This window comes from Neoaquamicrobium sediminum, assembly GCF_013240295.1.
In the GTDB taxonomy this organism is placed as follows: domain Bacteria; phylum Pseudomonadota; class Alphaproteobacteria; order Rhizobiales; family Rhizobiaceae; genus Aerobium; species Aerobium sediminum.
This window is the reverse complement of the sequence record NZ_JABETK010000003.1, coordinates 1-57,671: the sequence shown is the minus strand read 5'-3', so window position 1 is coordinate 57,671 and position 57,671 is coordinate 1. Positions and strand designations below refer to the sequence as shown.

Sequence of the window (57,671 nt, the reverse complement as noted above, 5' to 3'; positions counted from 1 at the left end):
AGGCCACGGGAGAACGGCCATTGCGAGAGCTTCAACTCGAAGCTGCGTGACCAACCGCTCAATGGGGAGATCTTCTACAGCCTCGCCACAGCCAACGTCATCATCGAGGTATGGCGGTGCTACTACAATCCTGTTTCATAACACCCATCTGTCTATGTTGTTGAAGTAAATAGGCTTTGTTGATCAGACTGCGATCCTGCGGGGTATTTTGGGTCCTGCCGCGCGCGATGAACGATCTGCTGAGCCTGCGGCTTTCCAAGTTCTGAGCGGCTAAAGATCCACGGTCCATCGGGCAAAGGATGAATGCCCTCGATCTTGCCGGCTTCGGCGGCGAGCCTCAGCGTCTTGGGTGCTACGCCGAGGAGGCGCGCGGCCTTGTTCAGGTTGAGCCAAGGCTCGTTCCCATCCGGTGCCGGCCCGAAGACCGGGATCTTGTGATGCGATCTGTGCGCCGTCACCCGCTCTCGTGTCCAGCGGTTGCCATGCCCGGTGACCAGGCCGTTGCGGTTGAGAATGCCGGCAATCAGGTCGTCGCTGGCGATCAGCACCAGTTGACGAATGGCCGCGATGATATCTGCAGAGGTGCTGTTGCGCTGTCCACGACGCCGCTTCGGCAGGCGAAGTTCGGTATGGGCGCCACCAATCCAATGGATCAGCAGGACGATCTCAGAGGCTTCGTTGTTGATATCGGCGACCACCTCCTGAATGACCGTGCGTACGATGCGCTTTTTGAGCCGCGCATCCGTCGTTGGCGCCGACCAGACAGCAGGCAGGTCTGCAGCCAAGGCCTGGAGGTCAGTTGCCGACACCGGCGATTACTTCGGCGTGGCGGAATCATGCGCGGCGATCTGGCTCTCGACCTCATCAACATGTGCGAGGGCGCGGTTCCATCGCATCTCTAATTCCGCCGCGACCAGACGGTTCTCAGGATCGGCAGCGTCATATTGACGGAAGGCCCGGTCGGCGGCGTAGCGGGCAGCCTCCAGATCGCGGCTGATGGCATCCCGGACCTGGTCACGCCGATTGGCAGCTTGCGCTTCAGCTTCGGCAGCGGCCGCGATTGCGCCCGGCTCGACGACCCGCAATAGCGCTTCCTCAATCGCATCGTCGACGCGCAATCCGCCGAATGCGATGCAACGCGGCTCGCCGTTGTCGAGCAGTCCCCGCCAGCAGGAATAGCGCGGGATATTGTGCTTCGCGCCCGTGTCTCGCACCGTGAGCTTTCGACCGCAGCGCCGGCAGCGAACAAGGCCTGCCAACAATGCGTCGCCATGCTTGGGCGCTCCGTGATGCCGGCTCGTGGGCACATTGTCGCTCACCATGGTGCGGATCGCCTCTGCCCTTTCCCAACTTACATAGCCTTCATGGCTGCCCGGGATCAGCGCCAGCCAATCCTCGCGCGGCTTGCGGCGAGCGCCCGGCCGAACGGGAGACGAGCCAAATCCCGGTGCGACACCAGACTTACCATAGGCGTAGGCGCCACCGTAGATCGGGTTCTCGATCATCCGGTGGATGGTCGCATAGTTCGGCCTGCGCCAGATAACATCGCCATTGTTACGCTTGGCGGGCAAATCCAGCCCATGTTCGAGGAACCACATCAGGGCCTGACGGGCGCTGCCGAGCTCAGCGACCTTGTCAAAAACCATGATGATCGCTTCCTGCACGCGGCGGTCGGGATCCTTCTCGATCCGGTCCTCGACCTTCACGAAGCCCACAGGGGCTGCAACAACGAGTTCGCCACGGCGGGCCTTCTCGTAGCGGGCCGAGAGCGAACGCTGGCGCAAAAGATCGAGCTCGTACTCGTTGAGGCTTCCCTTCAGCCCCAACAGCAGCCGGTCGTTGCCCTGGCGCGGCGCATAGACCGCCTCCTGGTCGACCAGCACGGTGTCCACGACGCGGCACATCTCGATGAGCTGCTGCCAATCGCGGCTGTTGCGGGCAAACCGCGACACCTCTCGGGCCGCCACTGCTCCAACCTTGCCGAGGCAGACCTCCGCGACCATCCGGTCAAACCCGGCGCGCGTGACGCCGCCGGCGGCAGAACGCCCGAGATCGTCGTCGATCGTGTCGACGCGAGACCAGCCGAGCGCCGTCAGACGGTCGCGCATCGCGTATTGCAGCGTGCCGCTCTCGCGATTGTGCAGGACCTGATGGGCCGACGACTGGCGCACGTACAGGATGGCCTTGCGCTCCAGATGATGCGGTCTGATCTTCTCATGCATCATGATCAGCGCCCTCCCGTTGCTCGGCACGGTCGCCTTCGACGTGGTCGAGGATCAGGCTGACCATTAGCTGCGTCACAGATTGACGCGCCTCGACGGGCAGCGCCTGCCATTGCGGCGTCTGCATCGTCTTGGTGTCGTTCGGCTTGGAGAACAGATCGAGCTGGTATGTCGTGGGCTTGCGCGGCATGGACATCTCCCCGATTCGCGTCGTGAGAGCCCAATGCTGCGCCCATCTCATCAGATTGCGATGGGGAAGCCGTGTTCCGCAGCAGGGACGCCAAGGCACCGAGCGCGGCGAGGTCGACGCGTGGATGAACCGTGATACGCCAGTTCGCGCTGACCGCTCGGTCGAACATCCACGCCGGAATCTCCAGCCACCGATGTAGTGCTTGGCCAGAAAGAGTGCAGCGGAAAACCACCGCGTCCTTCTTGTCGATTAACTCGTGGATAAAGACTTGCCGTCCGGCCCAGGGATGCCACGGGTAGAGAAGCTCGCGTTCAAATCCGATCCCGTGGGCGTTCCGTCGTCGAGTTGTACAACACCGAGCGCCCGCACTCAACGCTTGGCTATAAACCACCGGCACCAGAGGCGATGGTCTGGCCTGCACCTCCCCGGGGATCAACATTGACCTCTGCCCGGGCAATGGCCGCAAAGCCGATCATGCAGAAAGACTGAAATTGGACCACCTCATAGGCACAGGCCACAATCTCATACGGACGGCATCCCGGCACGAGGAGAATGGGGGAAAGCTCTCCCTTACGGCCGAGCCAAGGTCTCGGCCGACCCCTTCTGCGGGGAGCCCCCGCAACGCCCCTTGGAGCGGAACGGATTCTGAGATGTAAACTCAGAAAGCGCCTACGTTGTAGCTCTCATGGGGTTGATGATCTCGACACCCGAGAAATCCTTCTCATTGTCCGTGACCACCACGCATCCGTTCGCCTCACCAATTGCCGCGATGATCGTATCCAGCGCGCTACGCGGGCGACCGCTCGCCTTGCCGTCGGCCATCAGCCGCGCCCAGATGAGGCCGGCATCTTCGTTAAACAGGAAGATGCGATCCTTGAAGAGAACTTGCGGACCTTCCGGCCCCAAGAACGACGCCTCCAGATCGCGGCGCTTCTTGCTAACGGGCTTTTCAGGGATGCCGCGCTGGATCGCGGCGAGGGTCAGGGACGCGATGAACAGCTCCGTATCGGCCCTTTCGGACATCCACGCCAAGACCGATTCCGAAGGTGCGGGCTTGACGTAAGCGGTGTTGTATCCCCACCTTCCGCTAGGTTGTGAGCCATGAGATTGCGCACTGATTGAGGTCAGTGCGGGAGTTTCTCCATGGACGCTCCAATGGAGCTTCTCACAAATGGCGTGAGGCGGCGTCGCAATCGGCAGTGGCCCGATGATGTGAAGGCGCGGATTGTCGCCGAGACACTGCGGCCGGGGGCGAGCGTTAGTGAAGTTGCGGAGCGGCATGGGCTGAAGGCCAACCATGTCTCCTCTTGGCGAACTCTTGCGCGGAACTGGAAGCTGGTGCTGCCGGCACCAGAGGATCCGGTTGAGTTTGCGGCTCTGATGGTCGCTCCGGTTGTTGAGGACGTGACAGCCGCGGTACCGACTGCATCGGCTGGGCCGGAGGTCGTGGTGGGTTCGGTGACCGTCCGGCTGGAGCCACGCGCTTCGTCGGCCCGGTTTGCCTCGGTGGTCCACGCGCTGATGGCGGGCTCATGATCTTCCCCTCCAACCGGGTGCGGATCATGGTGGCGACCAAACCGATCGACTTCCGCAAAGGCCACGACAGCCTGGCAGCGATGGTGAAGAACGAGCTACACAAGGACCCGTTCACGGGCACTGTCTTTGTGTTCCGCGCCAAGAAGACCGACCGGCTGAAGCTGCTCTACTGGGATGGCACCGGATTGGTCATGGCCTACAAGCGGCTGGAAGAGCACAACTTCACCTGGCCTATGGTGAGGGACGGGCTGATAACGCTGAGCCACGCGCAGTTCGAGGCCCTGTTCTCTGGACTCGATTGGCGCCGGGTTCGGGCAGTGGAAGCACGGGCTCCAGAAGCCGTGGAATGACTGCGGCAGGATGACTCAGGGCATGTCTTTTTGCGGGAATGCGGTGCTTGATCTGGTAGATTCCGGTCATGCTCGATAGCACCGAACTTCCCGACGATATTGCCGCCCTCAAGGCGATGCTCGTTGCCGCGGAAGCGCGCAATCAACGCAAGGACGATCGGATCGCACAGCTGGAAAAGCTGGTCGCCGCGTTCAGGCAGGCGGCCTTCGGGCGCAGGTCGGAAAAGAGCGATCCGGACCAGTTCGATCTGGCGCTGGAGGATCTGGAAACGGCCATCGCGGCGGTCCATGCCGAGGAAGATGCAGAGGATCGTGCGGCACGGCGATCGGCAAAACCACGCAGCGCCAATCGTGGTTCGCTCCCCAGGCACCTGCCGCGGATCGAGCAGATCATCGAGCCCGAAAGCCTAGTCTGTGGCTGCGGCGGTGGTCTGCACCGCATTGGCGAAGACGTGTCCGAGCGGCTGGACGTGATCCCAGCCCAGTTCCGGGTGATCGTCACCCGCCGCCCCAAATATGCTTGCCGGTCCTGCACCGACGGCGTGGTGCAGGCACCGTCGCCCGCTCGGCTGATCCCCGGCGGGTTGCCGACCGAGGCCATGGTCGCCCATGTTCTAGTCAGCAAGTATGCCGATCACCTTCCGCTCTATCGTCAGGCGCAGATTTACAGCCGCCAGGGTGTTGATCTGGACCGCTCAACGCTGGCCGATTGGGTCGGTCGGGCCGCCTTCGAGCTGCGCCCGGTCTACGATGCCTTGGTGGCAGACCTGAAAAGGTCATCGAAGCTGTTCATGGACGAAACCCGCGCACCGGTGCTCGATCCTGGGGCCCGAAAGACCAAGACCGGATACTTCTGGGCTCTGGCCCGTGATGATCGCCCCTGGAATGGCACCGCACCACCCGGTGTTGCCTTCACCTATGCCCCGGGCAGAAGTGGCCTTCATGCAGAACGGATCTTGCAGGGCTTTGGCGGCATTCTTCAGGTCGATGGTTATGCCGGCTACAACCGGTTGGTCGCACCAGGTCGCGGCGGATCGGACATCACGCTCGCCTATTGCTGGGCCCATGCGCGCCGCAAACTGGTAGAGATCACCCGCACGGGTCCCGCCCCGATCGCCGAAGAGGGTGTGCGCCTGATCCGCGAGCTCTATGCCATCGAAGCCGGCATCCGAGGTCTGGATCCCGATGACCGGCTCGCCGTGCGCCAGAAGCGGTCAGCACCGGCCGTGGCGCGAATAAAAGACTGGCTTGATCACCATCGCAGCCGCGTCTCGGCGAAAGCGCCGCTCGGGGAGGCATTGAGCTACATCGCCAAATACTGGGCTGGGCTCGAGTTGTTCCTGACCGATGGGCGCATCGAGCTCGACAACAATGCCGTCGAGCGGACCATCCGCCCGATTGCCCTGAACCGGAAGAACGCGCTCTTTGCCGGTCATGATGCCGGTGCCGAAAACTGGGCCGTCATCGCCTCGTTCATCGAAACCTGCAAGCTGAACGCCGTAGATCCTCACGCTTGGCTTAGCTCAACCCTCGGTGCCGTCGCCAACGGCCATCAGCAGAGCCAGGTCAGTGAACTGCTTCCATGGAACTTCGCTGCAACGGTGTGACCGGTACACCGCTTACGGCTTGACGACATTGCTGAGGATGTTGGTGTCGAGCAGATAGCGCATCAAAGGTCGACGTTGCGGCCTTCCTCATGAGCGCGGCTCAAGTCAAGATCGGCCCCTACCAGCGGAGAACGACGAAGCGCAGCCAATATGCCGCCCTTCTTCGCGGGCTCGCCGGCGATGGCCTGACTGACGGTGGCGCGAAGGCGGGATGCGTCCGGGCTGTCTTCAGCCAGACGACGGGCCAAGGACCGGATAAGGTCGCGATCGGCTTCCCGACCGAGAACCTCGAAGCGCGACAGCCCGCGCTGTCTGAGGCGAGTTCGATAGTTCTGAACAGCGCGCTTCTGCGAGGTGCCCATGACGTTCTCCTATTTTCAGTAAGATAGCCGGATTGCCTCATCCAAACAAAGGAGCGCGGGCGTTCGCAGGTGCGCGCCGCTTAGCGTGAGGGTGTGGACTGGTATCGACGTGTAGGCTTGAAACGATGAAGCCGACCAGGCTGCTTCCACACAAGCGTCGGCCTTGTGGGTTCCGGTGATCCGAAAGATTAGCATACTCAGGATCCTGCCCAGCCACCGGCTGACGGTCCGTGAAAGCCGGCCAGGGCTGCTGCCAGACCAACATGCCCTGGACGACCTTTTGACCTTCGCTTCCTTGCCGAGAAGCTTCAGGCCAACCCTGTCTCTCCTGATGCCTGTCCGCCGATGCAGTGCGGGGGCGGACAGGATGGAGGGCGTCGCCGGTATTCGGTTGCCGGAAGTGAAATCCGCGTCACCGTCGCGCTTGCTCGCGCATTCATGAGGGGTGCTTCAATGCGCAACCACACGCACACAACCCCAACAGCCGAAGAACCTTTCACGGCTGGTTGGGCCGAGCCGATTGACGCCTTGATAGCCAAGCTCCCGGAAAGAACGCGTCCGGCGCCGTCTGTAGACCAATTGCGACTAGATCGCCGTGTGCCGAGCGGATTTGCTGCCAGGGAAACGTCGACCCATTCTCAGCCCATACCTCGCCCCAGCGGACGACCGCATCAAGCTTGCCCGCCACACCGGCAAGCGAGACTGCACGTGTTGCAGCCATTGCCTCAAGAAGTCCCTCGGCCCGTTGGAACGCCTGCTGTTCTGCCTTCATACTGGAGAAGTAGCCTATCTCTTCAGCAACTGCTTCATACCGGGCCTGCTTCTGAGCAAGCTCGGATTCAGCCTGCAAACGAATAGCGGCCATGTCCGTTCGCTCTCCGATCAATCGATCGAGCGCATGTGTTGAACAGACATAGACGGGCTCCCCTCCCCGCACCCTTACCAGTGTTCCCAGACAGTCCACGCGTTCGGCAAGTTCGACTTCCAGCTCCTGCTGTCGGCGACCGAAGCGCTGAACCCGTTCATGTGTCGCTTCCCAGTCCCGCCAGAGCGCAACGGCAGGATCGTCGATAGCACTCACAGCATCCAGCGATGCAAAGCCGCGCGCCTGCGCAGCTTTGCCGAACACCGCGTATCCAGCGGCGGCTCCGCAAAGCGCCAGCCGACGCGTGACGGAAGGACAGACTCGTGTATTGTCGGAATCAGCCATGATCCGAGCTCCTAACAGCTTGGTTGTGGTCAGGCTGGACGATGTGATCCACCACGTCGTCCGGCCGTTTTGTACATTCGCAGATTACAGGTCAAAGTGTGGACGATCAACAACAATCATCACACAGTGATGAAATTGCTGCCATACAGTGCAAGATGGCGCGAGTGGCTCTTGGTTGGGGCGTACGAGAATTGGCTGAAGCTGCAGACGTTGCAACCCAAACCATTACGCGTATGGAGAAAGGCGATCGGCTGAAGCCACAAACAGTTCAGGCGATCCGTGCCGCTTTGGAGACAGCGGGAATCGAGTTCATCCCGGAGAACGGCGGCGGCCCCGGTGTGCGGCTGGCGCGCTCCCTGAACAGAAAGTGACCCTTGCAAATGAACGGCACAGCTAATACCCCTAGCGGCCGCGGACCGGGGTGACGACGGTTATCATCCTAGCGTCTAGGATCGCTACAACTCCAGCAAGCGGTTGCAACACGAAAAGAATCCGTAATGCCGCCATTCTGAGGAAATGGCCCCTCCCCCTTATCCGTCAGCATATATTCCCTGTGAGCGCTATCGTCCGAGGCCGGTTCGAAACTCAATGAAGCGGCGCGCATAGTCAAAAGCGTCCGACGTCGGCGACCGACCGACCCACTTGCCGGCGTGTCGCCGCCTTCACTTCCCGCTGTTCCAGCCACGCGGTCCCCTTCATCTGCAGGTGGGTGGCAGGAACAAATTCTTGGTTCGTCGGTTATCGAGATTGGTGATCCACAGTCGACCGGGTAAATACGCACAAACCCTGCCTTTCGAGGTGTAGTTCAAATGCATATAAGATATGCTGGTCACGCTATGTGGATTGCGCTCATTTGCTTTGCGATCGCGTTTGCGTTGACGGCACCGGGATAAAGATGCCGAGCACCGACTAAGTCGTGTTCATGGATCACGGAATCACCGTCGTGCGAGCGCGATCTGAGGCATTTTTCTCAACGCCTTAGCATCCCGCGCACGCGAGTACCTAAATACATTGTTGCGCTAGGAGCCGCCTTTTCCAGTCCAGAATGGGCTCGGCGACTGCCATCGCTCGATCAAGCGCTTGCTCCCGTTGGCGCTTTTTTTGATTGACTGCGATCCATGAACTGCGATGTCTAAGCGGGATCGTTGAACGAAATCAATGGACCAGCCGATGCGCCAACAGCCTTCGCCCGCTGCAAATAGGCTATGGGCCGCCCTGCGCCACGCCGGCAACAAAGGGATAACATCGACCGAGGCCGAAAGCCAAAAACTGGCGAGCGAATCCTATGCCCGGCGCCGCCTCTCGCTCTGGCATGCAGCAGGCTACCTGACCAGGCGTGACAGACAGGCTGCGGTTGATCCTCATCGCTACTTCCTGTCAGAATCAGCTCCGAAACTGCCGCCCATGATCACCGCAGATGATCGAGTGCTCGACCAGACCCCGGCCATGTCGGCAGCGCAGTTTGTGACTTGTAGGCAGAAGATGGGTTTGAGCGCGGCGGAGATGGGCAGACGCCTCGGCTTGAAGGGTTTGTCGAGAGACCTCAGCCGGGCCATTCGCCGGTTCGAAACCGGCAAGAAGACAATCGACGTGAACATGGCAGAGAAAGTGCGGGCCTTGGTCGTCGCTCACGATGGCTCGGACTGAGCCGTATTTTCGAAAGGTGAAGGGAGAGGAAGGTTGCGCAGACTCGAGCTTGAGTCACATGCGGAGTGGCTCACCGATCGCATAGCCGAGGCCGAGGAGATCATCCGGCAGGCGCAAGGGTGGCTTGCGACGCAGCAAAGCAAGGTGATCGAACTTCAGCAAGGAGCCGGCCTGCGACAGGAAATTATGGAGCAGGAGCGCTGGATCGCTCGATATAGCGAGCATCTGAGTGAGGTGCATCGCCAACTGGCTCTCCTTCCAGATAGCCATAAGGGCTAATGCGGCTGCGGCGCAGAAGCGCGGAGCGGCTCTGGATTTCTGGCACTTTGACAGACTGCCGTAGCTAAACACCTGCATCTCAACGAACGCATCCGCCAGTCTGAGCACGAAAGAGAAGATTCCCACGCTGCCTTGCGCAACTGCTCGTCACGTTGTGATGGACTGGTGTTTGCCGGTTCTCTTGACAGGAGTGCGCATGGGGCGTTCTTCTTTTGCGATGACCAATGAACAATATGAGAGCATTCGCCGCCTGATCCTCGACCTCAAGTTCGAGGTCGCCGAACTCAGGCTGCTCATCAGACAGGTTATCGCTGCGCAGGTGCAAGACCGAGGCGCGGACGCAACGGCGTACCTGGAAACCATTGCCCAGATCGATATCGCGGACGATCTCAAGAAGTTCTTCCCTGATCAGAACTGACGGATCGGCGAGAACGATCGGGCGCCGATTTTGCTCGCAAGATAACTACGCATCTTGCCCATGGTGGCACGTCTAAGCTGTGCATCGCTCGCGAAACGAGCTTCGCTGGTCGCATAGCCGCTGACGTGACGTTCATGAATTTGCGTCGTTGCGGCGTTACGCCTCCGCGGTAAGGGGGTGCGGCTAGCCCAAGTGCGAGGGCCCGCGATCCCCTGATGGAAGTTTGAGGTTCCAGGCCTTGGATACCCTTCGCAATTGCGAAAGATATCAGTTGAGTCAGATCTCTCAGAATCTTGTGAATGTTACGATTCGCGCCCCCTGATGTATGTCGATCCTGTCGTCAATCAGGTAATGTCGGCTTGGGCGTGCAGATGCAATGATCGGAAGGGCGTACGCGGGTGTGCGTGTATCTCGCGATCTGCGTTGGGAACGTATTTGGCACAATGTCTTTCGGCGACGATTTCCGCGATTTTGTTTGCTGGTGGCGTGAGGAGTTGTGGCAGGCCAGCAACAATTCGGCACCATATCAGCCCGGAAAGTGCGCCGGATTTCGTGCTTCACGTGACGGGTGATGGCGTTCGGGTCGACCGAGCCGGCGGGGGCACGCTGGCAACCACTTCTCAAGCGCAATCTGACCATATCGCTGTCGAAATTGCGGCGGCTTCCGGCGAGTTTGTACCGCGTGTGGAAATCGTGCTGGAGCACGGCCGATACCTGAAGCGTCACTTGGCGCAGTTTCGGCTGCGGAGGAAACGTGCTCACGAGTGGCGGCGATCGACATTGCCTCATCGACACCACTTGATCTGAATGATGCGGTTTCCCTTTTCCCGGCCCCCGGTAGAAGAAGTGCGGAGGCTCAGTGCTTCTGGGTCAAGAAGCAGACGCTTATGCCGATCGTCTCGGCCATCGAGACGGCGGGCGCGCAGATCGTGGCGCTGAAGATAAAATCTGATGGCGGCGAAACTCCCCTCGATCCGGCAGATTATCGACACCTTGGAGAGCGTCACGTGCGCACACGGCATTCCCCCTTGAGCCGGGCGCCAGAAGTTTTTTGCCAGCATCTCGCGGAGCGTCGATACATCCATCATCGACTCTGCCAGAAGCTTTTTCAGACGAGCATTCTCATCCTCCAAAGCCTTCAGCCGTTTGGCCTCCGACACCTCCATGCCGCCACACTTCTTGCGCCAAGTGTAGAAGGTCGCGCCCGAAATGCCACGCTTACGGCACAACTCGCTCGCCGTCATGCCCGCCTGATGCTCCTTCAGAATGCCAATGATCTGTTCGTCCGAGAACCGCCTGGGAACAGATTGGCCTGTGTTCTTACAGCATGCTTCGCATACGGTGTGGCAAAAGCGGAGGATCGCAAAATGCTAAGCTTCTTCGGGGTGTTGCTGGCTAAAACGGTTGACGCGCCTCGCGCTTCACGAGTACCGACGATATTGTCCAGCAAGTGTTCGACGCCGGCGGCGCACTTGATACAGATAGCTTCTACGAATCTGAAATGGAACTTGTTTGCGAAACCGTGGAACGAGGCAAACTCAGGATGGGGTCCGGCTCTTGGGCAGCCCCCGACTGGCTGCTAATCCCATAACTCATATCGTTGATCCAAGCGCAGGACGTCAGCATTGTCTATAGGTAGGGATGCAGCACTTACCGAATTGCGGGTATTGGCCGAATCGGGGCTTCGCGACCATACGATTGCATGGAATCTAACCGTTCAAGCGACGAAATCCCTCCCTCAAGATTATAGAATAGACGCTTTACGAACCAACGTTGTTGACCTTCTTCAAGCGATCGAAATCGAAACCATATTGGGCGGTGACTGCAATACCTACAGGAGGCAGCTGACACTTCTTCTGGACTGGATTGAACGACAGTCTGAAGCCGGTTTGCAAAAGAAAGGCCAACACAAAAAATGAACGGCTGCTTCGGAAGTCGCCGTTAAAGTCCATAACGATCGAAAAGCGGAAAGCACGTCAGTGGATGCCTAGCCAAAATGGGGAGCTTGGGACCATTGCACGCGGGCCGAACAACTCCTTCCCACGTTACTTGTCTAGGCCGATGTTAACGGTTATCAAACGAGTTATGATCGAACGCGCTTTCAATTTTATTGAGTACTACATTGTTCCCATCTTCTTCGCAGTGATGGTGGTTGGCGGTCTCCTCGTGGCTTGTCTGCCAACGGAGGTGACCGACGCAATGAAGCATATGATCGCAAAGTAGCGTTGGCCTGCCCCTGGGACGTGCTCCTCCCGCAAGTAGGTTGTTGGGCCGCAGGAACGTGCAGTCGAAGTGCTACCGGCCGACGTCTCGGCTTTTTGGCGCCCAAGGGTCTGGTGGAAATTCGTTGGGGACGCCTACGGCCAAAAGGGGGAAGCTGTCGCTGGCCTGAGGGGACGGATTCATCGTGCTTAGCTACGCTGCCGCCAGCACTCACGCGGAAAATCACGAAGTTGGTTGCCGATCAATCGCCAGCTGCTGTGCTACTGCTGTTTGTAGTCTGCGCGATGGTAGCAGAGCTGACCACCCTCCTGTCCAACTGAGGGAAGGCCCTATTGCGAAGCTCGCGGCAACTTCACGATCTCGTCGGCAGCATCAAGGCAGGCTTCCACCAAGGGGAAAAGCGCAGGATTCTCGATCCATCCTTCGTAAACTGCAGACCATGCGCTGTGCTTCAGTGGGATACCCGCAACCTGAGCCGCGACCCGGTTGAATATGATCTCAGCGATCCGCTGCCGATGCACATGATTATCCATTGGTATGATCGAATCTCACGTTCATTCACTCGCACCCATCTGCTCCTTGCAGATATAGTTTGGCAAGCCTGAGGTGGTCCCGCTTTTCTGGACAGGATGCTAAGCTAATCCCGACCTGATGGATTGGTACGGGAATGAAGACGACGAGAAAGTGACGTTGCCCCCAACTTTTATCCGGGTTGAAGTAGACAGTGGTTGCTGGTTTTGCTCGTCCGGCTGAACGTAGCTTGATGGTTTGACGTGGAACAGCTCGCGCCGTTCCCTGGTGTATCGGAATGCCCGGTGAAGGTTGCCGCATATTGGGCGGGGGTCATCCAGTTAAGCCGGGAGTGAGGCCGATCCTGATTGTAGTCGGCACGCCACACGGCGAGCCTGGCTCGCACGTAGGTCAGGTTGGCGAACAGCGTCTCATTGAGCAGTTCGTCGCGCAGCCTGCCATTGAAGCTTTCAACAAAGCCATTCTGCATCGGCTTGCCAGGCGCGATGTAGTGCCATTCGATCCGATGTCTGTCGGCAAAGCTCAAAATGGCGTTGGATGTGAACTCGGTGCCGTTATCCGATTCGATCATTGCCGGTCGCCCGCGCCCGCTCATCAGTGTCTCCAGCTCCCGGGCAACCCTGGTTCCAGAGAGTGAACTGTCAGCAATCAGCGCCAGGCATTCACGCGTACAGTCATCCACCACGGTAAGCACACGAAAGCGCCGCCCGTCGGTCAGCTGATCGGACACGAAGTCGAGCGACCAGCGCTCATTCGGCATACGCGGCACGACTACAGGAGCACGGGTGCCAAGCGCCCGCTTGCGGCCTGCACGGCGGCGCACCGCCAGCTTCTCCTCCCGGTAGAGACGGAACAGCCGCTTGTGGTTGACCACATGACCCTCCCGGCGCAGCAGAACATGAAGCCGCCGGTAGCCGAACCGACGACGCTCATGCGCCAGCGTCTTCAGCCGCTCACGCAAGCATAAATCATCCCGCTCCAGCGCGGCGTAGCGGATGGTCATCCGACAACAGCCAAGCACCCGGCACGCCCGCCGCTCGCTCATCGCAAACCGTGTCCGCAGATGCGCGACAGCCTCTCGCTTCGCGGCGGGCGTCACCATTTTTTCCAACGAGATCCTTCAGCGCCGCGTTATCCAGCATCGTGTCGGCCAATAGCCGCTTCAGCCGCGCATTCTCGTCCTCAAGCGCTTTCAGACGCTTGGCCTCGCTCACCTCAAGTCCGCCATAGCGCGCCTTCCACTTATAGATCGCCGCACGGCTTATCCCGTGCCGGCGCCCAAGATCCGTCGCAGTCGCACCAGCCTCGTGTTCCTGCAGGATGCCAATGATCTGCTCTTCGCTGAACCTGCTGTGCTTCATCCCTGGTCCTCTCCTAAGGCCAGAGTCTACTCAAAACCGGATCAACACAAAGGGGCAATGTCAACCAGACAGATCTGGGACGAGGCGATGTTTGCGCGGCTGAGGCTGGAGATCAAGAGCCTGAGGCGCACATGTCGCTTTTGATGGAATTGCCCTTTTGACAGAAACAATGTTAGTGCGTGCCGTCGTGTGCGTTGGCGTCAGCCCTCTTCGTTTGGCGGCGATACGGGAAAATTGACTTTGCAAGAGATCGTTCTAAAAATCGAGAATCTTACCAAGAGGTTTTCCGAGAAGCCATCTCCAGGCCGTGCTTTGGTGAATGCACTGTTTCCCAGATGGGCAAAAGTTGCCTCCACATTCACCGCTGTCTCCTCTGTTTCGTTTGCACTCTCCCGTGGCGAGGTCGTTGGTATAATTGGCCATAATGGGGCTGGCAAATCGACCCTCCTGAAAATGATCTCGGGCGTTGTTCCGCCTACCTCGGGCACCATGACTGTACGGAGTCGGGTTTCCGCCATGCTGGAACTAGGGTCGGTAATTAACCCGGAATATACCGGCATCGAGAACATCTATTACTATGGAGCCGTTCTCGGTCTCGATAGAAAGACCATCAAAGGTCTAGAAAAAAAAATTATCGAATTCGCCGATATCGGGCAGCATATAAATAGGCCAGTAAAATTCTATTCAAGCGGCATGAAGGCCCGTCTATCCTTTGCGATCGTGACGAGTATCGATCCCGATATATTGATTGTCGACGAGATTCTTTCGGTCGGTGACGCCGCCTTCTCCGCAAAAAGTGCAGCTCGGATGCGAGAACTTATCGGCAGTGGTGCGGCGGCGCTCATCGTCTCGCACAGTGTTGCGACAATGACGAGTCTGTGCGATCGCATCGTCTGGCTCGATGAAGGAAAAGTTGTCATGGATGGCAGTCCGTCGGAGGTGATCACGCAATACTCTGCGACAATGATGATGTCGTCCGTTGCTCGCAAAAAACACCTGCTCGACCTTCTTTCTACCGACGGTGCAACGCAGCCACGTACCGAAAGATCACCACACAATGGCAAGGATAAGGATGCATCGGATAGGGATGACGCCAAGGGCGATCCGCCGGCGGCCACGGTGGTCGACAATGGGGGCGCACGCATTACGGAGGTGGAACTCGTCGACGCCGAGGAGAGGCCAACGCGGCAATTGTCGTCAGGTCTTCCCTACACGATAAAGATCACCGCCGTTATCGAGCGGGTGATCAGTGACTTAAGCATCGGCCTGTCTATAAGAACCCGTAACGGCGATGTCTTGGCGGGGCAGATCCACAAGCTAAACAATAGAAGGACACCGGGGTTCTTCATCTTGCATGCACATTTGTAAACCCTATCATTACCGGGCATTATTATCTGACATGCGATATTCGCTCGGATAATCGAAGGCAAATTCACCATATTATTGACTTGGCAACTCCGTTTTCCGTCCTGTCTCAACCCAAAAATTGTGTCGGCCAAGTGGATTTTAACCTTTCTTGGACCGTTGAAAGCGGTCAGACCTCAAAGGAAACCTGAACCAATGCTCTCTGTGGCGTCGAATTCCCGAGCTCCTGGTAGGGCAACGCTCGCACGAGAAATCTGGCGGCGTGAACTAAAGACGATGACCGCCAACCGCGCCCTCTCATTTCTCTGGTTGATTTTTGAGCCAATCGCTATTCTTTTCCTAATATGGTTCGTGTTCAAAAGAACAATCTTTAACGTTAACGGCCTGTCCTACTTCATTTACATGGGGACCGGTTATATTGCATGGCAGTGCTTCATTCGGATTTTGATATCCGGGTGTAATGTATTCATTAAATACAAAATGATTCTGAATCAATCTACGGCGAGCCCTTCTAGTATATTCATGGGAGTTGTACTCGCAGAAGCTACCATCAGTATAATCCTATTTTCAATATATTTCGCCCTGGCATTCTACATGGGATGGCGGCCAGGCTATTCGTTTTTCCTGTTTCCGCTCGCCTTCATTACGCTTTTAGCAGTCGCAGCGTTATTTGCGCTAGCGGCCGGATCAATGAACGTTTTTGTGAGGGACGTCGGAAATGTCGTTGGAATGATCTCAAGGTTCGGCATGTGGATATTGCCGATATTCTGGAAACCAGAACATATCAGTGGGGTATTCCATACAATAACGATCGGGAATCCGGTTTTCTTTCTTCTCGAGTTTTGCCGCTGGACCATTGATACATCGACAGTGACTTCGGGTTGGATGACCAGCCTTGGCTATTACGTCTTCGCGATCTGCCTTGTTGGGGCAATATCGATATGGCTATACCTGCGTTTGAAGCCAAGTATGGCAGAATATCTGTAACGAGCCGGTTCTGGTAGGTGGACCGCCGCATCTTTGCCGCTATGGTTGCATCGGACGGAAGACAGCGTTGCCCCATTTGAGCTGGCCTGTCGAATCATAGACGAAATCGTAAAAGTCATACAGGCCGTAGCCGAAGCGGCCGAGATAGCCGGCTAGATCGTAGAAGGTCGCCTGCCCCCTATAGACCGGGACAAAAATCATCTCGCAATACAGAGACGCAACGGCCTTGCGCGACAGGAGGCCTTGGGTACCTTCAAGAACCTGGCGTTCGAATCCTTGCGTATCGATCTTCAGCAGATCAATCCTGTCTATGCCTTCCGAAACACAATAGCTGTCGAGCGAAACCGTACTCACGGCTTGCTCGGTCGATGGAGCGGATTGCGGCATGTATTTTCCGGAATCCGCGTGAAACGGCAGCAGCGAATTGGTGACGCTTAATTCGGCGTGCACATGCATCGTCTTAGTTCCGTTCGTCGCATCAGCAGCCGCCTCGACGCAAGTGACCCTCGGCTGCTCGCGAAAACGGCTCCTGAGCTTGGCGCGGACGCCGGATACGGTTCGAAGGCATAGATCCGGGCCTTCGCAAACGCTTCGACCAGCAGTGCGGTCGTCTGCCCGACATTGGCCCCGATATCGAATATGGTGGCGGTTTCTGGTATGAACTTCTGATGGTCGGCCACCCAGTCCTTCGGGCGGAAACCGCGCGCGAATTTTTCTGCCACCGGCGCTTCGCTTCCAATTGGCTGAGCCAAGATAAAACCTTTCCTCGAGAACGCCTATCCCGGAAGAGACCTCTTCCGATCAGGCTTTCAATGGAGCCTGTCATGCGCAATGAGTTCGCCAAATAATGATTTGTAGCGCCGCGCCTGAACGTCAAAGGCACATTCCCGTTCTATCAGACGACGGGCGTTCTGCGCCATTCCGGTGTTGTCAGATTGTAGTAGCTTCAGAGCGGCCTCGCCGAAGGCCGAGGCATCTCCGGCCGGAGCCAGAGCGCCGGTTTGACCGGGCAAGACGAAATCCGTCACACCACCAGTATCGAAACCAACAACCGGCGTGCCGCACGCCATGGATTCAAGCATTGTGTTCGGCAGATTGTCTTGGAGCGATGGGAGGATAGTTACGTCAGCCGCAGCATAGGCTGCAGCCATTTTTTTATCGTCACCGATCGCTCCAAGGGACTGGTGCTCCACCGCCGAAGGAAGGTTGCCGCTACCCACGGTTACAAGGAGCGCGCCGGGCAGTCTCGCGCTGACTCGCTCCAAAATCTGTGCAACAAACTGTCCTCCCTTTCTGCCATTCGAGAGATTGGCAGAAACCAGCAGCAGAATGGGTCGGTTCATAGGCAACCCGAGCTCGCGGCGGGCTCCATCTTTTGCCTGCGGCGAGAATGTCTGCAGATCGACTGAGTTCGGGATCACCTCGATCCGTCGATCTCCGAGCAATGCGCTCTTTGCACATTGTTCGGCCATCCAGTTGCTCGGTGCCACGATGGTTAGAAGCTCGGCGGGAATGCTGGAATAGGAGCGTCGTTTCCGTTCGAAAACTCGATGCGATAGATCGTTCGGTCCGTGCCGGAAAAGCTGTGGACATTCACCGCAAGCTTGCTCAAAACGTCCGCACCCGCTGTCGTAGTGGCAGCCTCCAGTGAACGCGACCATATCGTGAAGCGTCCACACGACGGGTGCGCGCGCGTTGGCAACCCAGGCAATCGTTTCGGAACTCAGAAATATCGATACCCAATGCAGATTTACGATATCGCAAGGAGGAATCGAGAGTCGCGCCGCTCTTTGGGGAATGATCGGTTGAAGTTCAAATGTCTCGGCACCCTTGGGGCGAAGGGCCGTTCGTGTCCTAGACTGCAGCGAACGGAGCGCTCGAAGCCCGAAATGCCTCGCCCCCTCGACGGCATCCGCAGCGCGGCGCGGATGCAGGTCACCGGGCTGATAACCGTCGAGGCAGACGAAACGTGCGTCCACGCCCAACATTTCAAGCGAACTGTGCAGACGTTGCGCAGCAAGTGCTGCACCGCCCTGCCCCCTGATGGCGTTGATGACGGCTACGGACATTGAAAAATCGGCGACACGGTTGTCTGCAATAGGGCCGGATTGCCGATCAGCCATCACGGTCGCTCTTCGACTTTCCGTGGGTTATGCGCCGCCACAGCGTGCTAAGAATGAGGCGAAGCGAATTCTGAAGCTGATGAACGCGCGCCTCAAGTTCAAATTGACGGCGAGCGCGCCGCTCGATTTCGGTATCTCTTTTGCCCAGCAACGCTGCTGTGGCGCGAGCCTTCGTGAGTTCGATGTTGAGTTGGCCCTGTCGAACACGATACCGTTCGGTCTCCGCTTCCTTCCGCCGAATCTCAGCGGTCTTTAGTTCGATTTCAACACATTTTTGCTCAAGCAAAGCAGCATCTTGCCGGGCCTTTGCCAGTGCGCGATCCAAATCGGCGACGCGCTGGTGCAATAGTTCCGACGCGCGCTGTGCGGTAGCACGCTGTGTCCTGACCTTCTTGACTATTCCCTCCAGGTCAATTGCCCGCAACCGGAACGCCTTCAGCATTAGACTGGATTTCGAGTTTTCCTTGCGGGATTCCTTCAGTGCCTTTTCGACTGCTGCGGCCCTGTCCCGGACGGCGGCCAGCGTTGCAGAGAGATGCGCTGCCTGTTTCTCCTTGGCTTCCGCCTTCGCCCGAATGCGGCCTATATCAAGAAAGGCCTTATGCAGCTTCTGGTCCCTTGTCTCGTCGATTATCTTTCCGCGCACGATCCCCGGAAATGAATATTGTACGCCTTTCGGGTGCGTCTGTTTCTCCACGAAGCACTGCATTTGGAAAGACTGAAGTTTCTTGGCGTCTTCCTCGGCGGCTACAAAAATATGGTTCTGGGCGATCTTTCGCCCGAGCTGGTAGCCGTGCTTGTCCATGTAAGACGCGAGATGTTCGGACTGATCGGAGTTGTTTGCCTCTATGACCAGTGCAGCCGGACGAATCTTGTCCAGGTGGAGCCCATCCAGAACGCAAAGTTCCCCACCTTCCACATCGATAGAAATGAAGTCGATCACCTCATTCGGTGCATATTCGCGGATGATGCTTGAGAGCGTTCGCGCGGCGACGACGGTCTGCTCGAAACCATTGACTTGCAGATTGTGCTTCTTATAGGACGCCTGGAGCTGTCTGACGTCTCCCTCTTTCAGATTCAATCGGGAATAGACGCCGATCTCTTCCGTGTAGAAGGGGACCTCGCGCAGCTTCTCATCGTCGACGCAGGCCAACTGAAGCGTTGTCGCCAGAGGCCGGTTGCTTGCGCAGATTCGGGAGTATTCCGGATGGGGCTCGACGCAAATCCCGCGCCAGCCCTGTTGCTCGAACGAGAATGTATTGCTTAGATAGATGCCGTCGAAGGCGCCCACATCTATATAAAAGCCAGCCGGCCTACCCTCGAAGAGGTGCCAAAGCAAACAATCCTCTGCGTTCTCGCCGTAGTAGCGAACAAGTCGTTCATACTCAGACATCGTGATACTGGCAGCTCTACGCGCTCAACGATGCGCCCTGTCTTGTTCTTGCTCGCCGGTTACTGACATCTACAAAAAGATCCATATAGCGTCTGGCCATCAGCTTGACGTTGAAGTTCAATGCATACTCTCGCGCGGACGCAGACAATCGCGCCGACGTTTCTGGATCGTCAAGATGATTCCAAATCCGATCAGCCAGCTCAGCCGGGTCATCGACAGCGCCGAGCACACCGCTAACACCATCTTTGATCACTTCGCCACAACCACCCACATCAAAGGTTGCAGCCGGCAACCCGCATGCAATTGCCTCCACTAACGTGTTCGGCAAATTATCCGCTTCCGTCGGAAAAAGGAAGAGATCGGCCGCTCGGAATATCTGGACCAAGTCGGGTTCCTTGGAGATATAGCCCATTCGACGCGACTTGATATTCGCCAGTTCGCGTATCCAGGGAAGCTCGCCCTCCCCCACAAGAAGGACATCGATCTTGGAGGTGGCTACTTCGTTGAGTCGACGAAGAGTGACTTCCAGGGCTTTACCACCCTTACGGGCATTGCCACCGACCCGCTCGGCCGCAAATACGAGCACTTTTGCGTCTTCGGCTATCCTCAGTGAATTGCGCGCCGCACGCTTGTTGCCTGGAGAGAACCGATTGAGGTCGATGCCATTCGGAATCGTCCTGATATTCTCCGGCACGACGACCTTTGTCTCATGGCAAAGCTGCCCGAGCCACTTGGATGGCGTGACAATGGTAAGGTCGCTGTGGGCATAGATGCTGCGCTTCCATCTCCATAGGCCGGCAGACTGGTCCTTGGCGAGAGGTGGGTAGAAGTTCAGATGCGGACAAGGGCCACAGCCATCGCGCCACAGGTCGCATCCCATCGAATAAGCGCAGTGCCCAGTAAGCGCCCACATGTCATGAAGCGTCCAGACGACGGGAGCGATTTGAGAGAGGTCCACGATCAGATCAGTCTGAAAGAAACCATCCAGTGTCCCACCATGTAGATTGTGCAGGTTGATGACGTCTGGCTCGAACCTTCGGGCCGTTGAAAGGATTCGCTGCCGTTGCACAGGAAGAAACCGGTACTGCCAGCCGCTCCATTTCTGAAAAGCGCCGGTCAACTGGCGAATGCGCCGGGCATAGATGCTGCCCTCACGACCGACCTCTATGACATCCTTTTCGTTGGTGATCTTGCGTGCAACCGCACTGATCAAGCGGGTACGGAACTGGGAAACCAGTTCCACATTGAGGCGATATGCGGCGATTGCTGCACCGCCCGCCTTGTCGCTTGATCCGATGGATAGCACTCTCATGCCCGTCAACCTTAAAGAGCAGAGCCGTTTGATTGAGAGAACTGGCGCTTCCAGGCCTCAATCGCCTCAATCGGCCGGTTCACGACGGTAGCTCGGTCCTCATCAAGCGAGGTTTTCAGATTGCCGACATCCTTACGCTCGATAACCGGCAGGTTGAAGTCGCGGCCCATCTCGGTGGCCCTGTTGTCGACCGAGACGATCATCGTGCGACGCTTGTGCTGGAGCGCTCTTATTCCCGCATGCAGTCGCGTTCCGACATATTCCAGATCGAGATCTGATGATAGCAGCTCGTCAAATGCCTTCAATGTGGGGTCGACAATCTCGGCGCGAGTCCCGCAAATCGACTTTGAATATTCGAGATCGCGCGAACCTTGCACCCAAAGGTACACCTTGCTGTATTGTTTTGCGAGAATGTTAAAGAGATACTTGTCCTTCTCTGGGTGCGGCTTGTAGTCAGTGAGCGTAAAAATCACGTTCTCTGCCTTGCGCCGAGGAATCTGGGCCGTATGTTCCGAATCTAGATCCCAGAGCGTCATACAACCGGTATTGACGACGTTAGGTAGCCCTAACTCCAACAGTTTACGCTGAGTATAACCGTCACGGACCGAATGCAACATGTTTTTATGCAAAAACCGCTTGAGAAGGGTTCGTGTATAAAGCGTCGATTCCTTCTGGTATTGCCACCAGCCAACACCCATAAGAATGACGTTCTTCAATCGGAAGTAATCTTTGTAGCTCACTTTCCACTGATTGTATTTCCACATATCTGCGGTAAGCAAATTTGTGCCGCCGATAATTGCAAACGGACTCTGTTCAAGTATCTTGAAGCTTTCACTCGACAAATAATCGTGAGTTGGTAGAGAGCAAAAAAGCTCCGCGGGTAGATTCGTCTCAATTGAGTATGGACTGCATCCATAATAATCTGGTCGCCTAGATTTTTTGTGCAGACGGAAGTGTCAAGTAGCGCGATTAATGGAGTATTTTGTTCTGTCATAATCTCGAAAGATCTCACGCGCCCAATAAAATTCGCTGGAACTCATCGATCGAATTATTACGAGCGTAGTTGATACAGTTGGCAGAAAGCCTCTGATAATCGGGTTCAGAGGGGCGAGGCAAGGAAAAAGGACGTCCGCCATTCTGGCGATATTTGCAGATGGGTAAACATAGCCCATGCTGAAACTTTGAACCCGGTAACCGACGCAGCCATGATCGGTGGCGATGATCGGTGTGCCAGCCCTCGCCGCATTCGCCATGACCCCGCTAGAGCTTTCGAAATCACGCGCATAGGGAAGCAGAACATAGTCCGTTTCGTCATAGCGACGCTGAATCTCGGCTTCAGGCAGATATTCATCCACCCATTCCAGCAGTCCGGCCTTGCGAGCGGCCTCCAGTTGAGGTCGCAGATGTTCGCTTTCATCGACAAGTGAACCGCAAAGCACAAACTGGAAGCGTTCTCCGAGGTTAGGGCGAACGCGAAGAAGCCGCGCAAAATCCTCTATGCCTTTGCGCTTCGACTGCCGCCCGACGAGAAGAACCCTCGTCTTGTCGTGAGTTTCATTTGCCGCTGCTTTCGAAAGAGCGGGGGCGACATGGCGGGGCGGCGGATCCGGAAGCTGGACGAGAAATGAACGTCCAATGCGAGTTGCGAGATCGCGGTCGAACGCCCTTTCATCGAGGATACCGACGCGAAGGCCCGGAAAGGTACGTCGAAGGAAACGCAAATTCTGGCGCTGTCTTTCCCGGCGAATCCAGACGCGCACTTCACGCCGCACACGCTCGATCGGGTTGCGGGGCCGCGGTGCCTGCAGCCCTCGCAGGAGGTAGCGGGCGTCGTATTCTATCGCCACCAAGGGCGTGTGTCCGAACGCGGCCCTAAGCTCTCTCCTTTGAGCAACACAGGCATCCGTGAACTCGCGATTTAGTTCATTAATCCCGGCTGCCAGGATGCGCTCGAACCGCAGCTCCTGGTGGAGTGAAATTAACGCGGCAATCAGAGATTCAACGGCTTCGGAACCGATCTTTCCGTACCAAAACCCGACCGGCAACGGGATTTTGCGATGCAGCGTAACTGGAACGCCTTCAAAGAGCTCGAAATAATGCTCGGTTTCAGCTTCCTCGCGCGTCAGAATGTGAACTTCCCAATCACGAGCAACCGCACCTGCGGCGGCCATCGCGCTGTAGTAGAGGCGACTACCGCGAAAGATCGGGTCGACAATCAGTAGTCTTCGCGTGGCTGGCGTGTTCATGGGTTCGACTATCCGCGCATCTGCCTGGGAGGGAGAAAATCAAGAAGGAAGGGATTGCTGATAGCTTCCCTCGAGGCCACGAAGATCGCGCGCGCATGGGAGCCCCATCCCTCTTTGTGGGTCCAATCCGTTGGGAATTCCTCGTGGTAGGGTTGAAAGGCCGGTACGTAGACATGCGAAAATAGTTTGTTCAGGCGATTATAAATCCAGGCCCGTGTAGGGCGCGAGCCTGTGCCGCTAAACGACTGGGAAGCCAGTTCCTTTTTCTCTGCAACTGACACCAGCTTGTCGTCGCCCCCAAAGGAAACACAAGTTTCAAGCAGGAGCATTTTTTCGCAGCGAGAAGCTATCCAATTGAGGACGGATTCCGGGTCGCGAAGATGGTATAAAAGTCCGTAGCAGTAAACGAGCGAATGTGGACTCACATCAATCTCGCCTGGACGTTCGAGGTCTCCCAGAACTGTCGATACTCTGCCGTTTCCCTTCAAGTTGAGGCGCTTATTAAGGAGATCGAGATTTTCCTGCCGAGCGTCGATCGCGGTAACGGTGCAGCCCCGGTCCAGAAAAAACGTCGTATGGTCGCCAGGTCCTGATCCCAATTCCAGCACGTCCGAGTGTTCGAGAGGCAATGACAAACGTGCGAGATGCTCAAGGCGACGCGCATTGTGCCTTTGGTAGTGCGCGCTCCCAAAAATCTCGGATGAGGACTTGGACATTGTTGGAAACTCCCCGATCGGCTTTCATGCGTCACCCGCTCTCTGGACGGTTGTGGTCATGCGCGCCGAGAAATCCGTTCACGCCAACCTAAGCTATTGCAAACCATCGATCGGTAAAATTCGTGTGGGTTTCGATGTGACGCGGACAAGGAGAACATTTCTGTGAACTAAACTCCCATACAACATATTAGGCACCATGGGTCGTTCACACGTCAACTCCGCGTGCCGCAACCCAATAGCGGCTCAACCGTCATCAATCAACCTATCCCGATGGAGCTTGTTGAAGATGGCGATGGTGGAGCGGACCTCGTTGGCGCCTCTACGCCATACTCTCCAACTCCTGGCAGCGTGGGCAAACGTCGATAACCAATGTGGTCCCACGGAACGTTGCCGACCCTTGTTGTCATCGGATGGTCGCTTCAATTTGCATGGCATTATAGCAGCATACCGCTTCCCCTTCGCCCTGTTTCAGTGCATCCCGTATCTGGCCTCAGAAAAGCTCCATATTAGTAGAGTACCTCGACATGGAGCCATAAAAGATTCAATCTGCCGAACGCCATTGCCGATCCTGCAACAATATGCTCAGGCGCAATGAATTGTACGTGAGTGATACACGCCAACTTATATCCCACAGTCGTCCAAATACACCGATAACGAAAAGTCACAGTGGAGGGGTATGAAAGAATTATCGCGCCGGGTCTCGTTACCTAGAAAGCAATATTAGGGCTAGGACTTGGTGCAGACAACAAGGTCCTGTACTTGAGAGATGCATGCTGGTTTAATGTAATTCACTTTTAGGAACTTGCCCCAACGCGTGTGAATATAATCATGGGCGTGGGCAGTCAAGCCATATGACCGTGTTACACCAGGATACTGTTTCGGATCGAGAGCGAAACGCTCGTATTCAGTGAATATGATGCCTTTCTCTTTGAGGTCAGCGTCTGTGACATCAGACCATCCTTTGTCTCCGCGCCGGCGCCGCGAGGCGAGAGCACGGGGCCCAGATGTCGTCAATAGAGCTATCCCGCCCGGTTTCAGTATGCGTGCTGTTTCGGCAAGCCAACGGTCCTGGGCGTCTTCGGGCATGTGCGTCCAGACCGAGATGGAGTAAACGGCATCAAATGATGCGTCCTTGTATGGCAGAGGTGGGTCATAGTTTGTGAGGGCGGTTTTGACTCTGGGAAGCTGCGAATTGATGTATCGAACGGCTGCGGGGTTTACGTCACAAGCGTCAGTCGGCCACTTGTTCTCAGCGTACATTTTTAGGGCGACACGTCCTACTCCGCACCCGAAATCAAGGACGCGTCTACCAAAACGTTTCCATCCGAAGTGATGCTTGAGGTGACTGGTTATTTCAGGCTCTATCGTGTTGGCGTGTATCTGAAAAATTTCCCACGTGGAGGATCCCACTCTCTGCATCTCTTCCGGGAGTGGGGGGTGTATCTTGTCGCCCAGTCGTTCATTCGAATCCTCTTTCCGATATCTCATGGGGAGAGGGGAGGTCTTGCACTTTCGACTTAGAATCACAAGCGAGTGGGCGCCGGCGTATGCCGACGACGCTTTCTCCATCGAGCATGGGCGCCCATACTTCAGGTTCCAGGGCCGTGCTTTGCGCGGCGGTCGTGGGCCGCTTCAGGCTTTGGCTTGGCGGGTGCGGCTTTGCGACGTCAAAAGCGGTTTGCTGCCCGCAGGGACCGCGCATGCGCGCGGGGACGAATTTTGCTGAGCAAAAAAGCTCTCAACTGGAATCGCCAGCTGAAGGATACCGGGCTTGCATAGATACTATGCGGTTTCGATCGGCGGGATGTGGGAAGCTGTTTAGTCGGTGCGAATCAGGCCAGAGATTTCGCCTACGCGTGCATCGAGTAGCGGTCGATCAGCTCTAGTCTCGACGTTGAGCCGCAGTAATGGCTCGGTGTTCGATCTCCTCAGATTGAAGCGCCAATCGTCGAACTCCATACTGAGGCCGTCAACGAATTCGACGTTGGGGTTCTCGCGAGCGAAATAGGTTGCTACTCTTTTCTGAGCAGTCTCCGCATCGGCGACCGTGAAGTTGATCTCTCCGGAGCAAGGAAAGGCGGCGATTCGTTCCCCCATCAGTTCGGCAAGCGTCGTTTCCCTTCTCGACAACTCGGCAGCTACCGCTAGCCAGGTGAGCATCCCCGAATCGCAGTAGCTGAAGTTACGAAAATAGTTGTGGGCGCTCATCTCCCCACCATAAACAGCATCTTCGCGCCGCATCTTGTCCTTGAAAAAGGCGTGGCCAGTTTGGCAGACCTTGGCTACACCGCCTGCTTGCTCCACCATTTCGATCGTGTTCCAGGTGAGCCGAGGATCATAGAGTACCGTTGCGCCCGGAGATGCGCGCAGCATCGCTTGCGCGAGGAAGCCTACAAGATAGTAGCCTTCAATGAAACGGCCGTTGCGATCGTAAAGGAAGCAGCGGTCAAAGTCGCCGTCCCATGCAATGCCGAGATCAGCCTCGTGGGCGATCACCGCCTCTCCCGTTCGTGCCCGCTTTTCCAGCAAAAGCGGATTCTGGAACACCATTGGGCAGCGTCGGGTCAGGGTCATGATCGATCTTAATAAATTCGAACGGCAGATGTTCCTCTAGAAGGTCGAGCGTTGGGCCTGCGCATCCATTTCCTGCATTGCAAACGATCTTCATTGGCCGGAGATTTAGCCCGATGACTTGACATAGTAAACGCTCGATATAGGGTCGGCGAGCAAGCTGGGGTGCGAGCCGACCGCGCGAGCCATAGGCACGTACACGCGGAATGGCTGCATCCGACATCACCATTTTTTCTATGGCGCCTAGCGCGTTCTCCCGCGTTGCGGCCGCAGCACCTGCCAGCACCATTTTGAAGCCATTATAGCTCTCGGGATTGTGGCTCGCAGTCACCATCAGACCTGCGCTCGCGTCTGTATCGGCGGTGTGGAAATAAACCTCCTCCGTCCCGCACAGACCCACGGGAAGGACGTCAACGCCGCTGTCTAGCAGGCCTTGCATCAAGGCTGCGGCAAGCGCCGGGCTGTCCTGGCGCATATCGTGGCCGACGACTACACGACCGGGACCAAGATGCGCCGCCGCCGCCTGACCGAACCTGTACGCGAACGACGCATTGATCTCGCCAGGAATCTCACCACGGACGTCATAGGCCTTGAACGGGGAGGTCATTGTCTTTTCGAGTTCTCGGTAGGCTAGCCAATGGCACACCGACATCCCTGTAGAAGGGAAATGCCGACGATGCAACTGTTGCAGTTGCGAGCCGTACAATCCCTGCATAAGTGTAGCTTCGGTCTGGCCAATATCGCGGCCGCCGGCACGAGACCATTCGAAGCCGTCAAGGTACCTACCAGCTTATGTACGAGCCCATTTTGAGCATCGTAATGCCGTGTCTCAACGGAATGCCATATCTCCCTTCGGCGATCGAGTCGGTGCGAAAGCACCTGCCAGCAGAAAACGTTGAGATCATTGTTGCCGACGGGGGCTCCACTGATGGGTCGCTGGATTTTCTGCGCGGAACGGGCGTTATTCTGCTCGAAGGCCGCGACGGTTCCCTCTATGAAGGGCTTAACAAAGCGCTCGCACGGGCGCGCGGCGCGCATGTCGCCTGGCTGAACTGCGATGATACGTTGCACGAGGGGATGGCTCAGCTCCTAAGCAAAGCCCGCGAACGTGATGCCGATATGGCGACCGGCGAGGCAGTGATTGAGACGGAAAGCAATACGAGCGGCTGGTTCAGCCACCACCATCAACGCAAAGCGAGCGCCGATTCGCTACTTTTCGGTGTCCCGACAATTAACAGTCGCATTTTCTCACGCCGTCTCATCGAGCGGGCGGGACCATTTCGGACCGACGTCGGTCTCAGCGCGGACCGCTACGCGCTGCTGCGACTGCTTTCCTTGTCGCCTCGCCGGGTCTTTCATCCCGCAACCGTCTACCGTTACCGCTCACATAAACGGTCAAGGACGCTGGCACGGACGTGGCACTCCTCTCGCAACGTGCACCGTGCTCATCTGGCGATGGCAGAGGTTTTAGCCGCTGAAAAGCCTGGACTCATAGATCAGGATGTGCTCACAGCCTTCGAATGCCTTAGCAGGCTTGCGGCTGCCCGCGCGTCTCTTCTCGCAGGCCACCTGCCGGATGGATTGCGCGACGCACTGGCTGCCTTGACGCGCCACCCGCTTCCTGGTTGCTGGCTGCGCGCGATATCGCTTCGTCGCACCTTCGGAGGTATCGGTTCGGGTTGGTAGCAAGGCGGTTGCCAGCAGTGCACAACAGGAAGCGAGGTTGTGTTTTCGGCGGCGTGTTGAGTATACGTGACCTGTGAAGGCTGCCCCGGTCGACGCAGCAGGAGAAAGAAAGTCCGCATATGTTCTTGCCCGTCATTATGGCCGGCGGGTCCGGCACCAGGCTCTGGCCCCTATCTCGTCAGCTTTACCCGAAGCAGTTCCACTCGCTTACAAGTGACCGTTCCCTGCTTCAGGAGACGATTGTGCGGCTTGAGGGCTTAGGCGGCCAACAACCAATGCTAGTCTGCAACGAGGAACACCGTTTCCTCGTTGCAGAACAGTTGCGCCAGATCGGCCAAGACGATGCGACTATTCTGCTCGAGCCGTTTGGGCGCAACACGGCCCCGGCGATCGCTCTCGCCGCTCTCCTCGCTACGCATCATGGCGAGGACCCGCTCTTGCTTGTCTTGGCTGCCGACCATGTCGTCGCGGATGTCCCCCGCTTTCACATTGCGATCGCCGCAGCCGTGCCGTTGGCCGAGGCTGGTAAACTCGTGACGTTCGGTATCGTACCCGACCGCGCCGAAACCGGGTACGGCTATATTAGGCGCGGCGACGCCCTTGCTGGTGGGGTGGGCTTCGCCGTCGCCGGCTTCGAGGAGAAGCCCGACACCGCGACCGCAGAGCGCTATATCGCCACCAACGAGCATTTCTGGAACAGTGGTATTTTCATGTTCCGCGCCGGCCGCTACCTTGAGGAACTGGAACGTGAACGGCCTGACATCCTGGAAGCCTGCCGCCGCGCAATTGATCTCAGCAGTCGCGATATGCAGTTCGTGCGCATCGACGCCGAAACCTTCGCGAGTTGCCCATCCGAATCGATCGACTATGCGGTGATGGAAAAGACTGCCGCCGCCGCCATGATCCCACTCAATGTGGGGTGGAATGACATCGGCTCCTGGTCGGCGCTGTGGGAGCTCGAGGCCCGCGACGGCGACGGAAACGTGCTGCGCGGCGATGTGATGGCTGTCGCCAGCCGCGGCAATCTCGTTCATGCCGACGACAGGCTGGTCACGTTGCTCGGCGTTGAGGATTTGGTGGTGGTGGAGACGAGGGACGCCATCTTGATCGCGCATCGAGGCGCAGTACAGGATGTGAAGGAGATAGTCGATACGATAAGGCTGAGTGGGCGGAGCGAGCATGTCAGCCACCGCAAGGTCTATAGACCGTGGGGCCACTACGATAGCATTGATGTCGGCGAGCGCCATCAAGTTAAGCGTATCACTGTTAAGCCTGGCGCGAAGCTATCGGTGCAGATGCACCATCATCGAGCCGAGCATTGGATAGTTGTACGTGGCACCGCCAAGGTCTATCGGGGTCAAGAGATTATTATGCTGAGTGAGAACCAGTCGACCTATATTCCGTTGGGCGAAGTTCATGCGCTGGAGAACCCGGGTAAGATCGAGTTGGAGTTGATTGAGGTGCAATCGGGTTCCTATCTGGGGGAAGACGACATCGTGCGTCTTGAGGATCGTTACGGCCGGACTTGATTCCCAATTTAGCGCACTTGGCAGCACACGGCTTGCATGGCCGGTCTCTCGGCTCGGGTTTGCCCCGCAGCGATTAGTAGCGAATTTAGTTAACTCAGATCTGCCATAACCTTGCATTCGCCGGAATTTGGGTTATGTGCAGCCAACCCCTCGCATAAATCGGAAAATATTGATGACTGAAAAGACGGCGCTTATCACCGGCATAACCGGGCAAGACGGCGCGTACTTGGCTCGGCTTTTGCTTGACAAAGGATATATTGTGCATGGAGTGAAGCGCCGCTCATCGTCTTTTAACACAGAACGCATCGATGGCATCTACGTCGATCCGCACGATACGGGCGCACGCTTTTTTCTCCATTATGGAGACCTGACGGATTCCACCAACCTAATCCGCCTAATTCAGGAGACGCGGCCGAACGAGATCTATAATCTAGCTGCCCAGAGTCATGTGCAAGTCAGTTTCGAAACTCCGGAGTACACCGGCAACGCTGACGCCCTCGGCACGCTGCGCATCTTGGAAGCGATCCGCATCCTCGGCATGGAAAAATCTGTGCGCTTCTACCAGGCCTCTACATCGGAGCTGTACGGCAAGGTCCAAGAAGTACCGCAGAAGGAGACGACGCCATTTTATCCACGCTCGCCCTACGCTGCCGCCAAACTCTACGCCTACTGGATCACTGTCAACTACCGTGAGGCCTATGGCATCTTCTGCTCAAACGGCATTCTCTTCAACCATGAAGGTCCTACCCGCGGCGAGACGTTTGTGACGCGCAAGATCACCCGCGCCGTTGCTGGAATCCAGCGCGGTCTGCAGGACACCCTTCATCTCGGTAATCTCGACGCCAAGCGCGACTGGGGCCACGCGCGCGACTATGTTGAAGGAATGTGGCGCATCCTTCAGCATGACGAGCCGGACGATTTTGTACTCGCCACCGGCGAAGCACATTCCGTGCGCGAGTTTGTGGAATTGGCGTTCGATGAGGTCGGCCGGGAGATCGTCTGGGAAGGCTCAGGCGTGAACGAGATTGGTCGTGATGGGGCCTCCGGGGAGATCTTGGTCAGGATCGACCCTCGTTATTTCCGTCCGACGGAGGTTGACCTTCTGATTGGTGACCCCTCCAAAGCTAGGTCTACTCTCGGATGGCAGCACACGACAAGCTTTCGCGAACTCGTCTCTGAAATGGTCGCTGCCGACATCGCGTTTGCCGAACGGGAAGCTTGGCGGCAAGATCGTTCCGCATAGTTGCATACAAGGAATCGCCTCATGACCGATATCTACTCGCTGAAAGGCAAGCGCGTCTTCGTGGCTGGGCATCGCGGCATGGTGGGGTCGTCCATCGCCCGGCGGCTCGAAAGCGAGGATTGCGAAATCCTGACTGCCTCGCGCAGTGAACTCGACCTACGCAACCAAGCGGCGGTGCGACGCTGGATAGCGGAAAGACGGCCGGATGCCGTAGTTCTTGCAGCCGCAAAAGTAGGCGGGATTCTGGCTAACAACACCTATCCCGCCGATTTTCTTCATGACAATTTGGTCATCGAGACCAACGTGATCGAGGCTTCGTTCCGCAGCCAGGTCGGCAAGCTAGTCTTCCTAGGGTCGTCTTGCATCTATCCCAAATTCGCGCCGCAGCCGATCCTCGAGGATGCATTGCTCACCGGATCGCTGGAGCCCACCAACGAATGGTATGCTATCGCCAAGATAGCAGGGCTGAAACTGTGTCAAGCTTATCGGCACCAGCACGGCGTTGACTACATCTCGGCCATGCCGACCAACCTTTATGGACCCGGTGACAACTTCGATCTCAGAAGAGCCACGTCATCCCTGCGCTCATTCGCAAGGCCCATGATGCCAAGCTCTCCGGTGCGCGATATCTGACGATTTGGGGTTCAGGTAGGCCGAGGCGCGAATTCCTGCACGTGGACGACGCTGCAGACGCCATGGTTTACCTTCTCAAGTGTTATTCAGACAACGGTCACATCAATGTGGGCTCGGGCGAGGACATCACCATCCTTGATCTGGCGCATATGGTTGCGTCCGTCGTGGGCTTCGAGGGCGAAATTCGCTACGATCTCACCAAGCCGGACGGCACTCCGCGGAAGCTGATGGATGTCTCGCGGTTGTTCGAGATGGGCTGGCGGCCGAAATACGATTTGCGTCAAGGGCTCGAGGACGCCTACCGTTGGTTCCGCGAGCATGTCGAAAAAGGTGAGGTGCGTCTGAATGTGGCGTAATGCGCGAATTCTCCGCAGCAGATGACGGCAATTGCTTACATTCCCCATGACGTTCTGTTGGGAACTGACCGAGAGTTTGTTGATGGCCGCAATATCGTGCGTTTTCCATAGATTTCAACGCGCGGTCTCTGTCGTGTTAAGTAGAGAGTTTTTGATGGATGAATTGCTGTTCAGTGAACATACTTTTTGGTCATTTTCAACAATTCCTCTGCCACGTCGAAATCGAGCAAAACTTTACTACTCATATGATCTTCCCTCGCTGCGCGAACCGCTAAATCTAGCCGACGAATGACATAGTCGCGGCTGAGCGCCCGGTCTTCGAGCGCGTTCTTGGTGTCCTTTTTATCATTCATTGGAAATACTACCTCATATGATCGGGATCTCGTCGACCGATAAACCAGTGTAGGAGAATCTACAACATCGGTTAAGCTTGGTTTGAGTCACTGTCCGGTGAGGGCCGCGATCAGGCTGCTTTTGCGGATGCGTTGGATCGGCGCCAGTTCCACGGCAGGAGTTCGGCCAGCCTGCTCTGCGGCGCGTCGGCGATGCAGGATAGCACGTCGGCCAGCCAGGCCTGCGGATCGACATCGTTGAGCTTTGCCGTGCCGATTAGCATATACATGACTGCCGCACGGTCGGCGCCGCGGTCCAACCCAGCGAAGAGCCAGGACTTTCTGCCGAAAGCCAAGCCGCGCAGCGCTCGTTCGGCGGCATTGTTGGTTAGGCAGATGGACAGATGGACAGCTCGAACTACCGGCTTTCGCACCCGTGAAGATCGCGACGAGTGCCGTCACGGCGTAGAGCGTGGCGCTGACTGCTGCTTGGGCTGATGTGGTTTGCCGATTTCAGCGTCGCGGTGGCGGCTTTGGCCGCCTTCACCGTCACGCGGGCGCAGTTCGCCCCTGGTGCCAGACGAAGCGGGTGAGGTTGTAGGCGAGGTTAGCCATGCCGATCTTTGTCCTGGCCCGCGCCATGCCGATCGTGCGCACGACAGGCCCATGCGGGATTTCTGCTGCGAAGACGCGTTCGACGAAGGCGCGGATTCTGGAGCGGCGGCCTTTCGCCCGCGACGTCACCCCGCTCATCGGCCGTCCCTTCGGTTTCTTGTGGTGGATGTCGGAGATGTAGCCGTCCTTCTCTAGCCACGCCTCGTTCGTCTTCGATCGGTAGGCGGTGTCGGCCCACACCGTCGAGCCGGTGTTGTCGCGATTGAGCACGTTGCGGAGCTGCGCCCCGGCATAGGCTCAGGCGCTCGTCGCTTTCCAGCCGCGGGTGAAGCTGTGCCGACGATCGATCAAGGAATGGTTCTTGTAGCCGAAGGCGGGAACGGCGATGGCGCGCTGCTGGGTCTTCCCATCCTCGGCCATTTGGCCTTCCAGAACTTCACCTTCCAGCCCGCATCGCGATCGTTCTGGTGCAGCTTGGCAGGCTTCTCATTCCAGGCGTCCGGCACCTTGCCTGCCTTGATGTCGGCCTTCTCGGCGTCACTGTTGCGCTGCTTCGGCGCCGCCACGATCGTTGCGTCGACAATTCGACCGCCCATCGCGAGGTAGCCGGCCTTGGTGAGGTGCTTGTCGAACCGGGCAAACAGGTTCTCAACGGCGTTGGCCTGCGTGAGATGCTCGCAGAACAGCCAGATCGTCTTGGCGTCCGGCACACGATCGCCGAACCCCAGGCCGGGGAAGCGCATGAAGGACAGCCGGTCCTGGATCTGGAACTCGGCCTGATCGTCCGACAGGCCGTAGAGCGCTTGCAGAACCATGATCCTGAACATCATCACTGGGTCGTAGGGTGGCCCGCCGCCCTTGGCGCCGTCGGGCCGCTTCAGCGCTTTGGCCAGAGGCTTGCGGAAAACCTCCCAAGGCACCACCGCGTTTAGCTTCTCCAGCGGATCGCCGGCCTCGCTCAGCCGCAAATAGCGCTCGTCGATGTCCCAGAACCCGGCCTGTCTACGCATTCGCAGCCTCCCGCAAATCACCGGCAGATTGAATCATGAAACTGCTAGGGTGGGGAAGCTTTTCGAGGCCTCCAGCTGGACACCCGCAAGAACCTACCGCGCTTGTTGATTTCGTGATTCAATCTGCTCGTCATGATTTGGAGGCGGGACGATGGAGCAGCGGTCTCTATTCGGGTTGTCGGAGCATCTGGAGCGCCTGAGCAAGAACGGTGATCCGCTGGAAACGCTCGCGGCGACTATGGACTTCGAGTAAATCCGCGGCTGGCTGGTCGATGGGCTGGGATACGGCGACGGAGCGAAAGGTGGCCGGCCGCCATTCGACCCAGTGTCGATGTTCAAGGCGCTGATCCTGCAGGCGCAACACAATCTCAGCGACGCACGCATGGAGTTCATGATCCGGGACCGGCTCTCCTGGATGCGGTTCCTCGGTTTCGATCTCGGCGCGCCGACGCCCGACGAGAACACGATCCGGCACTTTCGCAACAGGCTGACCGAGACGGGGACGCTGAAGCGGGTGATGAAGGCCTTCGACTGGCAACTCCAGAAGAAGGGCTACATCCCCATATCGGGCCAGATCGTCGACGCTTCGCTGGTTCCGGCGCCGAAGCACCGAAACACCGGGAGCGAGAAGGAGGCGATCAAGGAAGGCAAAGCCGCCAGCGAGATCTGGCCCGACGACCCGGCCAAGGCGACCCAGAAGGACGTGGATGCCCGATGGACCCTGAAGATCGGCGGCAAGGTGCGGTATCGTCCCGACGGCACGCCGTTGCCGATGATCGCGACGCCGGTCGTCGGCTACAAGAGCCACATCAGCATCGACCGGCGCTTCGGCTTCATCCGCGAGGCGGCCGTGACGTCGGCATCGGCACACGACGGGCGGTAACTCAAACGCTTGGTGAGCCGGGAGAACGCTGGCGCGGAGGTCTGGGCCGACAGCGCCTACCGCAGCCAGAAGAACGAGAAGTGGCTGGTGGACCGGATGCTGACGAGCCGCATCCACTGGCGCAAGCCCGCGGGCACACCGATGCCGGAGGCGACCGCCAGCGCGAACGCGAGGCCGCGCCGCCGTCGAGCATGTCTTCGCACATCAGAAGGTCCGGTTCGGCCTCTTCATCCGCACGATCGGCATCGCCCGGGCCGAGGCGAAACTGACGCTCGCCAACATCGCCTACAACATGAACCGCTTGATCTTCCATGAGCGTCGCATGATTACGGGATGAATCCGCCCAAAAACGGCGAAACACCACGAAATCACCTCCCTGGTCGCTCCGGGGACCGAAGCCGGCGCTCCGCCCGGCAGCCGCGCCGCTCAGATCAAGGTCAAGGGGTTATTGCGGGTGTCCAGCCGACGCGGTGCCCGCCACGATCGCCTCCTACAATCACACCGAACTGACCTCACGCATCGGCCATCGTAGACCGACGTGCCTTATCACCTATCTGTCAGAGGCCGGGCAAAGGCCTATCGAGCTGTGATAAAAATCAAACGCATCGTCTAGTGGACCTGAAAAGATCATTCTTCCAGCGGACATGACCACTCCCGTCGTGCAATAGAGGCGGAGCACGTCTTCGGCATGGCTGGCGAGGACAAGGATCCTCGCTCTTGCAAGCATCTGCTCAAGGCGGGCGCGCATTTTGTCGTGGAAACCCATGTCGCCCGCGCCGATCACTTCATCGATCAACATGATGTCGTGGGCGATCGAGGTGTGGATCCCAAAAGCTAGTCGCGCGAGCATGCCGGCCGAGTAGGTCTGGATCGGCAGATCTATGAAGTCTCCCAACTCGCAGAACTCCGCTACTTCCGGAACGATAGCGTTGCGCTCTTTCTCTGATAGCCCGAGCGATGCTGCAACCAGCATCAGGTTCTCACGTCCCGTGAAATCCGGTTCCATGCCCAGGTGCATCGATAGCAGTGCGCCTACTCTACCCTCCACGTTCACGAATCCGACGTCGGGTCGGTAGATCCCCGCAAGAAGGCGGAGAAGCGTGGATTTGCCGGCTCCGTTGTGCCCAATCAACGCAACACGGTCGCCAGTCTCCAGCCGAAGGTTGATACCGTCCAGTGCTCTGACAGAGACAACACCACGATCCGCGATGATCCGGCCGCCCGTGATGGCCTTGCCGATTGTGTTCTTGATCGACAGGCTCCTGGAATCAAAGACCGGTATGTCAACGCAGGCATCGTGAACATGGGCAAAGGTCATGATAAATTGTCGAATCTTTCTTCAGCGATCAAAGCCATTTGGTGAGGCGGTCGAATAGCCGCTCATAGATCACGGCAGCCAGCAACCAGCCAAATACCGCGATTGCTGCTGCCACCAGCCAAACATAGAGCGCAGGAGGTGTCCCCAGGATCGGCTCGCGGACGATCGCCACCAGATAGTAGAACGGGTTCGCGTCGATGATGAGTGGCTTGTGCCTGAGGGCCTCGGCTGGCCAAATGATCGGCGTCAGGAAGAAGAACACCTGCATGACATTGACGGCGATCTGCGGCACATCCCTGAAACGAGCGCTGATCAATGCGGCGATGAAACCAATCCATCCAACCGCAATGAAGGCGAGCATGAGTCCACATAGGAAAAGCACAAACCCCGCAATCGTTGTCTTTCCGGCCACGGCGGCGATGACAAGTCCGGGCAAGATGTTGTGTGCGAAGAAGATCAGCTGTCGCAGGTGGTGGCGAATGATGTAACCGGAAAGCGGAAGCGTCGAGAGTTTTGCGTCGGACGACGCCTGTATGAGCGCGCTGCTGCCCTCCCCTACCATCCCTGAGTACATGGCCCACAATGGCAGACCAATCGCGAGATAGGCAATGTAATCTGCGTAGCTCTGGGCAAGCAACGACGAGAACACGAATGACATGCCCAATACAGTTGCCATCATTGAAACTGTGATCCAGAAAGGTCCCAGTGTCGAACGACGGTAGCGTGCCCGGATATCGCGCAAGGCAAACATCCACAACAGACGAATGTTGGAAAGCCCTGCCCTTAGATCTGCATAGCCGCGATCGGAGCGAGAATCGTATCGGATGGACAAGGCTGACAATTCCTCGGCTTGCATTTGCCGCCGGTTAGCGACAGCCCCACCATAATGCCAGATGAAAAACCAACGCGGCTTGATCGGAGGGCTTGGTAGGAGCCCGCTCCTTAGCTAGTTTGTGCCTTCGCTTCAACCTTGGCTCCCTTTGCCGGAGCCTGATTCAATGGCAACCGTATCTCATGGCGGGGAAACGAAACCTCCTGAACCGGATCGGCGCTGCGGTGACGTGGCGCGCTGGACATATTGTGGATCCGCTGATCGAGGCCATTGGCAGAAGGCGCAGTGAGCAGCCTCGCATCCTGAGGGTTTTTCCAGGAGCGCGTGATCACGGGCCCAAGCAGGCGGTATTCGTCCACCATGATCCGAAAGGTATTGTTCACGACTATGTCCGTTTCGCGGTACAGGAACTTGCTAGCAATGGCTACGCCGTAACCTTTGTCTCAAATGCTCCCGTGCTCAATGCGCCGAGCGTAGCGAAGCTATTGCCCGACGTCCGCGAAGTCGTACACCGACGCGGCCTCGGCTACGATTTTGGTGCGTGGCAGGAGGGTATTATGAGGCTGCCGGCGCTGGAGCAGCTCGACCGGCTCATTCTTGTCAACGACAGTGTATACGGACCCATCTTTCCGCTGAGCAATGCGTTGAAGCGGGCTGAAGAGATGAGAGTTGATGTCTTCGGTATCACAGATAGCCGCGAATTCGCGCATCACCTTCAGTCCTATTTTCTCTTGTTCTTTCCTCGAGCGCTGCAATCGAAGGCCTTCCGCTCATTTTGGGCGGGCTTTCCGATGGTCAACTCGAAGTCCTGGGTTGTTCGGAACGGCGAGGTAAAGCTGTCAACCGAACTCGAGCGCGCTGGCTTGCGGCTCGGTACGTTGTGTCCATATGCGAGTCTGCTGGAAAGCGCAGGGCGGGATCCTCAGTCAGTGGACGAGGCGACCTCTCGCTTTCTTGCGAGCCGCAACCGCAAAATCCTCGCGGGTAAGCCTCTAAACCCGATGCATTACTTTTGGGAAGAACTTGTGCGAGATCACGGCTGTCCGTTTCTCAAGCGGGATCTCGTGCGGTCGAATCCGGCCCGACTTCCACATGTTTTCCGCTGGAGCGAGGTCCTGCATGACAATTCCAGCTACGATGTAAACCTAGTATCGCATCATTTGGCGAGCAGCTCGAACCGAAAAGCCTGAACAGCCAGTCGAAACATGCCCACCCGTCGCGGCTAAAAAGATGCCTAGGGCGTGGGTCGGAACACCGCGAGACCTCAGCACTCCGAACGTCGCCGCGAGCGCTCCGTGCCAGACGATGCGGTGTATGCGGACCCTAGACCGCGGAAAGATCCGAGGACCATGGCGACGATCCTCGGGGATCAAGCGTCGTCGGCATCACGAATGCCGCCAGACAGCTTAAATTCAACGCCAGTAAGCAGGCTATGAACGAGCCGGTGGGTCAGATCGGCGGCATCTTCTGACGGTGTGACTGTTGGAACGGGCGTTGGTGAATCCGAACGGATGCTGCCGTCGTCTATGTCCGCAGGTATGGGCGTTGGCGAGGGTTGCCTCAAATTCTCATTGAACTCCGTCGCAGGCGGCGGCGTCGGGGCGTCGTTCCAATATCGGCTACGCAACTCCACTGGAACCGGCGTGGGGATTGTCTGGCTGTTGGCAACAGCCACATCGTGCTTTTGCATCAATGCCGAGAAGGCCAAGTCCGCGCTGTCATGAACGGCGCGCTCACCACGTGAAGAATCTTGCAGCAGCTGGAGCAAGGTGAAAGACGTGGTCGTAATTGCCATCGTGGGTTACTCCAGCGCGAATCGTAGTGAGACCGGTGACGTATGTATTTCCTCATTGGAATACATGGTTCAACCTCATAGGCAAGCCGCCCAAGCACCGGAATTCAAGTTTGACGCAAGCTTCGGCGGCCGAGGGTCCGTTCGAGCGCTGAAGCGGCCCCCAAAATCCCCGGACAGGGACCCACCCTTATGTAAGAGTGAGTCTTATGACCGACATTTTGACTAACATCATTGAAGAGAGGCCGGTCCGTGCCGAGATTTTGAAGGGCCCGGAGCGGCGGCGTCGGCGGACACCAGCCGAGAAGATGCGGATTGTCGAGGAGACCTATGCACCTGGCGTGACGGTGAGCCTTGTGGCGCGCCAGCACGGCATCGCGCCTAACCAGCTGTTCACGTGGCGGCGGCTCGCAGCCCAGGGTGCGCTGACGGCCGCCGGCGCTGGCGAGGAAGTGGTGCCGGCCTCCGAGTATCGAGCCTTGCAAGCCCAGGTACGTGAGCTCCAGCGCCTGCTCGGCAAGAAGACGCTGGAAAGCGAGATTCTCAAGGAGGCGCTCGAACAGGTGAACCCAAAAAAACAGATGCTGCGCACGGTGTCGTTGCCGAAGGACGGTTTGCGATGAGCGCGGTGGCCGAGACATTGGGTGTCGCGCGCTCGAACCTGGCCGAGCGGGCGGCCGGACGCCCCTCACAGCGCAGAGGCCGCCCGCCTCTTCCGGAAGCGGAACTGGTCGAGGCGATCAAGACCATCATCGCCACCATGCCGACCTACGGCTACCGCCGCGTCTGGGCGATTCTGCGCCGCAGCGCCGAGGCCGAAGGACATCCCGCTCCCAACCACAAACGGGTTTACCGGGTCATGCGTGTCCATGGCCTGCTCCTCGAACGCCATGCCGGCGGCATCGAGCGTCGCCATGACGGGCGCATCGCAGTCGAGCACTCCAATCTGCGCTGGTGTTCCGACGGCTTCGAGATCGGCTGCGATAACGGCGACAAGGTGCGCGTCGCCTTCGCCCTCGACTGTTGCGACCGCGAAGCCATGGGCCATGTCGCCACCACGCAAGGTATCAAGGGAGAGGATGTGCGCGATCTCATGGTCACCGCCGTCGAGCACCGCTTCGGCCTCGTCAATCGGCTGCCGCAGCCCATCGAATGGTTGAGTGATAACGGCTCGTGCTACATCGCCGGCGACACCCGCAGCTTCGCCAGCGAGATCGGCCTGCTGCCGATCACCACCCCTGTCGAAAGCCCGCAGTCGAATGGAATGGCCGAGGCCTTCGTGCGCACCTTCAAGCGTGACTACGTCCGCGTGAACCCCTGTCCCGACGCCGAAACCGTCATCGACGCCCTTCCAGACTGGTTCCGCCATTACAATACTCTTCACCCTCACAAGGCGCTCGGCTATCGTGCGCCCCGCGAGTTCATCGCAGCACGTTCAACCCGGTGATCCCTGTCCGGTCTCTTGGGGGCAACAACAAGCGCGTCTTTGTGTACATCATCCTTTTGGTGAATTGGACATGAAACATGACGCACGAACTGCGGCGTCTTATGGCGGCAGTTCGTGAGGGATCTCCGCTTCCGATCGACCCGAGCCTTTAGCCAGCGCGGTAACGCAACGGATCACAGATGGGTAGACAATCGATCTCCGGCAAAGAAACCCACGCTGGTTGCTACAGGCCTATAGACCATTTTAGCAAATTGACATTCGCTTTGGGTTGCGGATAGTTGCCGTTGAGTAATGGCTGTCGGGCGCTGGCGAACACTGTTTTTTCTGTTCTGTCGTCGTCTGTTTGCTTTTTTCATGTAGATTTCGCGAATTGGATAACCGCAAACTTAGCAACCGGGGGCGTAGATGCCAAGAATCACTGGACAGAAACGGACATCCAAACTGGTGTCGGGATTACTAGCCGCAGCAGCGACAATCGTATTTGCCGCATCGGCGCACGCGGCTGGCCTCTCCGGCCCTGCGCAAAGCAAGGTCGTCGGGACCGGTTGGGAAAAGGCGTTCGCCGATCAGGGTGCCAGGGTGCCGGTGATCGTCGATTTTAAGATGCCGGCGTTGCCGGACCGGACGACGTTCGCCAATGACGAAGACAGCGATGACGCACACAAAGAAGCAGTGCGTGCGGTCCAAGACGGAATTCTCGCCGGCGTATTGGGCGGCAAAGGCGGCATCGATGCGGCCCAGTCCTCGGGAGAAACCAACCTCAAGCTGATGCCGTTTTCGCCTCAGTTTGCCATCACTGCCACGAAGGCCCAGATTGAGGCTATTGCAGCGGACCCGCGGGTTGAGCGCATCCATCCCGACACATTCGACGCGCCGTTGTTGAACCGTGACATCAACGGTAACGTCGGCAATGGCTCCCTGGCGCGCATCCAAATGCCAAATGCCTATTCGCTGGGTGCGACGGGCAATGGATGGCGGGTTGCGGTTCTGGATACCGGCGGCCGGCGTTCGCACGAGTTTTTGTCAAGCAGCATCACTCACGCTGCCTGCTTCTCGTCGACGACCTCTAATTCGAATGGCACCTCATACAGCCTGTGCCCGGGCGGTGCGTCTTCTTCTACCAACATCGATTCGGCGAACGACTGTGACACGGCGTCAATCTACGGCTGTGGCCATGGAACGCATGTGGCGGGAACAGCGGCCGGATACAACACCGCTCTGAGCAGCGGAGAGCCGGCGCATGGCGTCGCGCGAAACTCCAAAATCTTGTCGATCAACGTCTTTTCCCGGTTTCCGCCCTCGTTCTGCGGCAGCAACGGCTTGTCGAACGGCTGCGCCCTGACGTGGACTTCGGACCAGATCAGTGCGCTCAACTATGTCCGCGATCAGGCATCGAATCTGAAGATCGCTTCGGTCAATATGAGCCTTGGTGGAGGTCGATACGGCACAGCGTGCACCGGTGATCCACGCAGATCGGTCATCCAGCAATTGCGCAACGCCAACGTCGCGACCGTCATTGCCGCTGGCAATGACGCCTACGACTTTGACGTGAGTGCCCCAGGCTGCATTCCTGAGGCAATCACCGTTGCCGCCTCGACCAAGAATGGCGGGCTTCCTGGCTTTACAAATTGGGGCAACTTGGTGGATGTCGTGGCGCCGGGTGTCAACATTTACGCTTCCGTCCCCAGCGGTTCCAGCAACACCACCTATGGCTACAAGAGCGGCACTTCCATGGCCTCGCCTCATGTCGCCGGTGTTTTTGCAGCCATTCGGTCGCGGCTCCCGAACGCGACAGTCACGCAGATCGAGAACGCACTGAAGGCGACCGGTTCCGGGATCAGCTGGGTTGGGATCAGCAAGCCCGATATTCGTGTGGCGTCCGCTCTCAATCAGCTCGGGGTGAACTCCCCGCCGCCTGCAAGCACCTCGATTGTTGCGGCGGTTACACCAGTGGCTCGTCGTGGCGTGGTGAATGCTCCCGTCACCGCATTTGCGACATTGATCAATTCTGGCAGCGCAACCGCGACCAGCTGTTCGATCGCCAAACCGTCTGGTTCACAGCCCTACAATTTCGCCTTCGCCGAGCGCATTATTTCCGGCAATACCATCTCGCTCGGGCCTACAAACAAGGCCGTCAGTATTGGGGCCGGCCAGTCCAAACACTTCCTCATGACCTATGTGCCCACGGCGGCGATGTCGGCCAATCTGCAGATGGTGTTTGATTGCACAAACACCCCTCCGGCTCCCACCTATCTTGGCCTCAACTCGTTCAATCTGGTGGCCACTTCTTCCGCTGGCGCGGACGTGCTCGCTACGGCCGTCACCGACACCAACGACGGCAGACTTCGCATTCCAGCGACCACCAACGGCGGCAACATCGCGGCGATGGCCGCGATGAACATCGGCGCGACGACCACTCTCACTGCCCGGGTATCGTCGATCCCAGTCGGAGGGTCTGGAGCAGAGCTGCCACTTGTGATGGGGCTGTGCCAGACTAACGCGCAGGGCCAGTGTCTGCAGGCACCCACAACTCTGCCGATCTCTTTCACGGCGACCAAGAACCAAGTGGTGACCTTCTCGGCATTCGTTGGCTACAATGGCCAGTCCGTTGCTGACAGCCCTGCAACCAACCGACTCTACATCCACTTCCGCCAAGGCTCGACTTCAGTAGGCTCAGCCGCTGTGGCCGTCTACACCGTGCCGGGATCAGGTGCAGGAACGACAGAGAAGACTGCTGCTCTCACTGAGTGAGCCGGCTCTAAGTCCGCAGAAAGCTGACAGACGGCCCGCCTGACGCGGCGGGCCGTTTGTTTTGTGGAATGGGTCCTGGCGTTCGGCATCGGTGGCTTGTCGCTTGGCTGGGCAGCGCGATATGGATAGAACCCGCCGAGATTTTCCGTCCAAGGAGATATGAATATGGACCGGCGCGAACTTCTACTGTCGATGTTTGACCCCGGCGGGTTTGGACTTGAAGTCGGGCCTGGCTACAATCCGCTCCTGCCCAAGTCGCTCGGCTATCAGGTCGAGACGGTTGACCATGCTGACACGAATACGCTGCGAGAAAAATATAGCAGCTTCGGCGTCGATATCTCCCGTATTGAAGAGGTTGACTATGTATCGGATGGGGGAGCTTGGTCGACCTGATTGGGGAGGCAGGAAAGTACGATTTCATCGTTGCGTCACACGTTATCGAACATGTTACCGACATCATTCGTTTCATGAGAGATTGCGAGGAATTGCTCAAGCCTGAAGGGGTGCTCGTATTGGCAATTCCCGACAAGCGGTTCTGTTTCGACGTTCTTCGTCCGGTTTCCACGGTCGGCCAGGCATTGGACGCGTTTCACGAGAAGCGTAGACGCCATACCCCCGGCACCGTTTTCGACCACATAAGCCTCGTGTGTTCCAAAGCTGGTCAAGAGATCTGGCTCGAGCCGACCTTGGACGACCTGGAGCTTCGAGGGACAGCGGAGGAAGTTCGCACCACCCACGAGGCTGTTCGCGCCTCCAGCGATTACGTCGATGTCCATGGCTGGCAGTTCACGCCGTCGCATTTCCGACACTTCGTCAAGACGCTACGCGATATCGGCTATATTCGTCTTGCGGAGTTCCAATATCGCAGGAATACGCAGCTTGATGGAATTCATCTGCATGAGTTTTACATAGCGCTGTCGAAAACTGCCGAAGGGACGCCCCTCACGGGGGTAGAGCTTCTCAAAGACGGTGAACGGGAACTTAGGGAAATACGATCTCGCGCAATGACATTGACGACAGCGTAACCTCGGTCGCCAAGTTGGAAACAAAAGTGCGGGAGCTTGCGGATGAACTTGTTCGCGCGCGCGCGGACGCCGATGAATTGGCGATTGTACGCGGCGGGCTCGAAGAGGAAATCGCGGCTCGCAGCGAAGAGCTTGCAAGGGCCCGGGCCGATAATCGGGCGTTGCGGAATTCGACAAGTTGGAAACTGACTTCGCCCTTGCGAAAGATGAAGACGCTCTTCGGGACGCGTAGGGGTCAGGCATGAGTGGGGCTAGTTCACTGAAAATGAAAGTAGCGAGGCCCGCCAATCGCGGGCCGACGGTCATGGTCGTCATACCCTATTACAACGGCTCGAAGTTCATTGAGCGGTCGGCGCAAAGTGTGCTCGATCAAACCGTCAAGCCTGACGAATTCATCGTCGTCAATGACGGGTCCAAGCCCGAAGAAGCAGACTTCCTGCACAAGGTAGCAGAACGCTTCGGATTTCGTGTCATCGACAAGCCCAACGGTGGTCAGGGATCTGCGCGCAATGCCGGCGTTGCTGCCGGTCGCTCGGAATATATCTGTCTGCTGGATCAGGACGATTACTTCCTGAATACCCATATCGAAACGCTTCTCGACGCACTTCCCGACAACGATCCTCATTTTGGCTGGGTCTATGGTGACCTTTACGAAGCGGAGGAAAATGGGGACGTCCTTCGCACGTCCATGGTCGCGGCCCACTCCTCTCATCCCAAAAAGGATGCATTCGACCTGTTGCGATATGACATGTTCGTTCTGCCTTCCGCATCGTTGATATCCCGCAAGGCATTTGAGGCGATCGACGGTTTTGACGAACAATTCATGGGCTACGAAGACGACGACCTCTTCCTGCGCCTATTCCGACGCGGCTTCAGCAATTACTTCGTCGACAAACCGGTGACCGTCTGGTGCATGAACACGGCAAGCACCTCCTACAGCATGAGGATGAGCCGTAGCCGTTTCCGCTACTTCAAGAAGCTCGTTGCCAATTATCCGGATGACGCATCGAAGGCGCGCTTTTACCTGCGCGACCTTCTCATTCCCCGGTTCCATCGCTTGTTTATAGCTGACGCTTACAATGCAATCGTGTGCGAAATACCCGAACGCGATGAACGGTTGCGTCCCTTCACTGACGAACTTCTAACCATTCTCGAGGACTACGCTGACATAGTTAGATCCAACAGATGGGTCTCGAGGCGTTTCAAGTGGCGTCTCGACCTACAGCAACGCGTTTTTGCTACCAGGTCACCTGCATTCGTGAGAATGGCCCGCAGATTTGCGCGTTTGATCTGAAGCGGGCCGGCTATGTGCTATGGCGAGAACTGCTCCAGTTCATGACGACTGGAGATGTGTGTGAGACGGTGACGTGATGGTTGAGCCAGGCGGGTTCGTATCCGCAGACAAACAATGAAGCGTCTGGCGCTGCATGTTCACTTACTGAGCTCAGCTAGAGGAGCCCCGAATTGAGAACAATTGCAAACGCGAATTTATTCTCGACCCGTTCCAAGTTGAGCCGGAATCGGTGTGCGATGCTGGTAGCGGTCGCAATCCTGCCTGGGTTGCAGGCTGCATGGCACCACCCCTGAAGAGCGGGAACCAATCATTATTGACATGCCCAGACCTCCGTCCGCGACGCATCGGCTTATCGTTCAATATGGGCAAGGCGATCCGAATGGCCACGAGCGCCGAATTCTCCAATCGCTGCAGGGTTATAATCACAGGGTCATCAACAGCATGCCAGGCGGTCGCACCATCATTCTGGAGACCGATCAGCGAGGACTCGAACGACTTGAAGAGCTCGAGGATGTGACGGTGCATCAAGACAGCGTGAGCGGGCCAACGAATTGACCCCCGGGCGCCATCGCCCAAGTACCGATAACAAGGAGGCTAGGCGGATCGTCGCTATTGTTCTATCCCTGATGGCATTGCTGGTGGTGATTAGTCCCCGACCCGCCATCGCGACGTCCGCGCAGGATCGCGAAAGGGCGGTCCGGACGCGGCTTGCAGATGACTATCAAGCCATTCGCCAACGGCCACTATTTTCTCCCGACCGGAAGCCTCCCGCAGTCATCGAGCCGGTACCCTTCGTTGAAGAAGAAACCGAATACGTGATACCGCCCGAAGCGGCGCCGGCACCCGTAGCTGCGCCTAACTGGGAGCTGGTCGGCCTGGTTCGCTCGGAGCGCCTGAACCGCGCAATATTCAGAAAAGCTGGCAGCCCCATCTTCTTCGATATGCTCAAAGGAGAGACACTCGATGGTTGGACGCTGTCTGACGTCGGCCGCTTTGAGGTATTCGTTGAAAATGGCCAGGACCGCTTACGGATTGGGTTCCCCGATCGATAATCGAGATCAGAAAGCGAGCAAACGGTGTCAACACCAACAGTGATCATCCGATAGAACGAGCCGGTTGGTGCTCCTGTCGTCTCCAACCCTCTTTCCTCGGACTGGATAACGGCGCTACTATCGGAGCCAAGTTCCGTGCAGAAACTATGAAAGAGACTGCCATGAGGCGCCTTCCTCCTTTTATATTATCCGGGGTAATTGCTACTTCGGGTGCCGCAACATCATATGCGGGGTTCACGATCGAAGGGGTCCCCGACGCGTTGGTGGTCGAAGCCCAGGAAGCTTCGCGTAGCGAAATAGTCAACAGCATCGTCGAACGGTTCGGGATCGAACGCACCGGGGAGGAAATCCAAGGTGGGGCGGTTACCGGTAGTTTTACCGGAGACCTGCAGCAGGTTCTTGTGGCGATCGCCCCGAACAACGGATACGCGATCGCCTATTCCGAAGGGCGTCCATCGCGCATCACGTTCACCATCAATCAAGGCGCTTCCTCGTTGCAGGGAACTGCCGGAGGAAGCGTCAATACAGCTCAAAGTGCGACGGGGCCGATCGCCTACACATCCGATACTGCGGAGGCCGGTGGCGAAGATGAAGCTCCGACGATGGAACGGATTATGGAGCGCCAACTGCGAGGCGTCGCGGCAGGACCTCAATCAGAACCAAGCCCGAGGCCAGACTCTTCTGGTGGAAACGCGGCGGAAATGACTTTACGGGCCAAGCAGCAGCTTGAAGCCCTTGTTCGCGCGATCCGACAGACGCAGCCCTAGAAAAGAGGTCTTTTCTAAGAACTGCGAGGCTTGCATCACATAGGTCGGGCTGATAACGACTGCCTGGGCGGCTGGGGTGAAATCTCCAGATATTCTCTGCGATACTTGCGCATGTACATCTGGAGATGGTCTTGAAAGGCATTATCCTTGCCGGCGGCAGCGGCACGCGGCTTTATCCCCTGACGGTCCCTGTGTCCAAACAGCTCCTGCCGGTTTATGACAAGCCGCTGGTCTACTATCCGCTCGGCATGCTGATGATTGCCGGGATTACCGAAATTCTGGTCATCACGACGCCGCGTGACATGCCGGCGTTCAAGCAACTCCTTGGCGACGGCAGCCAGTTCGGAATTTCCCTATCCTATGCGGTACAGCCTAATCCTAACGGGTTGGCCGAGGCATTCATCATCGGACGCGAATTCGTCGGGAACGACTCGGTCGCATTGATCCTTGGCGACAACATCTATTATGGCACCGGCCTTACCCGCCTTTGCCGGGCAGCACGAGAGCGCGAGACCGGCGCTACAGTATTTGCTTATCACGTGGAGGATCCCGCCCGTTACGGGGTCGTGACCTTCGACCACGGTACCGGCATGGTTCAGGACATCGAAGAAAAGCCGGCCCAGCCGAAGTCGAACTGGGCCGTCACAGGCCTCTATTTCTACGACAATGACGTTCTCGACATTGCTGCGAACGTGACGCCGTCCCCCGTGGCGAACTTGAAATCACCGACGTGAACAATGCTTATTTGGCGGCTGGAAAGCTGCACGTGATGAGGCTCGGCCGTGGCTATGCCTGGTTTGACACCGGCACCTACGATAGTCTCCACGAAGCCTCTTCGTTCGTGCGCACTTTGGAGCGCCGCCAAGGTTTCAAGGTTATGTGCCCAGAGGAAATTGCCTTCGAGCTCGGTTATCTCTCCGCCGATCAACTGTTGGCTCACGCAGACCGATTGGGCAGAAACGGTTATTCGGCTTATCTGCGTCGACGGGTAGAGGAAGGTGCAAATGCTTGACGCTCGTCCGCTCGGTCTAGACGGCGTTATGGAGTTCTGCCCGCCAAAATTTGGCGACTCCGCGGGTTCTTCTCGGAGACCTTTAGGCGCGACTGGCTCCACAATGCGGGGCTGGAGCGTGATTTTGTTCAGGATAACCACTCCTTTTCAGCAACGCGGGGCACGCTTCGCGGTCTCCACTATCAGCTTCCGCCCAAAGCTCAAGACAAGCTGGTGCGCGTCGTGCATGGCGCGATATTTGATGTCGCGGTTGATATCCGCCGTGGGTCGGCAACATTCGGCCGTTGGGTCGGGCTGACGGTGTCAGCGCAGAAATGGAACCAAATTCTGGTACCGGCAGGTTATGCCCACGGCTTCGTCACGCTCGAACCCGATACCGAGGTGATCTACAAAGTCACCGAAACGTATTCGTCTGTTCACGACCGCTCGATCCGTTTCGACGATCCGGCGATTGGAATTCTCTGGCCTATCCACACAGTTGAAGTTGTCCTGTCAGAAAAGGACCGCAAAGCTCCATTGCTGAGAGATGCCGAGATTTTCGAGTCTAATTCCTGAGGAAAGCCGATGCGTTTTCTGGTGACCGGCGGGGCCGGGTTTATCGGATCGGCAGTCTGCCGCCAGCTCTTAATGAACGGCGCAGAGCGCGTCGTTGTTGTCGACAACCTCACCTACGCCGGCAATCTTCAATCGTTGGCCACAATCAGCAATGACCCTCGCTTCGTTTTCAGAAAGGTAGATATCTGCGACGGTGGGACTATACGCGAACTGTTGCGTAGCGATCGCATCAACGTGGTCATGCACCTCGCAGCTGAAAGCCATGTCGACCGCTCGATCGACGGGCCTGCGAAATTCATCGAGACCAATGTGGTCGGCACTTTCCATTTGTTGGAGGCGGCGCTCGCACACTGGCGCGAACTTGCTCCCGCGTTGCGGGAAACGTTCCGATTTCATCACGTTTCCACCGACGAGGTGTTCGGGGATCTGGACTTCGACGACAGTCTGTTTACCGAGGAGACGCCCTACGCACCCTCATCGCCGTATTCAGCCTCCAAGGCGGCTTCCGACCATTTCGTACGCGCTTGGCACAAAACCTACGGTCTGCCGATTGTATTGTCGAATTGCTCCAACAACTACGGACCATACCATTTTCCGGAAAAGCTGATCCCGCTTGTGATCCTGAATGCTCTCGGCGAGCGCCCCCTGCCGATCTATGGCGCCGGCCAGAATGTCCGAGACTGGCTCTTTGTTGAAGATCACGCCAGAGCGCTCGAACTGGTGGCCACGAAAGGAACGCCGGGCGAAAGCTACAATATCGGTGGTCGGTCTGAACGCACCAATCTCTCCGTTGTCGAAAGCGTTTGCGACATCCTCGATGCAAGATCCCCTCGTGCGGGCGGTGCAAGTTATCGCGACCTGATCACCTTCGTCACCGACCGGCCAGGACACGACCGACGCTATGCGATCGATGCATCAAAGTTGAACGGGAGCTCGGCTGGGTGCCTCTTGAGAGTTTCGAGACTGGTCTCGCAAAGACCGTTGAATGGTTTCTAGACAATAAGTGGTGGTGGGGACCGATCCGCAAAGAGAAATATGACGGCAATCGTCTGGGAGAAGCAGGAAAGACAGCACGGTGAGGTTGGTTGTGACAGGGCAGGAAGGGCAGGTTGCGAAGTCCCTGGTCGAACGAGCCTCCCACCATCGCGATATCGAGGCGGTCGCAATTGGGCGTCCCGTTCTTGATCTCCAGAAACCGGAGACAGTGCTGCCAGCGCTGGCATCAGCCAAGCCCGATATCGTCATTTCTGCCGCCGCCTACACCGCCGTTGATCGGGCCGAGGCTGAGCCTGGACTTGCGTACGCGATCAATGAGGCTGGCGCCGGCCAGGTCGCAGCAGCTGCGGCTGAACTTGGCGTTCCGATTGTCCATCTTTCCACCGACTACGTTTTCGACGGCCAGTGCGATCATCCTTACCTGGAGACCCACCTCCCCGACCCCACGGGCGCCTACGGCGCGTCCAAGCTGGCAGGTGAAATGGCCGTCGCGCAGGCCAACCCGTGCCATTTCATTATACGCACTGCCTGGGTCTACAGCCCGTTCGGCAACAACTTTCTCAAAACCATGCTTCGCCTTGCCAGTGATCGATCAGAGATCGCAGTTGTGAGCGACCAATGGGGCAATCCAACCTCTGCGCTCGACATAGCTGATGCGCTGCTCAATGCTGCTCCGCAAATGAAGAACGGCAGCAGCGAGGCCTGCGGCATCTACCATTTGGCGGGGCGAGGAGATACAAGCTGGAGTGGCTTCGCGCGACACATATTCTCCGCCAGCAGCGCGCTTGGGGGCCATCGGCACACGTCAGAGACATCGCCAGTGCTGACTACCCAACAGCCGCGACTCGACCGCTCAATTCGCGCCTTTCGTCCGCGAAATTCGCGCAGACGTTCGGCTGGACCGCGCCAGATTGGCGCCATTCGACGGACTTGGTTGTCAGGCGACTACTGAAAGACAGTAACCAATGTTGATAACGCTCCACGCAACCATGCCATCCGCTCAGACTTATTGCAGCCCATTGGTTGCGCAGATCGTGGTCTAGCCCATCGACAAAGCCGCTTTGTCATGCCTTACCCGCCGTTAGAGACGTCGACAGACAACTCGGGTTCGTCGCACCCGACCAGCACCACGCGTCAACGGGTGGCCGTGCTGATGGCCGTTTACAATGGTGCGCTATATCTGGCAGAGCAAATCGAAACACTCGCGCGGCAGGATGTCGAGCATATCGATTTGTGGTTTGCCGACGATGGCTCTACTGACGAGACTGGCGCTATCGTCGAACGAACGAGAGCCACATGGAAAAAGGGCGAAGTGCACATCCTGCCTGGTCCGCAGAAAGGATTTGCCGAAAACTTCCGCCACCTTCTCGTTCATCCTGCAATCAGCGCCGATTATGTTGCACTTTGCGACCAAGATGATCTGTGGGACGAGGATAAGCTGTCTACGGCGATCGCGCGGCTCGACGTAGAGGCGAGCGCCACACCCGCACTGCACTGTTCGCGTACGCGGATAGTCGCTGCCGATGGGACGCCAATTGGTTACTCGCAACGCTTCGACCGCCCACCGAGCTTTCAAAACGCTATTGCGCAGAATATTGCGGGCGGAAACACGATGGTGATGAACCGGGCAGCGCACGATTTGATCCGACGCTTGTCGCAGGCTGTGGCCCTCGTCAGTCACGATTGGTGGTGCTATCTGCTTGTTGCAGGTTCGGGAGGCAAGGTGTTCTACTCACCCGATCCGAAGACATCCTATCGGCAGCACGCCCAAAACTTGGTTGGGGAGAATGTCTCCCTTCGTGCACGGTTTTCGAGATTGTATCACGCCGGCAAAGGGCGCTACAGAGCGTGGAACGCGACCAATTTGTCAGCACTCGAGACGTGCCGCGAGCATCTGACAGAGGGTCGAGGCGAACCCTCGATCTATATGCTCAAGCAAGGGACCGAGGCGTTTTCGGTCGTTTTATCGCCCTCAGAGAATCGGGCGTATATCGCCAGACGTTGTCGGGCCAGATCGCCTTGTATGTCGCCTGCTTGCTTAAACGAATGTGAGCGGCAAATATTGTTCCCGAAGGGCCTAGCGCTCGCCCGCCCGACTATTCGGCCATCACTGAACGAGACACTAAGTTCCGCTCGACTGCAGTCCTCAGCCCTTAGTCACTTAGTTTCAGGGCCGCAGCTTTCTGAAACCGAGCCTCTTATGCCCCAGCCTCCTCGATCGTGAAAATTCGGACCGCTCGGCAGCGTAGTTAGGCGATATCATCGGGTAATCGAACGGCAGATCCCACTTCCGCCGATACTCTTCGGGCGTGAGTCCGTGGATTTCGTTCAAATGCCGTTTGAGGGTCTTGAATTTTTGCCGTCTTCCAAGCAAACAAGATGGTCATCGTGGACTGAATTCCTTATCGGCACCGCTGGCTTCCGGAGAGTCTAGTTCCTGCTTCCGGCGCGGGCGCGCAGCCTGGAGAGTGACGCGTGGACTGCCAGAATAAGCGCAGCGAGCTCGTTCGCTGGCACTGGGCTGCTGGAGACGTAGGCTGATACGATTCGGGCAGTCAGGGATGTTAGTTGCTCACGGCCATTCTGCTCGTTCATAGGCATCTTCTTTTCCATTGGCTTTGAGCTGTCCGGCACGCGGGAGCAAGTATCTTTGCGGCACCGTCGTCATGCTGGCATGAAACAGAAGATGTGCTGACCAGATTGCCGCGGCTGGCACAGAGCAGGTCTGCACGACGCAGCTGCCAGCTGCGCCTAGGCAGCAGCTATGCGCGCCGGGCAGGCTGCGACCGATCATGAATTCAACGATTCTTACAGCGTTCCAGCAACAAAAAACCCGGCAGTTGCCTGCCGGGTCTTTCTCAAATCAACTCGTAAGCTGATTAGAAGGTGCGGTCGAAGCGGATAGCGGTGCGCCAGCTGTCGACGTCGCCACCAATGGTGTCGGTCGTGGTGTACTGGACTTCCGGACGGATGCGGAGACCCGAAATCGGACGCCAGTCGAGACCACCGGTGATCTGCCAGGTGTCGTTGGCAGCGTTGTACTCGTCGTCGAAGTACTGGACAGCAGCAGCGATCGCCAGGGTCTGGCTCACGTTGGCCTTGGCGTATGCCAGGACCGAGAACTCAGAGCCGTTAGTGGACGAACGACCGATGGTGTAGATCGACGGGCCGCTTGCGTAGAAGAGGTGCGCACCGACGTCGAACATGCCGAACTTGGCATTGCCGACGAGCTTCGCGCCCCACTCTTCAGTGACCGTGTCGTAGCCGACCATGGCGCCGATGTCGCCCCAGCCCTGCGTCAGCTTCACGCCGCCTTCGACAGCCGGCTCGAACAGACCGGTTTCGCGCTCAACCACGGCAACGATGGCCGAGAAGCCATTGGCGCCGTTGTACTGGTAGGAGAGCTCACCGCCGTTGTTGAAGCCGTAGGAGCCATCGTAGGGACCGAAGGGCGAACCGTAGCCGAGGAAGCGAGCGTACGGGGTGTCGCTCTTACCAAGGCGGATGGTGCCGTTGGCCTGCTGCAGCTCGATGAAGCCCTGGTTCAGGTAGACGTCGTCATAAGCGCCAGTGCCAACGCCAGCTGCGGTCCAGCCGTAGGAACCCCAGTTGAAGCGGGCTTCAGCGTACGAACGCAGCGTGCCCCACTCGGTCTCGTTGCGCGCATCAACGTTGAGCTGGAAACGAGCATACTTCCAGAAGCGATAGTCCTCAACCAGACCCGTATCCGGGTCAAGCCAGTCGGCATCGCTGTAGTGCATCTCGTAGCGCATGTAGCCACCGATGCGCAGGCAGGTCTCGGTGCCCGGGATGTAGAAGAAACCAGCGCCGTACACGTCGCAGATGCGAACGTATTCCATCGGCTCCGGCTCGGCGATGACGATCGCATCAGCTGCGCGAGCGCCGGTTGCAGCGACAGCAGCCACTGCGGAGCCGAGAAGAAGGCTCTTGATGTTCATTTTCTGACCTCCAGTCAAAAGTTAAAAAGCGGGTCTGGGTATTTTTGCTGAAGGACAGCGTTCCTGCCCCATCCCCAATTCTCGAAAAAGACGCGACTTCACGCCCCTTCTTCGATCGTCACCATACGCATCAGATCGAGTCGTTCAATCGCGCAATGTCCTATTGCCACCGTTGACCTGCTCGGATTGTGGCGAGTGTGGCCAAAACGCCACAAGTATGGTTAGGCTGGTAATCCTTTGGTAAGGAATTCAGCAGGTTTGGACCGATTGGAGGCTCATTGCAGAATGGCAGACGCACGGAAATTCTCGCGGGCACGGCACGAGATAAAATTGAATCGCCGCGAAGCGGTGGAGCGGTCGCTGCAGCAGACCATCTACACGCAGCTTCGAGAAGAGGACCCCACCGCCCTCCCCGGCGCCGTCGAAATGATCTCGGAGCTCGCGGCGGTCGTCGCATCCCAATTGATGGCACAGACCCAGGCGACGCAGCGCGCGTTGAGGAGCCTTAAGGATGAAGTGAGTGAGTATGGTGCAGAAATTGTGGTGCAGGTGGTTAAAGAAGCTCACAAGGACGTGCGCGATCGTATTCGGGCCACGAAAGCGGCATCACCGGCTGTTGTTGACGAGATGGTCCTCGCCGACGACTGGGCCGGTCCAGTAGCCGGGCCAACGCTACTCGAGAGACATTTCGGGATTCCTCGTTCAACCCTCTATCGATGGCAGAAGCGTAATGAGGTCGTGTGGCTCAATACGAGGAGTAGCAAGAAGCCGGTGTTTCCGCTTAAGCAGTTCGTCGATGGGCGTCCGGCAATCGGGATCGCAGAGATTGTGCAAGCCTTCGACGATCCCCGCGCAGCTTGGAAATGGCTCACGTCAGGAAGTCTAGCTAATAAGGACGGTGCGCCGTTGGAGGAACTGTTGAATGGTGATGCGGCCTCTGTGATCGCTGTGGCGCAACAGCAGGCCCCTTAGAAATTCCTTCGCCGCATGGTTCCCTCCGGCAACAAGATGCGATCCGCAGGTAATGCAATACGCAGGTTGATGTCGCCGGATCCGGAAAACCACCTGGGGAGGTGCACTCGGGTACGAGTGACGTTCGGGATCTGAGATGCGCGCATAAATTCGTTGCCGGTGGCAAGAAAGCTGCGCCTGCAAGTCGGATGCATCGCTGCATCGATTGGCAGATACCAAGCGCTCTCATAGACCCGGCACTACTCGACGGCACGCCTATCAGAGAGCGAAGACTAGGATAGACGTGCCGTCGACAGTGATGCCGTACTCAATACATGCGCGGCAGAATCAGAATGCCGGATGATTGTTAACGGAATATTGCCGGATTAAACGGGATTACTTCTGCCGGCTCGCGCCGGTATTCCTCAAGCGCGACCACTTCAATGAGCAGATCGATTGCAATACGCGCTTCCTTTTGCTTGTCTCATCAAGCCCGCAGAGATGATCAAGCGCGCGTTCAAGATGCGCACGGGCGGCTGAAAAATTGCTCGGTTTCATAGTCCCTCGCTGTATCGCCCAAGCTGGAGTGTTACGGCAGCGATTAAACCGAAGGCAAATATCCCCAACCCAATTTTAACAAAATGCCATAGACCACAATGCCCAGCGCAATCGTTACGACACGCCTAAGTGCCTGCTTCCGGCGGGTTCGTTCACCGGTTTCAGTCGTAAAGGGACTCGTGGCTCATTCTGGTGGTTCAGGAGTGTCCCCGGCCTTCGTCGTTTCGGCGGCCAGATACATCGTTGCAATAGCCACCTGTTGACGATCCCAACCGCGGCAACCGCAAGTTCGATCATCTTCGCAAAGAGGGCCTAATTGCACCTCGACATTCCGCCGCATAGTCGGCGTCAGTCGAAGGTGCCTTCGTTGGCCCAATGATGCGCACGCGCTTTGCCATTCATCCTCCGAAGAACGGCATGGGGGCGTAGAATGATGGCTTGTGCACCTAACCAGGTCAACCCTGCCGGGACTGGCGCCACCTATTCCACCAAGGCGGCGGTGCGCATATTGTCTATAGGACGATGGCGGCTCGATTTCCATCCAGATGCGATAGCGTCTCGCGGTGGTTATGGTAGCGCTCTTGCGACGCCCCCCGCGTAATCTCCGTCCATCCATGCGCTGGACGCATGATGTCATCTCAATCGCCATTTTCCCGAATACCCAACGGCCGGTAGTCTCATCACCAAGGACATATGACGAGCCACGTAGTCGACGATGACCTCGTAAGGCTTGCTGGGGATTTGGAGTTATTTTCTTATGTTTGCACGAGAAATATCGTTACCTGCGTCGACCACCATCATGGCCAGGCGTCGCGAACATTCTCTCCGGCTACCCCGCCATTCGCGGCACGACGATGCGCGAAAAAGGCAGACTATTACATTCGAAACATGTCCTGGCTGCATGAATCGATGCTGCATGAACCGCGCGGCCATCGCAACATGCTGGGCGCCGTGCTCACCGATCCCGTCAGCGACGATGCCGCCTACGGCGTTATCTTCCTGCATCCGTCGGGCATGTTTGACGGGTGCGGCGACAGCACGTTCGCCACCGCCGCAGCCTTGATCGAACTGGGCATGGTTCCCGCAACCGAGCGGCAACACGGTTTTTCGCTCGATACGGTCCTGGGGCCGCTCGAGATCGAAACCGACGTCAAGGACGGCATTGTTCGCGAAGGTTCGTTTCCGCAACGTGCCATCCTACCATGTCGGCGACTTCGAGGTCGCGCTGCCCTCGACGGCCGCACCATCGGCATCGAGACGGCATTCGCGGCTGTTCTATTTAAGTTTTCATCGACGCCCATCGGCCGGCACGAGCTTTCCAGAAGGCCGAGCGGGAGATCGTCGCGCACCGCGCAGGGCGCGTGGGAAGCTGATCGGCGAAACCACCGCTCCAGACCCCGCCACCGCGCCGGTGCCTGTGGACCTGTTCACTGTGCAGCGCAGGAGGCCGGACTGGCAGTAACTATCTGGCCGCAAACGTCTATCGGCCTGGCCGGATGGGCCGCACGCCGTCCGGCACTGGCAGCAGCGCCCATCTGGCGCTCCGCGTCGCCAAGGCGTGATCACGATCTGACGAGCCTCAGCACAAATCGCGTTGGGCACACACTTCACCGGCAATGGCCAAGCCATCGCCTGAAGCTGCCAAAACGGTCATGCCTGGTACCGTCCCCGGAGCATCGGCACCAACTTCATGATGCGAAGAAACCAGCTCTGTAGATCGATCCGGCGGACCCCTCGGTCGCCCACGGTTTTATCGTCGGTCCTGACGCCGACGCCAGGCCGGCGACACATGCCCAATCCGATGAAGGTTTGTCCACGACGTAAGCTTGACTTCTCAATATCTACACCAGCAGGTCGTGCGAGGTGCTCCGTCGGCCCTGGCAACACTTTGCTTTACACGTTTGCTGTATCAGTCGGCGCCTGCTCGTCGGCTTGTTGGTGGTATCTGGCAGGCTGTCGCCGTTGACGATCGTGCGTGGCCAACGCAGCTTGTGGTCGAAATCTTCTCGCACGCCGCTGGCAAGTTCTCGTCATCCTCAAGAGTGTGGTCTCCTGACGATGCTCTGCCCCGCCTTTGCTGGCGTCCAGATATCGGCGTCACTGTGGCCTGCTCGCACTCTCCTCCCTTTATGGCGGCCTTTCACATGGCAGACATCCGCGCCGTAATATTCCTGATCGACGATCGGCCGGCGCCAGCCGCCAGGCGCGGCATGGCGCGGCGACGCCATGCGTCGGATCATCTTGCCCCAGCCCCTGCGCCGCATGGTGCCGCCCCTTGATGAACCCAGTCCATCCTGCACCGAAGAACACATCGCTGGTTGCTGGCGCTGCCCGGACGCTGGATCCACTAGGCGCTGTAACGCATGAGGACCATCGCCGCTGGAAGTCTACACCACGCAGGCGGTCGTCTATTTCGCGATCCTTTC

The 57,671-nt window shown here is 57.7% G+C and carries 47 protein-coding genes and 12 pseudogenes (1 of these 59 running past the window's edge); 32 read left to right on the top strand and 27 right to left on the bottom strand.

All coding sequences use genetic code 11. The annotated features are described in order from the left end of the window. Window positions 1–129, top strand: a pseudogene (locus HK436_RS22970) (integrase core domain-containing protein) (its annotated part extends 87 nt beyond the left edge of the window); the annotation flags it as partial. Between the two features lie 23 nt (window positions 130–152). On the opposite strand, the gene HK436_RS31675 reads toward HK436_RS22970, so the two are convergent. From HK436_RS31675 to HK436_RS22960, 3 genes are read right to left on the bottom strand one after another with little or no spacing between them, the layout of a single operon-like run. Next, complete coding sequence (locus HK436_RS31675) at window positions 153–809, bottom strand: MerR family transcriptional regulator (protein ID WP_312860701.1); 657 nt, start codon at window positions 807–809, stop codon at window positions 153–155. Between the two features lie 6 nt (window positions 810–815). Continuing rightward, the gene (locus HK436_RS22965; RefSeq protein WP_244649350.1) at window positions 816–2,225 is read right to left on the bottom strand and encodes a recombinase family protein; all 1,410 of its coding nucleotides are present in this window, start codon (window positions 2,223–2,225) and stop codon (window positions 816–818) included. After that, window positions 2,215–2,412, bottom strand: a complete 198-nt coding sequence (locus HK436_RS22960) for a hypothetical protein (RefSeq protein ID WP_173193847.1) — start codon at window positions 2,410–2,412, stop codon at window positions 2,215–2,217. The genes HK436_RS22965 and HK436_RS22960 overlap by 11 nt, the downstream gene beginning before the upstream one ends. 300 nt (window positions 2,413–2,712) lie before the next feature. Between HK436_RS22960 and HK436_RS22955 the strand changes: the two are divergent. Beyond that, a pseudogene (locus HK436_RS22955) lies at window positions 2,713–2,901 on the top strand (integrase core domain-containing protein); the annotation flags it as partial. A 180-nt stretch (window positions 2,902–3,081) separates the two neighbouring features. Here the strand turns inward: HK436_RS22955 and HK436_RS22950 are convergent. Beyond that, the gene (locus HK436_RS22950; protein WP_244649349.1) at window positions 3,082–3,435 is read right to left on the bottom strand and encodes a PIN domain-containing protein; all 354 of its coding nucleotides are present in this window, start codon (window positions 3,433–3,435) and stop codon (window positions 3,082–3,084) included. Between the two features lie 132 nt (window positions 3,436–3,567). Here HK436_RS22950 and tnpA point away from each other — a divergent pair, with 132 nt between their 5' ends. The 3 genes from tnpA (at window position 3,568) to tnpC (ending at window position 5,905) form a co-directional block, all read left to right on the top strand. Beyond that, a complete protein-coding gene (gene tnpA, locus HK436_RS32505; RefSeq protein ID WP_280515804.1) occupies window positions 3,568–3,948 on the top strand; it encodes an IS66-like element accessory protein TnpA in 381 nt (126 codons plus the stop codon). Then, complete coding sequence (gene tnpB, locus HK436_RS22940) at window positions 3,945–4,298, top strand: IS66 family insertion sequence element accessory protein TnpB (RefSeq protein ID WP_173189799.1); 354 nt, start codon at window positions 3,945–3,947, stop codon at window positions 4,296–4,298. Before tnpA ends, tnpB begins: the two co-directional genes overlap by 4 nt. Before the next feature lie 68 nt (window positions 4,299–4,366). Beyond that, complete coding sequence (tnpC, locus tag HK436_RS22935; protein WP_173189801.1) at window positions 4,367–5,905, top strand: IS66 family transposase; 1,539 nt, start codon at window positions 4,367–4,369, stop codon at window positions 5,903–5,905. Between the two features lie 62 nt (window positions 5,906–5,967). On the opposite strand, the gene HK436_RS22930 is transcribed toward tnpC, so the two are convergent. Continuing rightward, a complete protein-coding gene (locus HK436_RS22930; protein ID WP_173193841.1) occupies window positions 5,968–6,267 on the bottom strand; it encodes a hypothetical protein in 300 nt (99 codons plus the stop codon). Window positions 6,268–6,763: 496 nt separating this feature from the next. Further along, window positions 6,764–7,477, bottom strand: a complete 714-nt coding sequence (locus HK436_RS22925) for a hypothetical protein (RefSeq protein ID WP_173193840.1) — start codon at window positions 7,475–7,477, stop codon at window positions 6,764–6,766. Between the two features lie 134 nt (window positions 7,478–7,611). On the opposite strand from HK436_RS22925, the gene HK436_RS22920 reads away from it, so the two are divergent. Further along, window positions 7,612–7,848, top strand: coding sequence for a helix-turn-helix domain-containing protein (locus HK436_RS22920; RefSeq protein WP_312860748.1), 237 nt, complete (start codon window positions 7,612–7,614; stop codon window positions 7,846–7,848). A gap of 787 nt (window positions 7,849–8,635) precedes the next feature. After that, window positions 8,636–9,124: a helix-turn-helix domain-containing protein gene (locus HK436_RS22915; RefSeq protein ID WP_173193838.1), complete on the top strand. Its 489-nt coding sequence runs from the start codon at window positions 8,636–8,638 to the stop codon at window positions 9,122–9,124. Between the two features lie 54 nt (window positions 9,125–9,178). Here HK436_RS22915 and HK436_RS22910 read toward each other — a convergent pair whose 3' ends face one another. Further along, on the bottom strand, window positions 9,179–9,511 hold the full coding sequence (locus HK436_RS22910; RefSeq protein WP_173193836.1) for a hypothetical protein: 333 nt from the start codon (window positions 9,509–9,511) through the stop codon (window positions 9,179–9,181). An 88-nt stretch (window positions 9,512–9,599) separates the two neighbouring features. Between HK436_RS22910 and HK436_RS22905 the strand changes: the two genes are divergently transcribed. Beyond that, window positions 9,600–9,821, top strand: coding sequence for a hypothetical protein (locus tag HK436_RS22905; RefSeq protein WP_173193834.1), 222 nt, complete (start codon window positions 9,600–9,602; stop codon window positions 9,819–9,821). Window positions 9,822–10,899: 1,078 nt separating this feature from the next. Here the strand turns inward: HK436_RS22905 and HK436_RS22900 are convergent. Next, window positions 10,900–11,065, bottom strand: a pseudogene (locus tag HK436_RS22900) (transposase); the annotation flags it as partial. Window positions 11,066–11,446: 381 nt separating this feature from the next. Here HK436_RS22900 and HK436_RS22895 point away from each other — a divergent pair. Continuing rightward, a complete protein-coding gene (locus HK436_RS22895; protein ID WP_173193832.1) occupies window positions 11,447–11,740 on the top strand; it encodes a hypothetical protein in 294 nt (97 codons plus the stop codon). A gap of 1,007 nt (window positions 11,741–12,747) precedes the next feature. Here HK436_RS22895 and HK436_RS22890 read toward each other — a convergent pair. Then, window positions 12,748–13,936, bottom strand: a protein-coding gene (locus tag HK436_RS22890; RefSeq protein ID WP_376769201.1) for an IS3 family transposase whose coding sequence is annotated in 2 segments (ribosomal slippage) — window positions 12,748–13,684 and window positions 13,683–13,936 — 1,191 coding nt in all. Because the reading frame shifts where the segments join, the coding sequence is not laid out codon by codon here. Window positions 13,937–14,176: 240 nt separating this feature from the next. Here HK436_RS22890 and HK436_RS22885 point away from each other — a divergent pair. Beyond that, window positions 14,177–15,304 carry an ABC transporter ATP-binding protein gene (locus tag HK436_RS22885; protein ID WP_173193830.1) on the top strand — a complete coding sequence of 376 codons (1,128 nt, stop codon included), beginning with the start codon at window positions 14,177–14,179 and terminating at the stop codon, window positions 15,302–15,304. A 192-nt stretch (window positions 15,305–15,496) separates the two neighbouring features. Beyond that, window positions 15,497–16,288 (top strand): ABC transporter permease, encoded by a 792-nt coding sequence (locus tag HK436_RS22880; protein WP_280515803.1) that lies wholly within the window; start codon window positions 15,497–15,499, stop codon window positions 16,286–16,288. A 39-nt stretch (window positions 16,289–16,327) separates the two neighbouring features. On the opposite strand, the gene HK436_RS22875 is transcribed toward HK436_RS22880, so the two are convergent. The 10 genes from HK436_RS22875 to HK436_RS32495 form a co-directional block, all read right to left on the bottom strand. Further along, entirely contained in the window at window positions 16,328–16,927 is a 600-nt protein-coding gene (locus tag HK436_RS22875) for an FkbM family methyltransferase (protein WP_173194517.1), read from the bottom strand. 170 nt (window positions 16,928–17,097) lie between these two features. Next, window positions 17,098–18,411: a glycosyltransferase gene (locus tag HK436_RS22870; protein ID WP_173193826.1), complete on the bottom strand. Its 1,314-nt coding sequence runs from the start codon at window positions 18,409–18,411 to the stop codon at window positions 17,098–17,100. Next, window positions 18,404–19,804: an FkbM family methyltransferase gene (locus tag HK436_RS22865; RefSeq protein WP_173193824.1), complete on the bottom strand. Its 1,401-nt coding sequence runs from the start codon at window positions 19,802–19,804 to the stop codon at window positions 18,404–18,406. Before HK436_RS22865 ends, HK436_RS22870 begins: the two co-directional genes overlap by 8 nt. 16 nt (window positions 19,805–19,820) lie before the next feature. After that, window positions 19,821–21,116: a glycosyltransferase gene (locus tag HK436_RS22860; protein WP_173193822.1), complete on the bottom strand. Its 1,296-nt coding sequence runs from the start codon at window positions 21,114–21,116 to the stop codon at window positions 19,821–19,823. Window positions 21,117–21,127: 11 nt separating this feature from the next. After that, the gene (locus HK436_RS22855; RefSeq protein ID WP_173193821.1) at window positions 21,128–21,958 is read right to left on the bottom strand and encodes a polysaccharide pyruvyl transferase family protein; all 831 of its coding nucleotides are present in this window, start codon (window positions 21,956–21,958) and stop codon (window positions 21,128–21,130) included. Between the two features lie 114 nt (window positions 21,959–22,072). Next, the gene (locus tag HK436_RS22850; RefSeq protein ID WP_173193819.1) at window positions 22,073–23,362 is read right to left on the bottom strand and encodes a glycosyltransferase; all 1,290 of its coding nucleotides are present in this window, start codon (window positions 23,360–23,362) and stop codon (window positions 22,073–22,075) included. A gap of 8 nt (window positions 23,363–23,370) precedes the next feature. After that, window positions 23,371–24,078, bottom strand: coding sequence for a class I SAM-dependent methyltransferase (locus HK436_RS22845; protein WP_173193817.1), 708 nt, complete (start codon window positions 24,076–24,078; stop codon window positions 23,371–23,373). A gap of 726 nt (window positions 24,079–24,804) precedes the next feature. Continuing rightward, the gene (locus HK436_RS33715) at window positions 24,805–25,497 is read right to left on the bottom strand and encodes a class I SAM-dependent methyltransferase (protein ID WP_376769209.1); all 693 of its coding nucleotides are present in this window, start codon (window positions 25,495–25,497) and stop codon (window positions 24,805–24,807) included. Window positions 25,498–25,896: 399 nt separating this feature from the next. Next, entirely contained in the window at window positions 25,897–26,628 is a 732-nt protein-coding gene (locus HK436_RS32500; protein WP_280515802.1) for a phosphohexomutase domain-containing protein, read from the bottom strand. Further along, the gene (locus HK436_RS32495; RefSeq protein WP_280515801.1) at window positions 26,555–27,256 is read right to left on the bottom strand and encodes a phosphohexomutase domain-containing protein; all 702 of its coding nucleotides are present in this window, start codon (window positions 27,254–27,256) and stop codon (window positions 26,555–26,557) included. Before HK436_RS32495 ends, HK436_RS32500 begins: the two co-directional genes overlap by 74 nt. A gap of 200 nt (window positions 27,257–27,456) precedes the next feature. Between HK436_RS32495 and HK436_RS22830 the strand changes: the two genes are divergently transcribed. The 4 genes and pseudogenes from HK436_RS22830 (at window position 27,457) to fcl (ending at window position 32,096) form a co-directional block, all read left to right on the top strand. Further along, window positions 27,457–28,335, top strand: a complete 879-nt coding sequence (locus HK436_RS22830) for a glycosyltransferase (protein ID WP_173193813.1) — start codon at window positions 27,457–27,459, stop codon at window positions 28,333–28,335. A gap of 119 nt (window positions 28,336–28,454) precedes the next feature. Beyond that, window positions 28,455–29,864 (top strand): mannose-1-phosphate guanylyltransferase/mannose-6-phosphate isomerase, encoded by a 1,410-nt coding sequence (locus HK436_RS22825; protein ID WP_173193811.1) that lies wholly within the window; start codon window positions 28,455–28,457, stop codon window positions 29,862–29,864. 172 nt (window positions 29,865–30,036) lie between these two features. Next, entirely contained in the window at window positions 30,037–31,107 is a 1,071-nt protein-coding gene (gene gmd, locus HK436_RS22820) for a GDP-mannose 4,6-dehydratase (RefSeq protein WP_173193809.1), read from the top strand. Between the two features lie 21 nt (window positions 31,108–31,128). Further along, window positions 31,129–32,096 (top strand): annotated as a pseudogene (gene fcl / locus HK436_RS22815) (GDP-L-fucose synthase). Window positions 32,097–32,266: 170 nt separating this feature from the next. Here the strand turns inward: fcl and HK436_RS22810 are convergent. From HK436_RS22810 to HK436_RS22800, 3 genes and pseudogenes are all read right to left on the bottom strand, one after another. Next, complete coding sequence (locus HK436_RS22810) at window positions 32,267–32,449, bottom strand: hypothetical protein (protein WP_173193807.1); 183 nt, start codon at window positions 32,447–32,449, stop codon at window positions 32,267–32,269. Between the two features lie 110 nt (window positions 32,450–32,559). Continuing rightward, window positions 32,560–32,826: pseudogene (locus tag HK436_RS22805) on the bottom strand (transposase domain-containing protein); the annotation flags it as partial. A gap of 151 nt (window positions 32,827–32,977) precedes the next feature. After that, window positions 32,978–34,053: pseudogene (locus tag HK436_RS22800) on the bottom strand (IS5 family transposase). 151 nt (window positions 34,054–34,204) lie between these two features. Between HK436_RS22800 and HK436_RS22795 the strand changes: the two are divergent. Beyond that, window positions 34,205–35,273 (top strand): annotated as a pseudogene (locus HK436_RS22795) (transposase). Window positions 35,274–35,486: 213 nt separating this feature from the next. Here HK436_RS22795 and HK436_RS22790 read toward each other — a convergent pair. Next, on the bottom strand, window positions 35,487–36,254 hold the full coding sequence (locus HK436_RS22790) for an ABC transporter ATP-binding protein (RefSeq protein WP_173193805.1): 768 nt from the start codon (window positions 36,252–36,254) through the stop codon (window positions 35,487–35,489). Window positions 36,255–36,282: 28 nt separating this feature from the next. Continuing rightward, window positions 36,283–37,110 (bottom strand): ABC transporter permease, encoded by an 828-nt coding sequence (locus HK436_RS22785; RefSeq protein ID WP_173193803.1) that lies wholly within the window; start codon window positions 37,108–37,110, stop codon window positions 36,283–36,285. Window positions 37,111–37,334: 224 nt separating this feature from the next. Between HK436_RS22785 and HK436_RS22780 the strand changes: the two genes are divergently transcribed. Then, complete coding sequence (locus tag HK436_RS22780; RefSeq protein WP_173193801.1) at window positions 37,335–38,276, top strand: rhamnan synthesis F family protein; 942 nt, start codon at window positions 37,335–37,337, stop codon at window positions 38,274–38,276. 179 nt (window positions 38,277–38,455) lie between these two features. Here the strand turns inward: HK436_RS22780 and HK436_RS22775 are convergent, their stop codons facing one another. Beyond that, window positions 38,456–38,881, bottom strand: coding sequence for a hypothetical protein (locus tag HK436_RS22775; protein ID WP_173193799.1), 426 nt, complete (start codon window positions 38,879–38,881; stop codon window positions 38,456–38,458). 206 nt (window positions 38,882–39,087) lie between these two features. Between HK436_RS22775 and HK436_RS22770 the strand changes: the two genes are divergently transcribed. The 13 genes and pseudogenes from HK436_RS22770 (at window position 39,088) to HK436_RS22715 (ending at window position 52,001) form a co-directional block, all read left to right on the top strand. After that, window positions 39,088–40,325, top strand: a protein-coding gene (locus HK436_RS22770) for an IS3 family transposase (RefSeq protein ID WP_173193797.1) whose coding sequence is annotated in 2 segments (ribosomal slippage) — window positions 39,088–39,439 and window positions 39,439–40,325 — 1,239 coding nt in all. Because the reading frame shifts where the segments join, the coding sequence is not laid out codon by codon here. 405 nt (window positions 40,326–40,730) lie between these two features. Continuing rightward, window positions 40,731–43,076: a S8 family peptidase gene (locus HK436_RS22765; RefSeq protein WP_173193795.1), complete on the top strand. Its 2,346-nt coding sequence runs from the start codon at window positions 40,731–40,733 to the stop codon at window positions 43,074–43,076. A gap of 165 nt (window positions 43,077–43,241) precedes the next feature. Further along, window positions 43,242–43,469 (top strand): hypothetical protein, encoded by a 228-nt coding sequence (locus HK436_RS22760; RefSeq protein WP_173193793.1) that lies wholly within the window; start codon window positions 43,242–43,244, stop codon window positions 43,467–43,469. Continuing rightward, a complete protein-coding gene (locus HK436_RS22755; RefSeq protein WP_173193790.1) occupies window positions 43,457–44,101 on the top strand; it encodes a class I SAM-dependent methyltransferase in 645 nt (214 codons plus the stop codon). Before HK436_RS22760 ends, HK436_RS22755 begins: the two co-directional genes overlap by 13 nt. Window positions 44,102–44,405: 304 nt before the next feature. After that, window positions 44,406–45,395 carry a glycosyltransferase family 2 protein gene (locus HK436_RS22750; protein ID WP_244649347.1) on the top strand — a complete coding sequence of 330 codons (990 nt, stop codon included), beginning with the start codon at window positions 44,406–44,408 and terminating at the stop codon, window positions 45,393–45,395. 626 nt (window positions 45,396–46,021) lie between these two features. Further along, window positions 46,022–46,447: a hypothetical protein gene (locus HK436_RS22745; RefSeq protein WP_173193788.1), complete on the top strand. Its 426-nt coding sequence runs from the start codon at window positions 46,022–46,024 to the stop codon at window positions 46,445–46,447. A 146-nt stretch (window positions 46,448–46,593) separates the two neighbouring features. Next, on the top strand, window positions 46,594–47,214 hold the full coding sequence (locus HK436_RS22740) for a hypothetical protein (protein WP_206680564.1): 621 nt from the start codon (window positions 46,594–46,596) through the stop codon (window positions 47,212–47,214). Between the two features lie 131 nt (window positions 47,215–47,345). Further along, a pseudogene (rfbA, locus tag HK436_RS22735) lies at window positions 47,346–48,226 on the top strand (glucose-1-phosphate thymidylyltransferase RfbA). Beyond that, window positions 48,219–48,781: pseudogene (gene rfbC, locus HK436_RS22730) on the top strand (dTDP-4-dehydrorhamnose 3,5-epimerase). Before rfbA ends, rfbC begins: the two co-directional pseudogenes overlap by 8 nt. Window positions 48,782–48,790: 9 nt before the next feature. Continuing rightward, window positions 48,791–49,860, top strand: a pseudogene (rfbB, locus tag HK436_RS22725) (dTDP-glucose 4,6-dehydratase). Continuing rightward, window positions 49,857–50,630 (top strand): annotated as a pseudogene (rfbD, locus tag HK436_RS22720) (dTDP-4-dehydrorhamnose reductase); the annotation flags it as partial. The pseudogenes rfbB and rfbD, both read left to right, overlap by 4 nt. Further along, window positions 50,519–50,749: a sugar nucleotide-binding protein gene (locus tag HK436_RS31670; protein WP_244649407.1), complete on the top strand. Its 231-nt coding sequence runs from the start codon at window positions 50,519–50,521 to the stop codon at window positions 50,747–50,749. The pseudogene rfbD and the gene HK436_RS31670, both read left to right, overlap by 112 nt. A 181-nt stretch (window positions 50,750–50,930) precedes the next feature. Further along, window positions 50,931–52,001: a glycosyltransferase family 2 protein gene (locus tag HK436_RS22715; RefSeq protein ID WP_173193784.1), complete on the top strand. Its 1,071-nt coding sequence runs from the start codon at window positions 50,931–50,933 to the stop codon at window positions 51,999–52,001. Here HK436_RS22715 and HK436_RS22710 read toward each other — a convergent pair. Further along, window positions 51,945–52,372 (bottom strand): annotated as a pseudogene (locus HK436_RS22710) (Ros/MucR family transcriptional regulator). The gene HK436_RS22715 and the pseudogene HK436_RS22710 sit on opposite strands and share 57 nt — an antisense overlap. A gap of 284 nt (window positions 52,373–52,656) precedes the next feature. Further along, the gene (locus tag HK436_RS22705) at window positions 52,657–53,736 is read right to left on the bottom strand and encodes a porin (RefSeq protein ID WP_173193782.1); all 1,080 of its coding nucleotides are present in this window, start codon (window positions 53,734–53,736) and stop codon (window positions 52,657–52,659) included. Window positions 53,737–54,021: 285 nt separating this feature from the next. Between HK436_RS22705 and HK436_RS22700 the strand changes: the two genes are divergently transcribed. Beyond that, the gene (locus HK436_RS22700) at window positions 54,022–54,708 is read left to right on the top strand and encodes an antitoxin Xre/MbcA/ParS-like domain-containing protein (protein ID WP_173193780.1); all 687 of its coding nucleotides are present in this window, start codon (window positions 54,022–54,024) and stop codon (window positions 54,706–54,708) included. A gap of 1,230 nt (window positions 54,709–55,938) precedes the next feature. Further along, complete coding sequence (locus HK436_RS33710) at window positions 55,939–56,961, top strand: proline racemase family protein (RefSeq protein ID WP_206680563.1); 1,023 nt, start codon at window positions 55,939–55,941, stop codon at window positions 56,959–56,961. The last annotated feature ends 710 nt before the right edge of the window (window positions 56,962–57,671 follow it).

What these genes read in the sequence shown, in the direction of transcription:
- HK436_RS32495 (WP_280515801.1), bottom strand. Translation starts at nt 27,256, where the DNA reads ATGACCTCCCCGTTCAAGGCCTATGACGTCCGTGGTGAGATTCCTGGC.
- HK436_RS22965 (WP_244649350.1), bottom strand. Translation starts at nt 2,225, where the DNA reads ATGATGCATGAGAAGATCAGACCGCATCATCTGGAGCGCAAGGCCATC.
- HK436_RS22705 (WP_173193782.1), bottom strand. Translation starts at nt 53,736, where the DNA reads ATGAACATCAAGAGCCTTCTTCTCGGCTCCGCAGTGGCTGCTGTCGCT.
- HK436_RS22950 (WP_244649349.1), bottom strand. Translation starts at nt 3,435, where the DNA reads ATGTCCGAAAGGGCCGATACGGAGCTGTTCATCGCGTCCCTGACCCTC.
- HK436_RS22930 (WP_173193841.1), bottom strand. Translation starts at nt 6,267, where the DNA reads ATGGGCACCTCGCAGAAGCGCGCTGTTCAGAACTATCGAACTCGCCTC.
- tnpC (WP_173189801.1), top strand. Translation starts at nt 4,367, where the DNA reads ATGCTCGATAGCACCGAACTTCCCGACGATATTGCCGCCCTCAAGGCG.
- gmd (WP_173193809.1), top strand. Translation starts at nt 30,037, where the DNA reads ATGACTGAAAAGACGGCGCTTATCACCGGCATAACCGGGCAAGACGGC.
- tnpB (WP_173189799.1), top strand. Translation starts at nt 3,945, where the DNA reads ATGATCTTCCCCTCCAACCGGGTGCGGATCATGGTGGCGACCAAACCG.
- HK436_RS22785 (WP_173193803.1), bottom strand. Translation starts at nt 37,110, where the DNA reads ATGCAAGCCGAGGAATTGTCAGCCTTGTCCATCCGATACGATTCTCGC.
- HK436_RS22925 (WP_173193840.1), bottom strand. Translation starts at nt 7,477, where the DNA reads ATGGCTGATTCCGACAATACACGAGTCTGTCCTTCCGTCACGCGTCGG.
- HK436_RS22700 (WP_173193780.1), top strand. Translation starts at nt 54,022, where the DNA reads ATGGCAGACGCACGGAAATTCTCGCGGGCACGGCACGAGATAAAATTG.
- HK436_RS22880 (WP_280515803.1), top strand. Translation starts at nt 15,497, where the DNA reads ATGCTCTCTGTGGCGTCGAATTCCCGAGCTCCTGGTAGGGCAACGCTC.
- HK436_RS22775 (WP_173193799.1), bottom strand. Translation starts at nt 38,881, where the DNA reads ATGGCAATTACGACCACGTCTTTCACCTTGCTCCAGCTGCTGCAAGAT.
- HK436_RS33715 (WP_376769209.1), bottom strand. Translation starts at nt 25,497, where the DNA reads ATGCAGAGAGTGGGATCCTCCACGTGGGAAATTTTTCAGATACACGCC.
- HK436_RS22715 (WP_173193784.1), top strand. Translation starts at nt 50,931, where the DNA reads ATGGCCGTTTACAATGGTGCGCTATATCTGGCAGAGCAAATCGAAACA.
- HK436_RS22915 (WP_173193838.1), top strand. Translation starts at nt 8,636, where the DNA reads ATGGACCAGCCGATGCGCCAACAGCCTTCGCCCGCTGCAAATAGGCTA.
- HK436_RS22870 (WP_173193826.1), bottom strand. Translation starts at nt 18,411, where the DNA reads ATGGCTGATCGGCAATCCGGCCCTATTGCAGACAACCGTGTCGCCGAT.
- HK436_RS22850 (WP_173193819.1), bottom strand. Translation starts at nt 23,362, where the DNA reads ATGAACACGCCAGCCACGCGAAGACTACTGATTGTCGACCCGATCTTT.
- HK436_RS22845 (WP_173193817.1), bottom strand. Translation starts at nt 24,078, where the DNA reads ATGTCCAAGTCCTCATCCGAGATTTTTGGGAGCGCGCACTACCAAAGG.
- HK436_RS22750 (WP_244649347.1), top strand. Translation starts at nt 44,406, where the DNA reads ATGGTCGTCATACCCTATTACAACGGCTCGAAGTTCATTGAGCGGTCG.
- HK436_RS22740 (WP_206680564.1), top strand. Translation starts at nt 46,594, where the DNA reads ATGAAAGAGACTGCCATGAGGCGCCTTCCTCCTTTTATATTATCCGGG.
- HK436_RS22745 (WP_173193788.1), top strand. Translation starts at nt 46,022, where the DNA reads ATGGCATTGCTGGTGGTGATTAGTCCCCGACCCGCCATCGCGACGTCC.
- HK436_RS22960 (WP_173193847.1), bottom strand. Translation starts at nt 2,412, where the DNA reads ATGCCGCGCAAGCCCACGACATACCAGCTCGATCTGTTCTCCAAGCCG.
- HK436_RS22765 (WP_173193795.1), top strand. Translation starts at nt 40,731, where the DNA reads ATGCCAAGAATCACTGGACAGAAACGGACATCCAAACTGGTGTCGGGA.
- HK436_RS22790 (WP_173193805.1), bottom strand. Translation starts at nt 36,254, where the DNA reads ATGACCTTTGCCCATGTTCACGATGCCTGCGTTGACATACCGGTCTTT.
- tnpA (WP_280515804.1), top strand. Translation starts at nt 3,568, where the DNA reads ATGGAGCTTCTCACAAATGGCGTGAGGCGGCGTCGCAATCGGCAGTGG.
- HK436_RS22860 (WP_173193822.1), bottom strand. Translation starts at nt 21,116, where the DNA reads ATGAGAGTGCTATCCATCGGATCAAGCGACAAGGCGGGCGGTGCAGCA.
- HK436_RS33710 (WP_206680563.1), top strand. Translation starts at nt 55,939, where the DNA reads ATGACGAGCCACGTAGTCGACGATGACCTCGTAAGGCTTGCTGGGGAT.
- HK436_RS32500 (WP_280515802.1), bottom strand. Translation starts at nt 26,628, where the DNA reads ATGGTGTTCCAGAATCCGCTTTTGCTGGAAAAGCGGGCACGAACGGGA.
- HK436_RS22760 (WP_173193793.1), top strand. Translation starts at nt 43,242, where the DNA reads ATGGACCGGCGCGAACTTCTACTGTCGATGTTTGACCCCGGCGGGTTT.
- HK436_RS22905 (WP_173193834.1), top strand. Translation starts at nt 9,600, where the DNA reads ATGGGGCGTTCTTCTTTTGCGATGACCAATGAACAATATGAGAGCATT.
- HK436_RS22810 (WP_173193807.1), bottom strand. Translation starts at nt 32,449, where the DNA reads ATGAATGATAAAAAGGACACCAAGAACGCGCTCGAAGACCGGGCGCTC.
- HK436_RS22865 (WP_173193824.1), bottom strand. Translation starts at nt 19,804, where the DNA reads ATGTCTGAGTATGAACGACTTGTTCGCTACTACGGCGAGAACGCAGAG.
- HK436_RS22825 (WP_173193811.1), top strand. Translation starts at nt 28,455, where the DNA reads ATGTTCTTGCCCGTCATTATGGCCGGCGGGTCCGGCACCAGGCTCTGG.